Consider the following 57,103-nt stretch of genomic DNA (forward strand, 5'->3'; position numbering starts at 1 on the left):
CAAGCACTGCACCGATGGGCACCTCGTTTCGCAGGGCCGCTTCTTGCGCTTCATCAAGCGCCTGGTCCATGAAATGCGTCGTTTCCGCCATTGTCCGTGCAATTTCCTCTTAACCGATGCCGCGTGACCTGATAGGACACGGCAAACAACAGGCAAACAACAAATGACATTCAAAGACAAGCCGACGCGCGGTGGCGGTAAGACATTCGACCGGGACAGGAAGCCAAAATCTTCCGGTGGCCCCGATGCTGCACGCGAAAAGAAGCCGTTTGTGGCAAGAACGGAGCCTGCCGTGGCCGAAACTGCGGCGGCAAAACCCGAGCGTATTTCCAAGATCATGGCGCGCGCAGGCGTGGCATCGCGCCGCGATGTGGAACGCATGATCATGGAAGGTCGCGTTTCGCTGAACGGCGTCAAGCTGGAAAGCCCCGCGATCAACGCCACTCTCGATGACAAGATCGAGGTCGATGGCGAGCCGATCCGTGGTGCCGAGCGCACGCGGCTCTGGCTGTACCACAAGCCTTCAGGTCTGGTGACGACGAATTCCGATCCGGAAGGACGTGCGACCGTTTTCGACAATCTGCCGAAGGAACTGCCCCGCGTCCTGTCCATCGGTCGTCTTGATATCAACACCGAAGGGCTGTTGCTGCTGACCAATGATGGCGGTCTGTCGCGCGTGCTCGAACTGCCGACAACCGGCTGGCTGCGCCGCTACCGCGTGCGCGCCCATGGCGAAGTTGATCAGGCAGCGCTGGACAAGCTGAAAGAAGGCATCGCCGTTGATGGTGTGCTCTACGGCTCCATCGAAGCAACGCTTGATCGTACCCAGGGCCGCAACGTCTGGATCACCATGGGTCTGCGCGAAGGCAAGAACCGGGAAATCAAGAACGTCCTTGGCGCGCTTGGTCTCGAGGTTAACCGCCTGATCCGCATTTCCTACGGTCCTTTCCAGCTTGGCGATCTGCCGGAAGGCCAGGTTGTTGAAGTGCGTGGCCGCATGCTGCGTGACCAGTTGGGTCCGCGCCTCATCGAGGCAGCCGGTGCCAATTTTGATGCGCCGATCTATGATGCAGTTTCCGAGGATGAAGAAGCCGCACCGCAGCGTCCTGTAAAGTCAGAATGGTCGAAGCGCGGTCCTGCCGAGCAGAACCCCCGCACACCACGTTTCGACGATAAGCGGGGCTTTGACGATAAACGCGAGGCCGCACCCCGCGAGCGCGCTCAGGGTCGCCCTGATGCCAAACGCGGTGCCAAGCCATTCGGCAAGGGTCGTGAAGAGGGACAGGAAGACCGCCCCAAGCGCCCACCCATGGGCAGCAACCGCACAGCCAATGTGTGGATGGCACCGGGCGCCAAGCCAACCCGTGACGGCAAGGAACGCAAATCCTACCGTGAAGAGGCTGATACCGCTTTCAAGAGACCGTCGGCTGAGGAAGAGTCTCGCCGGGGTATCGTAAAGCACAAGGATTCCGAGGGTGACTGGATCCGCGCTGACAAGCCTGCGCAGGATGAGAGCCGTGGACGTGGTAAAGGCGACCGTGGTGATCGCGGCGGCAAGCCATTTGGTGACCGTCCAGCCCGTGGTGGCGAGCGCAGTGATCGTCCCTATGGCGACCGCAAGCCCCGTGATGCTGGCGAACGCAGCGACCGCCCCCGTGTCGAACGGTCCTTCGGGGATCGTCCAGATCGTGGTGACCGGCCCGCCCGCCCATCCTTTGGCGATCGTCCGGCCCGTGGTGGCGAGCGCAGTGACCGCCCCTATGGCGACCGCAAGCCCCGCGATGCCGGAGACCGCGCTGAGCGCCCACGCGGTGAACGGTCTTTCGGAGATCGTCCAGACCGTGGTGACCGGCCAGCGCGTCCATCATTTGGTGATCGCCCGGCCCGTAGCGGCGAGCGCAGCGAACGACCCTTCAGCGACCGCAAGCCTCGCGACGGTGCAGACCGTCCACGTGGCGAGCGTCCATTCGGTGACAAACCGCGCGGTGCAAAGCCGTTCGGCGACAAGCCTCGCGAAGGCAGACCTTCTGGCGGCAAGCCGGGTGGCTTTGCTGGCAAGCCCTCATTCGGCAAGCCGCGTGGCGAGCGTTCCGAGGGTGGCTATTCGGGCAAGGGTCCCGGTGGCAAAGGCCCAGATAGTAGGGGCCCAGACAACAAGGGTCCGGGTAATGGTTCCGGTGGCCGAGGCCCCGGTGGAAAACCTTCTGGTGGCAGGGGAATGACGCGTAATGCGGATCGTAGGCGGTGAGTTTCGCGGCAGGACTCTTGCCGCTCCGAAATCCAATACAATCAGACCCACAATCGACCGTACTCGTGAAAGCCTCTTCAACATATTGAGCCACGCCTATCCGGAAAGTCTGGATGGCACGCGGATACTCGATGTGTTTGCGGGCACCGGCGCGGTGGGGCTTGAAGCCCTGTCACGCGGTTGCCGGGTGGCGCTTTTTGTGGAAAACGGTATCGAGGGCAGGGGCCTTCTGTGGGAAAATATCGATGCGCTTGGCCTGCATGGCCGTGCGCGCATCCTTCGGCGCGATGCTACCAAGCTTGGCAGTGTCAATAATATCGAGCCCTTCGATATGATCTTTGCAGATCCACCCTATGGTCTTGGCCAAGGGGAAAAGGCACTTGAGGCCGCCCATGTGGGTGGGTGGCTGGTGCCAGGGGCGCTCGCCATTCTCGAAGAGCGAGCCGATGTGCTGGTGACTGTCGATCCCGCCTTCAAGCTTCTCGAAAGCCGCGTCTTCGGCGACTCGAAGATGCATTTTTACCGTTACGAGCCACAACCACGGAATTGATCAGGATGACGCGCACCGTTGCCGTGCGCGTCACTCTCCTGTCGTCTTTGTGTCATAGAGCGGGAAGCGAAGTGACGTGAAGGAGAGCCCGCACCCGTGGCTGCAAAGAAAAAGAAACTCTCTGGTAAGAAGCGCAAGCGCGAAGAATTAGCCAGAGAAACACGCGATCCAACATTTGCGCTGGCATTGGGCGGCGGCGGTGCACGTGGCATCTGCCACATCAATATCGTTGAGGCGCTGGATGAACTCGGCATTCGCCCCACAGCCATTGCTGGGTCTTCCATAGGCTCCATCATTGGTGCTGGCATGGCGGCTGGAATGCGTGGCCGTGATATCCGTGATTATACGCTTGAGCTTATGGGCAAAAAGGGAAGCGTGGCCAACAAGCTGTGGAGCCTTGGTCCCGCTGCCATGCGCCACAGCGCGTTCGGCTTTCGCTTCGGCCAGTTCAATCTCGAACTTATTCTCGACGCTCTGCTGCCATCAGCGCTGCCCAAGACATTCGAAGGTCTCCAGATTCCGCTGAAAGTCACGGCGACTGACTATTACGCGCAGTGTGAAGTCATCGTCGAAACCGGCAGTTTGCATCAGGCGCTGGCGGCATCATCCGCCATTCCCGCGCTGTTCATGCCCATTCGCATGAATGACCGGATCATGATCGATGGAGGGATCTTCAATCCTGTTCCCTATGATCATCTGCTGGACAAAGCCGATATCGTCATCGGTGTGGATGTCGTCGGCGGGCCGGAAGGCGATGGGACGACAATGCCGAGCCGCTTTGAAAGCCTGTTCGGTGCCAGCCAGTTGATGATGCAATCTGCCATTTCGCTGAAACTGCGTTTGCACCCACCGCATATTTTCCTGCGGCCACCGGTCAACCGTTTCCGCGTGCTGGATTTCAGAAAGGCGCATGAAGTGCTGGCTGAATCCGAAGTCACCAAGGACGAGCTGAAACGGCAGATCGAGATGCAGGTGGAGCTTTATCATCGCGGTCATGGCGTTGAATCGTAACCAGGCCACTCAAATGCAGGTGAAGTTCCGCTTTGGCCTTGATGCGGCAGGTGTGGCGCAATAAATGAAGGTCAACGAAAGGCCCACCTCATGTCCTCAGAAATCGATTCTTCCAAGCTTCTAGACCGTGCAAGCGAACTGGTCGAACTGGCCCGGCGTGCGGGCGCAGATGAGGCGGATGCCGTCATCATCCGCTCCCGGTCGCAATCCGTGGGCGTGCGTCTGGGCAAGGTGGAAAGCACTGAATCGTCAGAAAGCGACGACTTTTCCCTGCGCGTCTTCGTCGGCAAGCGTGTGGCCAGTGTCTCGGCCAATCCCGGTTTTGATTTGAAGACCTTGGCCGAACGCGCCGTGGCCATGGCAAAGGTCTCCCCGGGAGACCCCTTTGCCTGCCTCGCTGACAAATCGCGTCTTGCTGGCTCCTATGACGATCTCGAACTCTTCGACGCCACAGAGGTTTCTACAGACTCGCTTCGAGATGCAGCCATTGCCGCTGAAGAAGCAGCGCTTGGTGTCGCAGGTGTCAGCAATTCCTCTGGTGCTGGCGCATCCAGCGGCATGGGCGGGCTGGTGCTTGTCACCTCGCATGGTTTTTCCGGCAGCTATATGGGCAGCCGCTTTGGCCGTTCCGTCAGCGTCATTGCCGGTGAAGGCACGAAGATGGAGCGCGATTACGAGTATGACAGCCGTCTTTACTTCACCGATCTCGATGCCCCCCAGGATATTGGCCGCCGTGCTGGCGAAAAGGCTGTGGCACGCACCAATCCCCGTCAGGTCGATACTGGCAGCAACGTAACCGTGGTGTTTGATCCGCGCATTTCACGCGGCTTCGTCGGCAGCATTGCCGGTGCCATCAACGGCGCATCCGTTGCCCGCAAAACCAGCTTCCTGCGGGACAAGATGGGACAGCAGGTGCTGAAGAAAGGCCTTGTTCTCACCGATGATCCGCAGATCGTGCGCGGACCATCCTCCCGCCCCTTCGATGGAGAGGGCGTGCGCGGTGAAAAGCTGGTCATGATTGAAGATGGCGTGTTGAAAAACTGGTTCCTGTCGACATCCACGGCGCGCGAGTTGGGGCTTGAGACCAATGGCCGTGGCGTTCGCGGGGGCAATCTCGTGTCTCCCGCCTCGACCAATCTGATGTTGGAGCCGGGGGATATTTCGCCGAAAGACCTGATTGCCCATGTTGGCACAGGCTTCTACGTCACCGAACTCATCGGCCATGGCGCCAACCTGCTGACGGGTGAATATAGCTGCGGCGCAAGCGGGTTCTGGATTGAGAATGGTGAAAAAGCGTTTCCTGTTTCTGAGGTTACAATCGCCTCGAACCTCAAGGACATGTTCATGCGGATAACCCCCGCAGATGACATTGACCGCAAGTACGGCGTGGTCGCGCCGACGCTTGCCATCGAAGGCATGACGATAGCGGGACGCTGATTTACCCTGACAGCGGTTGCAATGAGGCCCGTGTCATGCGCATGTTCGGGCATGGAAATAGTCCCACCCTCTGGGCCCGCAACGAACGACGAGCATATGAACGACGCAACAGGAGCAGACTGGCGCTCCGACCTTGACCTCATTGTAGATGCCGCAAGACAGGCTGGCAGCGTAGCCATGACGTTTTTCCGCAAAGACCCTGAGGTCTGGTGGAAACAGGGCCATTCACCCGTCAGCGCTGCCGATTATGCTGCCAACGAGATTTTGGAAACCGTGCTTCGCAAGGCCCGGCCTGATTATGGCTGGCTTTCGGAAGAGACGGATGATGACGAGGATCGGCTGTCGAAAGAGACGGTGTTCGTCGTGGATCCCATTGACGGCACACGCGCCTTTATTGGCGGCAAGGACACTTGGTGCGTGAGCGTTGCCGTCGTTCATCGCGGCAGGCCTGTTGCGGCGACGCTTGTCGCGCCAGCCTTTGATGAAGAGTTCAGCGCACTCACGGTTGGTCCTGCGCTCAAAAACGGACAGCCGCTCTCTGTCACCTCTGCTGGCGGTGAGCAGATTCATTTGGCGGCACCGGAAGATGTGATTGCCCGCCTCGACCCTGCCGTCAAAGCGAGGGTCCACCGTATTCCCCATGTTCCATCGCTCGCTTACCGTCTGGCCATGGTATCGGATGGGCGCATCGATGGTACGTTGGTCAAGCCCCATTCCCATGACTGGGATCTCGCGGCAGCCGATCTCATTTTGCAGCAGGCAGGTGGCAGCCTTGTGGATATTGATGGCAATACCCTGATCTACAACAGGCGCCAGGTGACGCACCCGCAACTGTGCGCAGCGGCCAACCATGTTCTTCCAGCCTTGCTGGGGCCGCTCAACCTGTCTGACAGAGGTTGATTTTTCCGCCAAAATCCCGCAGATGAAACACTCTTGGGACAAATGGACGATTAGAAAGAAGAGAAAAAATGACTGTAGCGGGCGACCAGAAACAGCTTCTTCACCTTGTATTCGGCGGCGAACTCGAAAATCTTCAGGATGTACAGTTTCGTGATCTGAAGGCCCTGGATATCGTTGGTATCTTTCCAGACTATGCATCGGCGCTAACCGCGTGGAAGTCAAAAGCTCAACAGACTGTGGACAACGCTCATATGCGTTATTTTATAGTGCATATGCACCGTTTGCTGGAGCCTGACAGCAAATAACCACTGTTTTCCGACTTGCTTTGTATTATACCAGATGCAGGGAAAAATTGTGCGAGTCCCCTTAGGGCACGCACAACATCTGGGGTAGCGGCATATTTCCGCAGGCAATATCTGCTCTGAAACAAAAAAGTCGCATTTTTATATGAGATAGCCTTCAGGCGTCGGGCGAGAAGCGCATGCGCGTTTTCGGGTCGTTCCGATGTGTAGCCAGAAAGACAGGGCGATTGTGAGCGGCCCGGTCTATTTGGCTCTACACTCTGGCAGGGATCATAGGGGAAAGCATTGCGCGAATGATCGAAGGCAGCATGTCATGAACAGCCGTATCGCACGCTTCGCCCTTTCGGGTTACAGAATTGCTGGCGTCGCCGCCTATCCTTTCGCCCGACCTTACCTCATGTATCGTGCAGCCAAGGGCAAGGAAGACAAGCGCCGCCGCATGGAGCGCTTCGGCTTTCCAAGCGCAGATCGCCCCCGTGGCCCGCTCGTCTGGTTTCACGCCGCAAGCGTCGGTGAAACGCTGGCACTCATTCCCCTCATCCGTGAAATTCGCAAACGCGACATCCATGTTTTGCTGACAACCGGCACCGTGACCTCGGCTGAGGTCAGCAAGGCGCGGCTGGGCGATGATGTCATCCACCAGTATGTTCCGCTGGATATCAAAATCTCGATCAACCGTTTCCTGACCTACTGGACACCGGATGCGGCCATCACTGCCGAATCCGAAATCTGGCCTGTCACGATGATGGAGCTCGAGCGTCGTCACATCCCGCAAATCCGCGTCAATGCCCGCCTGTCCGATCGCTCTTTCGGACGCTGGCACAACCGGCCGGATCTGGCCGAGGCGCTGTTCAGCAAGCTGGCTCTGGTTGTGGCGCAGTCCGATGTGGATGCGGAGCGGTTTCGCGATCTGGGTTCGTGGCCTGTCCTTGTGTCTGGCAATCTCAAGGGTGACACCGACCCGCCGCCGCATGATCCAGCGCTTCTTGAAACCTACCGACGCCAGATCGGCACGCGCAAGACATGGGCTGCCATCTCGACATTCGATGGCGAGGAGAAGGCCGCAGCCACCGTGCACGCGGCCATCAAGTCTCGCAATGACCAGCTGACCATCATCGTACCGCGCCATCCCGAACGCGCCGATGAGATCGAGACGATGCTGAAAGGCATGAACCTGACTGTCGCCCGCAGAAGCCGGGGCGATGTGATCACGCCGCAAACAGATATTTTTCTGGGCGATAGCATTGGTGAGATGGGGCTTTATCTCCGTCTGACCGAACTTGCCTTTGTCGGTCGTTCGCTGACGGCAGAGGGCGGGCAGAACCCGCTGGAGCCAGCCATGCTGGATTGCGCCGTGCTGTCAGGTGCGCATGTGCAAAATTTCCGAGATGCCTATCAGAAGCTTCTCCGTTCAGGCGGCGGCCGCATCATCCGGGACGTGGAAATGCTGGCGAAAGCCGTGCATTATCTGCTGGTCAACGACAATGAGCGCTACAAGATGATCGATGCGGGTGGCAAGGTCATAGAGGATATGCGCGGAGCGCTTTCGCTGACGGTCAAAGCCTTGGAACCTTATATCAATCCCTTGACCGTTACCGCAAAACTCCAGCCACGCAGTGCGGCTGGTTGATCATGCCGACGGACGCTACTCGAAAGTCCCCCGCATCCATCAGGGCAATCCTGTTTGACAAGGATGGAACACTCATCGGCTATGATGCCAGCTGGGGTCCGGTCAATCGCGAGCTTGCGGCGATTGCCGCAAATGGCGATGCAACGCTGGCGGATCGGCTGCTTCTGGCCTGCGGCATGGACCCGGTATCCGGCCATGTCACACCCGATAGCCTGTTGGCCGCCGGCAATACGGTGCAGATTGCGCAAGGGCTTGTGGCAGCAGGGTCTCCCTGCGACCTTTCGGACCTCACAAAGCGCCTTGATCAGCTTTTCACGCAGGCAGCTGAAAAATCCGTTGCCGTCACCGATCTCAAGGCGTTCTTTGCGCGGCTGAAGGCCTGTGGTTACAGGCTCGGCATCGCCTCGAGCGACAATGAAGCATCGATCCGTGGACTTGCCCGTCGTTTCGGTTTCGAAGCCGATCTGGATTTTGTCGCGGGTTATGACAGTGGCCATGGCACCAAGCCACAGCCGGGCATGGTGCTGGGTTTCTGCAAGGCAGTCGGTGTGCCCCCGGACTGCGTGGCTGTGGTGGGTGACAACAATCACGACCTTCATATGGGAAGAAACGCAGGTGCGGGCCTCTGCATCGCCGTGCTCACTGGCACCGGCTCGAGGGAAAGCCTCTCGGCAGATTGCGACTATTGTTTTGACGATATTACGAGCCTTGAAACGCTTCTCCCATCCGTAGCGACGAGCTGACTGGCCAATCTGAAAGCCGCCCTCTTTGCAAATTCCTCACCTTTCTGGCAGATAGCTGCTTCTACCAAGGCAAACGCGGGAGTTTGGGAACGCATGGTTTCGGAAGCGCCGCCATTCTGGTGGGAAAAATCCGGTTGGCAGGCTTGGGCGCTGTCACCCTTCTCGTTCGTATACGGCAAGGTGGCCGGAAAGCGCATGCGGACGGCAAAGCGGGCCTCCGTTCCTGTCCCGGTCATCTGCATCGGCAATTTCACGGTCGGCGGTGCAGGCAAGACCCCCACTGCCATCGCCATCGCCCGGGCCGCGCTGGACATGGGCTTGAAGCCGGGTTTCCTCAGCCGTGGTTATGGCGGCACGCTGGATGTGACGACGTTGGTTGAGGTCGACCACCACCGTTCCCAAGATGTGGGTGATGAGCCCCTGTTGCTGGCGCGTGAGGCAACAACCGTCATTTCCCGAAAGCGGGTGGAGGGTGCGCGGCGTCTGGTCGAAGAAGGCGTCGATCTCATCATCATGGATGACGGTTTCCAAAGTGCCCGTTTGACGCTCGATTACGCGCTCGTCGTCATCGATACGCAGCGCGGTATCGGCAACGGCCATTTCGTTCCCGGCGGTCCCGTGCGCGCGCCGCTGGATGAGCAGATGCGTCAGCTGACCGGGCTCTTGAAAGTTGGCAACGGACAAGCGGCAGAGGCCATCGTTCGAACGGCTGCCCGTGCTGGAAAGCCGGTCTTCGTTTCCTCCATTCGGCCACGGCCCCAGCCCAACTTTGCGGGCACCAAGGTGCTTGCCTATGCGGGCATCGCTGATCCTGCCAAATTCTTTCGCACCGTCGAAGAGCTCGGTGGAGACATCGTCGCGAGGCGATCTTTCCCCGACCATCATCATTTCAGCGACGAGGAAATCAGCGATCTCATGGCCGAGGCGGACAGGCTTGGCGTGGCGCTGGTCACCACCGCCAAGGATGCCGTGCGATTGAAAGGCCATCATGGCAGCGCGGCCAACCTGCTGAGCCAAACGCTGGTCATCGATATCGATATTGTCTTCGATGACCCTGCTGTGGCGCGTGGTATCATCGACACTGCTCTAGAGAATTGCCGTAACAGAAAGCTGCGAGAGGCTTGAGGGTGCAAAGGCGCAAGGCGAATATCGTGGCCTGCGGGAACTATCTACCTTTGGAGGGCTTTCCCTGATGATGTGAGCGCCACATGTGGTCGCTCTCCCATTCAGGAGGAATGCATGCCGCAGGAAAATACGGAAAAGAAAGTCTTTTCGCCGAAGGAAAGCCGTCAGGGGTTCAAGGGTAGCCCTGTTCTGATCATTCTTGTCATCAGCCTTGTGCTTGCCGGTGCAGTCTGGATCGTTGCGGAAAGCTGGGGTGAAAGCACGGCACCTGCCACAACAGAGACAGCGCCAGCAACCAGCTCGACCTCACCATCAGCCACGCCGAACCCGGGTGCGCAGGGCACTCAGACATTCGACAACAATACGCCGTCCGGCACCACGCCGCCAACGGAGGGTACGGATAGAAATCCAAGCTCTACGAATACCACGGCACCATAACGAAAAAAGCCGGGCTAGATGCCCGGCTTTTTTATGCGTGGTTGGAAGATCAAGCTGCCTTTTGGGCCGCAGCATTGATAGAAGAACCTGCCAGCTTTGTCAGGTCTTCATCCGTTGTGGATTCTTCCTGCAGCGTCGCATCCAGCAGCGCGACGGCCTTGGTATATCCGAGCTTTTCAGCCCAGGCCTTGAGCGTGCCGTAACGGGTAATTTCATAGTGCTCAACGGCCTGCGCGGAAGAAATCAGGCCGGCGTCGAGCGCCACAGAACCCTTGTAATCCTCGATGATTTCTTCACCCTCGGCAATAATGCCCTGGATGGCTTCACAGGTCTTGCCCTGCGCGCGCTTGCCGATGATTTCAAAGACTTCCTGGAGGCGTTCGATCTGCCCCTGGGTTTCTTCCTTGTGCTTTTCGAAGGCGGCCTTCAGCTTCTTATCCGTTGCGGCGCGGGCCATTTTCGGCAGGGCTTTCAGGATTTGACGCTCGGCATAATAGATGTCCTTGAGCGTGTCATAGAAAAGATCGTCGAGTGTCTTCTCGGCCATGTCAGTCTCCTATTGAAAATCGTGCATCTTGGTCACACCCCCGGCTAACCGGCGTTGGGTGCGATCGTTCCTGCCGGGCAGGGCGAATCATCGATTAATTTGGGAGACGGATGTCTTGAGTGGCCGGAATCAGGCGTTGCGGCGCTGGTTCGGCAAAGCTCCGGCGCGCTTTTCCGCTTCAACCGATGCCGCCGCATCCGCATAGGCTTCCTGACGCAGGACGCTCCAGTAACGAAGCTCATCGATCGGTATATGTTTGCCCGTCATGGCGCAGACGACATGCGAACCTGTCTGCACGATACGCATATCGCCATCGAGATATTCGACCTTTGCTTCGCGGTTGCTGCCGCCTTCAAATCTGTTCATCTGCCTGTCTCCTGACGTCGGATCTTTTTAAGGATGCAATGGCCAAAATGCCAGCCTCAACACGGCACTATCTCAACTTCGTCCAAACAGCTTTTCGATGTCTGCCAGCTTGAGCTCAATGTAGGTCGGGCGACCATGGTTGCACTGGCCTGACCCCGGCGTGTTCTCCATTTGCCGCAAAAGTGCATTCATCTCCTCCGGGCGCATGCGGCGTCCAGACCGAACTGAGCCGTGGCAGGCCATGGTGGCCGCGACATATTCCAGCTTGCTGGCGAGAGAGGTGGCGGTGTGCCATTCGGCTATCTCATCGGCCAATTGGCGAACAAGGCCCTGAACATTGACTTCGCCCAGCATTGCGGGCGTTTCGCGCACCGCAACCGCGCCCGGTCCAAAGCGTTCGATGGCAAGGCCCATGCTATCGAACCCACTGGCGTGGTCCATCAGCCGGTCACAGTCTTCCTCAGGCAGATCGACGATTTCCGGTATCAGCAGCACCTGCGAAGGCGGGCGCTTGGAATGCAGCGCTTTTCGGATTTCCTCGAACACAAGACGTTCGTGGGCTGCATGTTGATCCACGATGACAAGACCGTCTTGCGTTTGCGCGACAATGTAATTGGCGTGAACCTGTGCGCGGGCGGCCCCCAGTGGAAAACGGGTGGGCTCTGTGCCTGTTTCCATGCTGTTTGGCTGCTCTGAGGCGTCGGCCCGAGCCGTTGGCATGGTAATGTCGGTGAACTGAGATTGCGCCGCCTCGCGAAGCGCCAGACCATCCTGCACGGAAAGAGGGCGCGACGGTGAGTTTGCGGGTGACCATGCCTGCGTTGGCTGTGAACGCATAGTCGATGGACTGTAGCCAGGCCGAAATGCATTCATCATTTGCGCAGCGCCCGTGGTGGAGGCGCGGTCGCCCTCGCGGCTCAGCGCCTGGCGAATGGCACCCACGATGAGGCCCCGGACCAAGCCGGGGTCACGAAAGCGCACATCCGATTTTGCCGGATGCACGTTGACATCGACAAGCGCCGGATCAAGTTGGAGCGACAAGACCGCAATCGGATAGCGACCGTGTGGCACCGTCTCCGCATAGGCCCCGCGAATGGCGGACAGCAACAGCTTGTCCTGCACCGGGCGGCCGTTCACGAACATATATTGGTGGGCGGAATTGCCACGATTGAACGTTGGTACACCGGCAAATCCCGTCAGTGTCACGTCTTCACGCCCGGCGTCGATCTCTATGGCATTATCCTTGAAATCCATTCCGAGGATTTGCGCCATGCGGGCCAGATGGTCGTCACCCGTTGCCGCAAACTCCAGCGTCGAGCGGTCCGTTCCAGACAGCACGAACCGGATATGCGGAAAGGCAATCGCCATGCGCTTGACGATTTCCGTGATCGCCGCAGCTTCCGCCCGTTCGGTTTTCAGGAATTTCAACCGCGCCGGTGTGGCAAAGAAAAGGTCACGCACCTCGACAATGGTGCCGGTGTTGGAAGGGGCCGGGCGGACAGGTGAGAGCTTGCCGCCCGCAACGGAAATGATTGCGCCTTCGGCAGCACCCTGCTGGCGGCTGGTGATCGTCAATCTGGCCACGGACCCTATTGAAGGCAGCGCTTCGCCGCGAAAACCCAGAGTGCGAATATCATCCAGCGTCGTGGAAATCTTCGACGTGCAGTGCCGTCGCACCGCAAGCTCCAGATCGGCTGGAGACATGCCGCAACCATTATCGGAAATGCGCACCAAACCCTTGCCGCCGCCAGCGGTCGCAATCTCGATGCGCGTGGCGCCTGCATCGATTGCGTTTTCAATCAACTCCTTGGCGGCACTTGAAGGTCGCTCGATAACCTCGCCTGCGGCAATCTGGTTGATAAGGGTTTCGGATAGCTGCTTGATGGACATGGATCCATTTTCGTGGATTCGCCCGCCTTATGAAAGGAAAATCATCCAAGACGCGGCCAATCGCCTGCTTGTCCCGCTAAATCTTTCAAAGCGACACCGTTAAGCGCGTCTTAAGGGAAAGCTTCTAAAGTCGAAACTGCTTGAAATGAGTTCAGCAACTATATTCCTCTGGCATTGCCAGCGGATGTGCGACGGAAAGCTGGGGCCGTCGCATCTTGTCCAGTCTGCTTCAAGTCACAATCCTGCATGTCCTTCGTTTTATCCATTTATCCACGGTCCGTGGCCGGTTTTTTGTGAGTTCATTTTGCCTTGAGAAGTGCCTGTGAGGAAATGCAATGAAGGATGAGGTGTCGGTCTGCGCAGATATTCAAACTGCCATGTTCGACGCCGTTTGCGATGCGATCTCTGCTGCTATCGTCATCTATGATCGCAATGATCGTATCATCTTCATCAACAGCCGTGTTCCCGCCCATCTACCCATCCCTGACTTGAAGCTGGGCATCGGCACGCGCCTTCGGGATTTGCTCGCTGCTTTGTACGACAGTCGGCGCGAAGTGGACGGCCCTTCGATTGCACACAATATCGAGCGCGACGAGTGGATCGCCGAACAATTGTCTTCGCACTGGAAAGAGCGTTTGGAAACGGTGGAACCGTGTGCCGGTGGCAGATGGCTGCGTTTCATCAAACGGCGCTTTCCGTCTGGCCTCGGCATTTGCATCATCACCGAAATAACCGAGCAGAAAAAGCGCGAGGACCAGTGGCGCTTGGATATAGAGCGCGTGCAACTGACAGAAGAAATTCTCGACACGCTGCCCCTCTCCATTTTCGTCAAGGATCGCACCACGACGTATGTCGGCGTCAACAAGGCGGGCTGTGCCCTTCTGGAAACGTCAGCCGATCTTATTCTGGGCCGGACGGTTTCCGATATTCACTCCGATCCTCTTGCCTCGCGCATCGACGCCATGGACCGCCATGTTCTGGAAACCGGCACACCCGCCATTCTGCCGGAGCGCGTCACACGTCTGACCGGTGAAGAAGCGCTGGTCATCACCAGAAAGCAGAGGGTGGGCAAGCCCGGCCGGTATTTCCTTGTCACGACCATGGATGACGTGACCGCCTTTGCGAGTGCAGGTGCGGATGGCAAGAGTGTCATTCGCGGGTTGGAGCACATGTCGTTCGTTGCTTCATCCTACATGGACGATGAGCATCATCAGGCATCGCAGGTCTTGAAGGGCCGCAGTATTCTGCTGGTCACACCGAATTCCTCACTGGGCGATCTGGCCATGCGCAAAATGACCGCGGTTGGTGTGGATTGCGCCATGGTGTCGACGCAGCACGAGCAGAAGGCGTTCATGGAATATGCCACCTCTGCCGGAGTGCGCATCGATCTTGTGATTGTCGATGTGCAAATGGATATTGCCTGTCTGGATCTGCCCCAGACCTATGGTGTCGATGCCGTGACGGTGGATGACTATCTGCTGGAAAGCTCGCTGATCACGGAGATTTCCCGCCATTTCAGGCTTGCAAGTCGCACCCTGGCGTCTGCCCAAACCGATGCTGGCTGGGAGATCTCTACAGGTATGCCTCCAGCGCCCGCTAAAAAGAGCGGGCTAGATGTTCTCGTTGTTGAAGACAACAGCATCAATCAGATCGTGTTTTCGCAGATCATGGATGGTCTTGGCCTCAGTTACAGGATCGCCTCCACGGGCCGTGATGCCCTCAGGTTGTTTGAAACGGAAAGGCCCGCATTTATTCTGATGGACACCACCCTGCCGGATTTCGACGGGTTTGAAGCGGCACGACGCGTGCGTGGCATGGTTGGGGGCGAGCGTGGGCGCACCCCGATTATCGGCGTTATACCCCAGGCGTTCGAGGGTGATCGGCAAGCCTGCCTTGATGCCGGCATGGATGATATGCTGCTCAAACCTATCAGTCCCGATATGATCGAACTGATGTTGAAGCGTTATCTGCCCCAGCGAGAGCATCGTGCCAGTATTTAAATGCCGTAACGCCGCTGCGGAAGAAGATACCCTGAATATTGATAGCTATTTCGCAGATTTCAGCGCTAATGTTTCGTGAGACCAAATCATATTGCAAGATAACCCGCACTCCCTCGATCAGGACGCGCGAATGAAATCGCCAGAGCGAAATGCGCCGCAGGTGAGCCAGCATGAATTGCAGGCGATGGCTTACCGCGACCCGTTGACGGGGCTGGGAAACCGCTACAGGCTTCGCGACAAAATCCTGATGCTGGCAGCCGAGCGGGCAAGTGACCCGGCACCCTTCACGATTGGCGTTGCGAATATCGATGGCTTCAAACCGATCAATGACCTTTTCGGCGCGGAAGCGGGCGATGAAATCCTGTGTCAGGTCGCGGACCGTCTGAAAGCTTGCGTGCCGGATGGGGCGATCGTCACCCGCCATGAAGGTGATGAATTCGCATTCGTATTGCCACTCGTGTTCGAACGCAACGGGGCCGAGCGCGTTGGGCAAATGATCAAGGACGTGCTTTCCGCCCCCTACGATCTAGGAGACCGGAACGTAAGGCTGTCATCATCCTTCGGTTTTGCTATCCATCCCTTTGCGGGCGATGAATTCGAGGATCTTCTCAAAAGTGCGGAGACCGCGCTTTATCGATCCAAGCGGCGTGGCCGCGGCCAGATTACTGTCTATTCGCGTGAAATTGCGCAGGAGATGAAGAGCGCGACGCAGCTTGAGCAGGCATTGCGACATGCCATTATCAGCGGCACGCTCGATGTGCACTTCCAGCCAATCGTTCGGCTTAGCGATGCCACTGTCATCGGCTTTGAGGCCTTGGCGCGGTGGAATGATCCGGATCTTGGATTTGTTTCTCCCGCCGTCTTCGTGCCTCTGGCCGAAGAGCGTGGTTTTATCGATGCGCTATCGGAAATGCTGTTGCGCAAGGCAGCGGAAGCGGCGCTCTCATGGCCGCGAGAACTGTTCCTGTCCTTCAATCTCTCTTCTGCTCAGTTGATGGACCCCGGCACTGCCGAGAATATCCTCAGCATTCTGAGGCGCGTCGGGCTTGATCCACGACGGCTGGAGCTTGAGATTACCGAAACTGCGGTCATGACCTCGGCTGATACGGCCCAGCGCATCCTGACCGACCTTCAACATGCCGGTATTCGCATTTCTTTGGATGATTTCGGCACCGGCCAGTCGAGCCTCGGTAGACTTCGCGATTTCTCCTTCGACAAGGTCAAGATCGATCGCGCTTTCGTATCGCGCATCACCACAGATAGACCGTCAGAGCATATCATCAAGGCAATTGTTGCGATGTGTGATGGGCTGGATCTGCAGGTTGTGGCTGAGGGCATTGAAGAAAAGGCCGAAGCCGAGAAACTGCGCAACCTTGGCTGCGGCATGGGGCAGGGCTATTTTTACGGTCGCCCGGTCGATGCAGCCGCAACGCAACGCTACCTTCAGGAAAACTACCGTGACATAAACCACTCCGCCCGCGAGTTCGGCTGACGAAAAAGGCGCCGGTGAGGCGCCTTGGTCGGTCATTATCCTGATGGGCTTAGAGCCGATATGCGGCATCCAGCATGCCTTTTACCTCGATGCCGAGATCGAAAGTTGCGCCGTAAAGAGGATTAGCTTTGATGGTCGTATCATCAAGTCCCTCATAGGCAGAGGTCACGCCGATGCGGTTTGCAGATGCGCCGAAAAACACAGGGCATGTCGTCTGTGCTGCCGGAACTTCATAGCGTGCCAGATGCTGTCCGTTCGGTGAATATTGATCCACCGCGCCGAGGCCCCAGCGCGCATTCCACATATTGCCATCCGCGTCGCAGACCGCGCCATCAATACCGCCCTTTTGGCCAGCCTGATCAACGAACACTTTTGCCGCGCCGTTTGGCAGACCTGTTTGCGGATCAAGTGGAAGGCTCATTAACTGGTTCACACGCGTGTCGACATAGTAACCGGTCGCGCCATCGGGGGAAAAGCAGATGGCGTTGCTGATGCTGATCTTGTCGAACAGCGGCGTCACCTTGCCGCCTGCGACATGATAGATCGATCCAGCTCCATCCTCGGCCTTCTTGCCCATGGTGCCGATCCACAACGCACCGCTTTGGTGAATGCGCCCGTCATTGGAGCGGTTTCCGGGCTTGCCGGGCTCGAAATCGGCGTGCAGCGAAAGCTCCCCCGTTGCGCGGTCACGAATGAAGAGGCCCTCATCGGAGGCCAGCAAGTGACGCTTCTCATCGATACGTGCAACGACGCTGGCCATGAAGGGCAGGGCGTGAACGGTTTTGGTGTTGCTTGTCAGGTCAAGCGCGTGAAGCTCCTTGCCCAGAATATTCAGCCAGCACAATGTGTTCGTGATCGGGTCAAAACTTGGCCCTTCGCCCAGCATCATCTGCGTGGGGTCAAGCACCTCTCCCTTGAAGTCATGAATGTCTGGCATGCCTTAAGCTCCGATTGCTAGATCATAGGCAGCGACGGTGGCGATGGCGCGGGCGCGCACATCATCCGCCGTCATGCCGGGCTTGTAGAGGCTGGTTCCCAGACCAAAGGCTGTGATTCCGATGCTGGTGTAGTCCGTGAAATTCTTGTCCGAAACACCGCCGACTGCCGCAACCAGCGTATCCTTAGGCAAAATGGCTCTGATAGCGTTGAGGCCGGATGGGCCAAGCACGCTGGCGGGGAAGAATTTGAGCCCGGTTGCGCCTGCCTTGAGCGCCAGAAGCGCTTCGGTTGGCGTCAGCACACCCGGCATGGTGACCATGCCTTTTTCTCTAGCCGCCGTGATGACATCAACATCGACATTGGGGCTGACCATCAGCTTTCCGCCAACTGCGTCCAGCTTTGCCACGTCTTCCACGGTAAGCACGGTGCCAGCGCCGATCAATGCGTCTTGCGGAGCAAGCTTGACGGCCATTTCGATGGAGCGGAACGCATCTGGCGAATTGAGCGGGATTTCGATGGCTCGCAGGCCGCTTTCCAGAAGTGCTGTTACCACACCCTCTGTTTCTTCAGGCCGGATGCCTCGCAGAATTGCGACAAGTGGGTATTTCATGGAAGGGAAGGGAATACGCATGGAAAACTCCTCAGTGCCAAATGGCGTTTGCAGCTGCGACAAGCCCGCGACGCACGGCTTCATCTGCATCAATAGTCACGAAATCAATGGAAAGCGCATTGAACGCTGCTTCGTAGAGCGCACCGAGTGAGCCGGATGCGATGAGAACGACTTGCGCCGTTTTCGATGCAGCGGAATGCGCGCCGGCAATTTCCAGCCCGATCATCGTGCCCGACAGTTTTGCCTTCGCATCTGTCGCAGACAGGCCGTGCAGCAACTGGCCAGACCGCACCGTGAACAGGTGGTTTGTCGCCATTTGCGGGTTTGAATAACTTTGCGATACCGCCGTTCGGAAGGCCTCGCTGTCACCGGTGAAGCTCCCGGCATCTGCAACCGCATGGGACAGAATGGAGTGTTTCGATATGACATCGAACAGCTCTCCGGTCATGAATGTGGAAAAGCCTGTCACTTCGAGATTGGCGACATTGACCCACTTGGAATGGGTTCCCGGCATGCAAACCAATTGCTCACCGGACCTGTAATCGGCAGAAAGCGCGCCTAAAAGCTGTGTTTCTTCACCGCGCATCACATCTGGCTTCTCGGCTGCGCGCTGCGCAAGGCCCGGCAGGATGCGTACGTCTGACGTTTCGCCCGGCACCCGGACGGCACCTTCAAGCACCTGCGCCAAATTCGCGGGAACATCGACATAGCCCGCTTCGACCCAACCCTGTCTCGCACCCGCCATGCCGCAGATGATAACAGGTAGCCCCGTTGGCGCGGAAAGAGCGGAAAGGTGGGATGCCAGCACCTGCGAAAAGCCGGTTTGCATCGCCGTTGTCATGCCTTCGTTGCTTCGGCGCTCGCCAATGACTTCGCCCGATTTGCTGATCAGCCAGAGCCGAAAGCTGGTCGTACCCCAGTCCACTGCAACATATGCGGCATCAGACATTATAAAAGACCTCCATCAATGATCATGGTTTGGGCCGTCATGGCAGCGGATGCTGAAGAGGCCAGAAAGAGGCAGGGGCCGACAATATCCTGCGCCGTCAAGGCGCGTTTGAGGCACTGTCGCCCCACCGTTTGCGAGATCGTGTCATCGGTCAGCCAAAGGTTTTTCTGGCGCTCGGTCACGATCATGCCCGGCAAAATCGCGTTGACGCGGATGTTTTCTTCACCCAGACGCCCGGCAAGGCTTTTCGTCAAGCCGATGATGCCTGCCTTAGCGGCGGTGTAGGCGGGCAACTCGCCCATGTTCAAGAGATAGGAGATGGAGGAAAAGTTGATGATCGACGCGCCTTGCGCCTGCCGCAGATAGGGCAGGGCCGCCTGAGTGACAAAGAAGACCGGTTTCAGATTGATGGACTGATTTTCATCCCAATATTCGCTCGTGACCGTATCGATATCGTGGCGGTCATCCCATGCAGCATTGTTGACCAGCACCTTGATGCCACCCGTCGCCTGCGCCGCATCTGTCACGGCCCGCGCCAGTTGCGACTGGTCCCGCAAATCAGCCTTGATAAATGTAACCGGATGGCGTGTGCGCGCAGATAGTGTTTCAGCCAGCTGTGTGCCTGCGGTTTCATTGAAATCGATGAAGGCGACTTTTGCCCCGCGCTCGGCAAAGGCTGCAACCAGCGACGCTCCGATACCGGAGCCGCCGCCCGTAATCAGAATGCCGTTATCCAGAAATTCAGAAGAGGGTGAAAAGTTTTCGCTCGACATATCACTCGGCAAGGATTGCGCGTTCCATTATTTGGAACTAAGTTTCAATAATCGGAATAGTGCGCCGTCCACTTGGTGTCTGTCAAGCGTTACAATAGAGCACGGGGAGACCAGCATGATGCATCGAAGTGGTGACGCGACGGCTGAGAGTAGCACAGGAACACTCGGCAAGGCCATTTCCCTGCTGGAGCTGGTGGTGACGTCGCCACACCCGCTTCGTTTCACCGATATCTTGCAGCTGAGCGGCCAGCCGCGTGGCACGCTGCACCGTCAACTTGTGCATCTTCTCGATGAGGGCTTGCTGGAGCAGAGAGGCGATCAGACCTATGTGGCTGGCCTGCGGTTGCTGAGTTTTGCTTCCCAGGCATGGAGCAGCAGCGACCTGCGCACTGTCGCGGCACCTCATCTTCGAGACCTGCAGGAAAAGACGCAGGAAGCGGTCCATCTCGGTGTGCTCAGAGGCTCAGAAATCGTGTATCTGGACAAGATCGATGGCAAGCAGGCGGTGCGCATGTATTCGCAGATCGGCCGTGTTTCACCAGCCTACTGCACCGGTGTCGGCAAGGCGGCACTTTCGCTTTTAGGGCAGGCGGAGCTCGATGCGATCATTGAGACGATGGGGTTTCACCCCTACACATCCAATACCATCATCACGGCAGAGGATCTGAAGCAGGCTGTGGGTGACATAGCCTCTAAGGGGTTTGGTTTTGATCTGGAAGAACACGAGGCCGGAATACAATGTATCGCGGTGCCGGTGCCTCTGCCGGGACGGCGCATTTACGCAGCGATTTCGGTCACAGGACCCGCCTATCGGCTCAGTCGGGCTCGTCTTGAGGGATGGGCGGACCTTGTCCGTGAAGCAGCCAAAAATATATCCTCGGATTTGATGGTGCGTCTGCCGCCTGTAAACGAGTAAACACTGAAAATTGCAGGCGACTGTACGACAACAATATTCATGCGCAAAAATTGCGATAATTTGTAAATATCAACTTTTGTGTGCAAAAAAACAATGCTTCGTTATTCACGTGGTGTTATTTTCTGATATCGAGCCTCATCATTTAAGTCTATCGCATAAAGAACCAAAAAATGTTGGAACCAAAGATTTCCTCTGACGCTCCTCCCGGAGCGGAGTGCGTGGCAGAAGTAGCAGAGCTGAGCACTCAGTTTGATATATTTCGGTTTCTTAAAAGGATAACTGAAGCTTGGGGCATGAAAGCCTTTATGGTCGTCAATATTCCGGCCCACATTGCGTTGGAGCTTTCGCAATACACGGTCATTACAAACTGGCCAGCCGAATTGTTGCACCAATACGACCATGAAGGCCTTCTGCCTCGCAGCAATGTGTTTCGTGCCTTGAACCAATCCAGCGTGCCGTTTTTTGTTGATGCCGAGCTCTTGCAAAGCGGCCATGAAAACTCCGTCAGCAAGACTATCCTCGATCTTTTCACGCGTTTCGATATGGTGAAGTCGCTCTGGTGCCCGGTGCAGGACCACACTGGCCAGAAAGGCTCAATCTCGTTCCACGGCAACCGTATGGATTTTTCACCGACATTCGTTGCGGAAATTGCCTATGTGTCCGCCCATGTTTTCAGCCGTCTTGCCCATGTCAGAACGCTCGATTCTCGCATTCCCGGCACATTGACGGACCGAGAGATCGATTGTCTGAACTGGACGGCGGCGGGAAAAACAAGCGCGGAAATTGCTGAAATCCTGGTTTTGTCGGAACATACCGTCAATCACTATCTTAACCGCGCGACGAAAAAGCTGGATACGGTCAACCGAACGCAAGCTGTCGCAAAGGCTTTGCGCGTCGGTTTGATCAAGTAGAAATATTTCTTTTTCCTGGATTGTTATCTGCATCAACGTGGGCAATTCTCGCTGCTGCAGATGGCAGAGGAGATAAGATTCGTTTGGCAGCTTCGAGAAGCTTCAAGGCTGGATTTTCTCCGACGATCGATTGCGCGGTGCTTGTCGTTGCCGCTGAAAAAGGCTTTGCCGCAGATGAAGGGGTGTCTCTTCATCTGGTCAAAAAATCCTCCGTTCATGACCTTCTGGCAGAGTGGCGCAACGGCGATCTGCAGGGCCTTCATCTGTCTGCGTCACTTCCGGTGGCGTCGGCTCTCGGCCTTGGCGATATCCCGGCCGGATTTGCAGCTCCTTTTGTGCTAGCAACAGGTGGTGCCACCTTTGCCGCCGCACAGGATTTGCATGACGATCTGGTCGAGCAGGGGATGAAGATACCAGATCCGGCCACATTGGCCCGTGCTCTCGGCCGCGTTGCCGCGTCCCGCCAGTCAGCGGGGCTGAAGCCTCTGGCCTTGGCTGTCGAACATCCGCTCTCGGCATCTGCAATGGAGTTACATTATCTTCTGAACAGCGCCCGCTTGCGTATCGGCGGCGACGTCACCCTTGTCGAAGCGCCACCGGGGGCTATGCCGGATATGCTGGAAGCCGGGCAGATCGATGGCTTTTACGGTTCAGAACCCTATGGAACCCTTGCCGTCCTGCGCGGATCGGCCCGCATCCTCACGACCAAGTCGCATATCTGGCAGAACGCCCCGGAGAAGGTGCTTGCCGTGTCAGACGGTTGGGCAAATTCTGAACCTGACACCTTGGAGGCGCTTATTCGTGCGCTTTACCGAGCAGGCGAATGGTGCTCCAGCCATGCCAATATTGAGGAGCTTGCGGGCATTCTAGGTTCGCCTGCCTGCCTTGGTATGGATAAGGAGTTCATTCTTCCAGCGCTGACAGGATTTATCTCTCACTCGCCGACACGTATGCTGGAATGCCCCGGCTTCTTTGCCACAAGCGGCAGGGCGGTCAACTTTCCCTGGCAGAGCCAAGCGCTATGGTTCTTCAGCCAGATGGCCTTGCGCGACGACTCGCCCCCGGATGCCACCACTGATAAAAGCGCGTATGACGCCGCGGCGCGCGCCTATCGTCCCAATATTTTCCGCAAGGCGATAAAGCCGCTTTTTGTCCCGGCTCCCTCTGCCAATATGAAGTTGGAGGGCACGCTGAAAGTGCCTGTCATCGTTGGTGCATCCCGGTCCGGCCTTGTGCTCGGGCCTGACGCCTTTTTCGACGGGCGTATCTTCGATCCTGAAAATCTTGGGGCCGATACGAAGATGTGACCGACCAGGATCGCAAGAACGGTTACGCTTTATCATTGGCGAAACTGAAGCACTTGGTTATGGAAGGCTGCGGATGCAGCATAATGGAAACTGATATGGCACAGGCCGGCAAGAACGAAATCGAGCAAGCGTTGAAAAGCATCGCCTATCCGGGCAGCGATGAGAGCATCATTGCGCTTGGCATGGTGTCGGAAATATTCATTGCCGATAACAAGGCCTATTTTTCCATTACTGTTCCTGCAGCAGAGGCCGATCGTATGGAGCCGCTGCGGCTTGCGGCAGAAAAAGCAGCCCTTAGCGTATCCGGAATTAAAGCGGCAATGGTCACGCTGACCGCCGACCGCAAACCCGGTTCTGCTCCCGCCCAGCCAAAAGCCACAAAGCCGTCACCTGCTCCACAGGCAGGCGCGGCGCAGCCCCGTGTCAAAACGGGCGTTCCCGGCATCCGCGCCATCATCGCTGTTGCATCCGGCAAGGGTGGCGTCGGCAAATCTACCACCGCCGTCAATCTGGCGCTGGGGCTGCAAACGCTTGGCCTGAGTGTCGGCATTCTGGATGCCGATATTTATGGACCATCGCTGCCTCGGCTTCTCAAACTTTCCGGTCGCCCGCAGCAGGGTGAAGGGCGCACCATCATCCCCATGGAAAATTACGGCCTCAAGGTCATGTCGATGGGCTTTCTGGTGGATGAAGAAGCGGCGATGATATGGCGTGGGCCGATGGTCCAGTCGGCGCTGATGCAGATGCTGCGCGAAGTGGCCTGGGGTGAGCTCGACGTGCTGGTGCTGGACATGCCGCCCGGCACGGGCGACGCGCAACTGACTATTGCCCAGCAAGTGCCGCTGGCTGGTGCTGTTATTGTGTCTACCCCGCAGGACATGGCTCTGATCGATGCTCGAAAAGGCATCACCATGTTTCAGAAGGTGGAAGTGCCTCTCCTCGGCGTCATCGAAAACATGAGCTATTTCATCGCCCCCGATACCGGTGCGCGTTACGATATTTTCGGCCATGGTGGCGCGCGTGCGGAAGCAGAGCGCATCGGCGTTCCCTTTTTGGGGGAAGTGCCGCTCACAATCTCTATTCGTGAATTGTCTGATGCCGGTACTCCCGTTGTCGTGGCGGAGCCAGACGGATCTCAGGCGCAGATTTATCGCGACATTGCACAGCGCGTCTGGACCCAGATGGGCGCTGGCCTAAGCAAACCCGCACCGAGTATCGTCTTCGAATAAAGTGGACAACCGATGCGCCCTGCGCATAGCACTTGGTCTGTGGTGCAGCTTGACAGCCCCTCGCTCCGGTTGCGTGGAGCCAGAGTTTCTGTTTTCGCGAGAAGTTGCTGAAGGCCGTTGTATTCGATCAAGCCACTGATTCTACGGGCTTATACGAATGCACCCTAAGGGCAGATGGCCAGGCCAGCAAACGATGGTGCCCCACAGCCACACGGCCATTCAAGCTTGGTGGCTAGGGCATTGCAAAAAATACTCCTTGATTCTTATGGGCATTGAGAGCATAGGCCGCGCCGTTCGGTCCGCCGCCCATTCCGGGCGTTTGCGGAAGCCATACCTTTTGTGTTAGAGCAGCCTTCCGGCATTTGTCGGGATGCTGACCGGAGAAACTGATTGATCAAGGCCTATCGCTCCAATTGCGAGGCAATCAGCCTGTCGGCGGACCCATCGGTTCAGCAGATTTCGGATGATATTGTCTGGATTGACCTGATCAACCCTGACCGGGCTGAAGAGATGCGCGTCGAGCAACTGCTTGGCGTCGAGTTGCCGACCCGTGAGGATCTCAAGGACATCGAGCCCTCCAGCCGCCTTTACGTGGAAGATGGAAACGTCTTCATGACGGGCTCATTGGTCTGGAATGCGGATTCGAAAGATCCACGCCTGACGGATGTTGCCTTCATCCTTGCCGGAAACAGGCTCGTCACCATCAGATATGCCGAACCAAAATCCTTCAATCTCTTCATTGCGGCCATTACCCGTGTGCCCCACGATATGCGCAGCGGTGCGGCTCTGCTGCTGAAACTTCTCGAAACCATCGTGGATCGTACGGCGGAAATCATCGAAAACTCCGTGATCCGCATCGATACCGTTGCTGCCGGAATTTTTGGTGATCAGGCACGAAGCAAGCGCAAGGCCCCCCGCTATCTGGAAGACAAGCTTGCCGATATATCGGGCTATCACCGTCTCATCTCAAAGGTGCGCGATAGCCTTGCATCATTGGCCCGCCTACAGTCTTTTCTGCAAGCCACGCCTAATGTTCAGCAGGATAAGGAAGCGAAGGAAACGGGTCGCTCCATCGGCCGTGATATTCAGTCCCTGTCGGAACACGCATCGTTCATTTCCGGCAATCTGACATTTCTACTGGACGCATCACTTGGGATCATCAATGTCGAACAGAACGCGATTATCAAAATCTTCTCCATTGCGTCTGTCGTGTTCCTGCCGCCAACACTTGTGGCATCTGTCTACGGAATGAACTTCAACGTCATGCCGGAACTGCAGTGGACCTACGGTTATCCGCTGGCAATTTTCATCATGTTGATATCGGCCATCATTCCATTCATCATTTTCCGTTGGAAGGGCTGGCTCTAACCGGTCAGAAACACCATGTCTCACGCGTTGGATAAGGATAACTCCGAAAAGCCGGAGGCGGATCATCGCCGCACGACGGGCTTTTTTGCAGCGATGCTGGGTTCTGTCGGCGTCGTCTATGGCGATATCGGCACCAGCCCGCTCTACGCTTTTCGTGAAGCCTTGAAGCCCATCTCGCACGATGGCGTCACCGAGGCTGAAGTGATCGGCCTCATTTCCTTGATGATTTGGGCGCTCACCATTATCGTCACTATCAAGTACATCTGTTTTCTGCTGCGTGCGGATAATGATGGCGAAGGCGGCACCCTGTCGCTCTTGGCTCTTCTGATGAAATCTGCTGGCAGCAAGCGCAGCGTGCTGATCATGCTCGGCCTCATTGGCGCTGCCCTTTTCATGGGTGACGCCATGATCACCCCGGCACTATCAGTGCTGTCGGCGGTTGAGGGCCTGAAGCTCGTGACCCCGCAGATGGATTCGTTCATCATTCCCATCTCTGTCATTATTCTTGTGGGGCTTTTCGCCATCCAGTCGCATGGCACTGAAGTTGTCGCGAAGTTTTTCGGCCCCATCACCGCCGTCTGGTTCTTCGTTATGGGCTTCGTCGGCCTCATCCATATTTCGGATGATTACAATATTCTCTATGCCTTCAACCCTTGGCATGCGGTTGAATTTTTGATGGCGGAAGGCTTCTACGGTCTGGTTGTCCTGGGCGCAGTGTTCCTGACAATCACCGGTGCGGAAGCACTTTATGCGGATCTGGGGCATTTTGGTCGCAGACCCATCCAGTGGGCGTGGTTCGTGCTGGTCTTTCCGGCTCTCACATTGAACTATCTGGGGCAGGGCGCGCTTGTGCTGAAAGACCCCTCGGCCATGTCCAATCCGTTTTACCTGATGTTTCCGCAGTGGGCGTTGCTTCCAGCGGTCATCCTGGCAACGGCTGCCACCATCATCGCCAGCCAGGCGGTTATAACGGGTGCTTTCTCGCTCGTCCGTCAGGCCATCCATCTGGGCTACCTGCCGCGGATGGAAATTCTGTTCACATCCGAAACCAACACCGGGCAGATCTATTTGCCATCGGTCAATACCGTCTTGCTGTTTGGCGTCGTTGCGCTGGTGCTGACATTCAAAAGCTCGGACGCTCTGGCCACGGCCTATGGTATTTCCGTTACCGGCGCGATGGTCGTCACCAGCCTACTGTTCTTCCAGTTTACCCGCACGCACTGGAAGTGGTCGAAATCGCTCGCCCTTCTCGTGATTTTGCCGTTCATTTCGCTTGAGATGATCTTCCTGGGTGCAAACCTGCTAAAAATCCACGACGGCGGCTACGTGCCGGTGCTCATGGCCGTCGCCTTCGTCATCATCATGATGACATGGCAGCGCGGCTCGAAAATTCTCTTCGCCAAGACACGCCGCACGGACGTTCCGTTGAAGGCTTTCGTTTCGTCGGTGGAAAAAGAGAGTGCCCATGGCCCGGTTCGTATCCCCGGCACGGCGATTTTCCTGACGGGCGACCCGGAGACGGCCCCTGCCGCGCTGCTTCACAACCTCAAGCACAACCACGTTCTGCACGACAAGAATGTGATCCTGACGATACGCACCGAAGACACGCCGCGTGTTCATCCTGATCGTCGATACACGATCACCAAGGTCAGCGAACGTTTCGTCGTTGTCGAACTTCACTTCGGGTTCATGGAAACGCAGAATGTGACGCAGGCCTTGGGATATCTGCGCCGCACCGGCTACAAGTTCGATATCATGTCGACATCCTTCTATCTGGGCAGACGCAAACTGGTGCAAGACCCCAAGTCTGGCATGCCGGGATGGCAGAACCGGTTGTTTATCGCCCTTGCCGAAACATCGGCAGACCCATCCGATTATTTCCGCTTGCCCGCCAACCGCGTCGTGGAACTTGGCTCTCACGTGGTCATCTGATCGCGTGTTGGCAGTGCCGATCATCTCAAACGCCATCCTGCGAAAGCCGGGTGGCGTTTTTTGCATCCGACACGTTAACGTGAAGGCGTGCGCCCCGCTGCTGTTAACCAACCATCAAGGTTAATGAGAGATTATCCAGACCTGTAGCAGTGAGTTGCGTTCGTGTCTGGAGTGCTGGTTTTGCGTTCAAAAAAAGTATCGCGTCGCGGGTTCTTCCTCTCGTTCGAGACATGGACATCGCCAGTTGTTTTCGGTTTGGCCGCCTGGCTTGCCTTTCCCACCCTTGCCGCCCGTGCGGATCTCGCCTCTTTGCTGGCTGGCCTTGACGCCGGGGGAGAGCAGTGGCGCATGGTCCTCACCAGTTCTCCGGCAGGTTCCGTTCACAATGCGTCTCTTTCTTTTGCTCAGGCTGATCCCGCCTCCGTGCTGACCGGGGCTGGAATGATCGCGCCAGATGGAAGCAAGGTTGCTTTCGTCACATCCAAGAGCGGCAAGGAAACGACGCCAGATAGCGACCGCGTCAACCGTGCCGCCAAGAAGGGGCGCATCGTTTCAACCGAAATCATGCAGCCACCGAAAGAATTTACCGCAGGTTCCGTTCTGCGTCGCACCAGCATGCTGGATATCGAGCCTTTGAAGCGAAAGGATCGAACTGCTTTCGTGAAGCAGAAGAAGACCAAGGACATCGAGCTCGCCTCCTTCTATTTTCGTCGGGATGAGAGCAAGACCGAAAAGTCCGTCTCGCCCATGCTGGCAGAGCTGATTACCAACCGAACACCCGACGTGCTGGCCACCGCCTATGCACCGGCTGAGCCGGATTTCGCGCGCGAATCACCATTTGATGCCATCCTGAAAAAGCCGGATGCCGGTCGCTTCATTCCTCAAATCGCAGCAGATGACCATGCGTGGGCAGCGCAACCGCTTCCAGCCGAGGCATTTTCCGCAGCCGAGCAGCAATGCCTTTCGTCGGGCATCTATTTTGAGGCACGTGGCGAATCGGTTAAGGGGCAGGCCGCCGTGGCGCAGGTGATCCTCAACCGGGTGCGCAACCCGACCTACCCCAACACGATCTGCGGTGTCGTCTATCAGAACCAGGATTGGCGCAATCGCTGCCAGTTTTCCTTCGCCTGCGACAATATCAAGGACCGTGTGAATTCCGAGCGCCATTGGAAAATGGCCCGCGAAGTGGCATTGGCGACCACGGCAGGCAAGATATGGCTGAAGGAAGTCGGCTCCGCGACGCATTATCACGCTGTCTACGTGCGCCCGGCCTGGGGCAGAACCATGAAAAAAGTGGGCAGAATCGGTCTGCACGTGTTCTACCGCACCTATGGCGGCGGCTGGAGCTGATATTTCCGGCTTTTCCACGGGATAAACGTGTCAAAAATGCCGATTCTGCATCCCAACAAAGCAATTAATCCGTCTGTATAAGCTAAGTTATTGCTTTCAATCACAATTTTGTATTCCGTCAAGCGCAGTCAGTGCCTTGACTAGCGAAGTGCCTAAAACTATGTTGCGCGCGACTTCAGAGCGGGCTGGAACAGGCTTAATGCCCTGCCGTTTACAACTCCAATGAGTTCTGGCAATGCCGGAATGGAGAAAAAGGGTGGGATTTGGCAATGACTGGCAACCGTAACGATAGTCTGGATGAGCGCCGCAGGCGCCTTGCCGATGAACTGGCAAAGGTGAAGGCGGAAGACGACGCGCAGGGCCGGACGGAGCAGAACGCAGCAGAGACCCGAAAGGGTTTCGCCATGGCGATCAAGCTTTCCTCCGAGTTCATCTCTGCAATCGTTGTTGGCGCGATGCTGGGGTATCTACTGGATCATTTTGCTGGTACGTCGCCTTGGGGGATGATCGTTCTTCTTCTTCTCGGCTTCTGTGCAGGCGTTCTAAATGTTCTGCGTTCTGCGGGCGTCGTGGCGAAGCCACCGCTTCTCGAAGGTGGGCTCGGAAAAGACAAGAGTGGAACGCAGGGCGAGTAGTCGCTCAGTGTCCATATAGAATTAAAGTGTCGTGTTTTGCGGCAAAAGATAAAGAGGGCATACGGTGGCAAACGATCCGACCCATCAGTTCATGGTAACGCCGATCATCCCGATTGAGATCGGTGGCGTCGATTTTTCGTTCACCAATGCGTCTCTGTTTATGGTCGCAACGGTCGCGGCCGCATCTGGCTTCCTCTATTTCGCAACGTCGAACCGTGGCTTGATCCCAGGCCGCATGCAGTCCGTTGCTGAAATGTCCTACGAATTCATCGCTTCGATGCTGCGCGAAGGCGCTGGCAAAAAGGGAATGGTGTTTTTCCCATTCGTCTTTTCGCTTTTCATGTTTGTTCTGACAGCAAACCTGCTCGGCATGTTCCCGTATTTCTTCACGGTCACCAGCCAGATCATCGTTACCTTCGCTCTGTCCTGCCTCGTTATCGGTACGGTCGTCGTCTACGGTTTCTACAAGCATGGCCTGAGCTTCCTCGGCATCTTTGCACCATCTGGCGTGCCTGCGGTGCTGTTGCCGCTTGTGTCGTCCATTGAAATCATTTCGTTCCTGTCGCGTCCGATCAGCCTTTCCGTTCGTCTTTTCGCGAACATGCTGGCAGGTCACATCACGCTGAAGGTCTTCTCGGGCTTCGTTGCCTCCATGGGTGCACTCGGTGCCCTTGGTATCGGTGGCGCAATTCTGCCCCTCATCATGACGGTCGCAATGACCGGTTTGGAATTTCTCGTCGCCTTCCTGCAGGCATACGTCTTCGCGGTACTGACTTGCATGTACCTGAACGACGCCGTGCATGGCGGTCACTGAGAAGTAAAGTCGCTGGCCCCGACAATCGGGTGTCAAAAATAGCCGCAAACAACCATTCTAAGGAGCTTAACATGGAAGCGGAAGCAGCAAAGTACATCGGCGCAGGTCTCGCATGCCTCGGCATGGCTGGTACGTCCCTCGCTCTCGGCCGTATCTTCGGCGATTTCTTGTCGGGCGCACTGCGCAACCCGTCTGCCGCTGACAGCCAGTTCGGCCGTCTGGTATTCGGCTTCGCCGTTACGGAAGCTCTGGGCATCTTCTCGTTGCTCGTAGCTCTCCTTCTCCTGTTCGCTGTCTAATATCAGCATCAGGTTTGGATCACGGCTCGCAGCGCGTGCCGTGATCCTTCGCATTTGCACGACCCCTGGAGGTGAGTATGTTCGTGACCGAGGCTTTTGCCCAGTCAGCACCCGCGACAAGTGAAACGAATACGGGAGCGCCGGCTGTCGGTCAGACGGCTCCGGAAGCAACGCATACCGAGACAGGCGTGGCACACGATGCCGGTCACACATCCGGTGTGTTTCCCCCATTCGATCAGTCCACCTACGCATCACAGCTTCTATGGCTGGCCATTACATTCGGCCTGTTCTATGTGCTGATGAAGAAGGTCATCGTGCCACGCGTCGGCGGAATTCTCGAAGACCGTCACGGCCGTATTGCACAGGACCTCGATGAAGCAGCCCGTTTGAAGGCTGAGGCAGATGCCGCCATCGAAACCTACGAAAAAGAATTGAACGCAGCTCGCGCCAAGGCAGGCTCCATTGCAGCCGCTGCTCGCGAAGCTGCGAAGGTCAAGGCCGATGCAGATCGCGCCGCTATCGAGGCAGACCTTGCCAAGAAACTGGCGGCAGCTGAAGCACGGATCGACACGATCAAGACCCAGGCTTTTGCTGATGTCGGCACAATCGCTGAAGAAACTGCGACCGCTATCGTTGATCAGCTGATCAGCGTCAAGGTTTCGGATACGGATGCCAAGGCTGCTGTTGATGCCGCATCTGTCGTGAAGGGAGCTTAACATGGCGTTTGATGCAACATTTTTCGCGCTTGTCGGTCTCGTTCTCTTCTTCGTTCTGATTGCCTACCTCAAGGTTCCCGGCATGTTGGCAAGCTCGCTTGATGAGCGCGCAGGCAACATCAAGGAAGAACTTGCGGAAGCCAAGCGCCTTCGCGAAGAGGCTCAGCACCTGCTGGCTGAATATCAGCGCAAGCGCAAGGAAGCCGAAGCAGACGCTGCGAACATCATTGCCGCCGCTGAACGTGAAGCTGCAGCTCTTACGGCAGAAGCCAAGGTCAAGACCGAGGAATTCGTCGCACGCCGCAACGCTCTGTCTGAGCAGAAGATCAAGCAGGCCGAAACGGACGCCATTGGTGCCGTTCGTGCCGCGGCTGTTGATCTGGCGATTGCAGCAAGTGAGAAGCTGATCGCTGAGAAGATGACAGCCGCTGTGAAGACGCAACTTTTCAACACCGCTGTCAACGAAGCCAAGACACGCCTCAACTGAGGTATCAGAGCAAGCAATTGCGTTTTGAGTTCAAGCATTCTGAAAACCGCCAAGCGATTGGCGGTTTTTTTGTTTTCTCAATATCGTATGCGCGTGAGTCTAGTGAGGCACCTGCTAGGCGCGCCTTGGATCGAGCGCTCAGCGAGTTATGTCGCTCGAACAACGCATGGCGGCGTGATTGGCGCGAGTCCTGCATAGGACCGGTTTCCGTCAATCGCATTTAGCGTTGAGTTTCACTGGGTCGATGAAGCCTCTGCTTGGGATGAGATCACGCCCATTCGTGGCCGTCCCGTCGCGAACAAGCGGTCGCCTCTCAAGGCAATGCCACCAGTGCCGAACGATGAGACTTGCAGGCCCTTATATGAATGCGGGTGAAGGACTTGGTTGGGCGTTAACCCGCCGAGCTCTCGCTGGATTCCCTCACTCCACCCTCATCGGGCGAAAGCTCATGCGGTGGAGAGGGCAGGGGCCATTGGCTTCAATGGCGCGCAGATGTGTCGGCGTGCCGTAGCCTGCGTGGGATCCAAAGCCGTAGGCAGGATGCAGCAGGCCTGCTTTCTCCATCATTCGATCACGCGTGACCTTTGCGACGATTGACGCGGCGGCGATCGAGACAGAACGGCCATCACCCTTAATCACAGCTTTTCCGAGGCAGGGAATTCCCGGTGGGATGTCTCTGCCATCAGCGAGCACGAGTGCGGGCGTGGTTTGGAGCCCCAACACAGCGCGGCGCATTGCATCGAGGCTCGCACGCAAGATGTTCATGCGGTCGATAAGAGCCGGTCCCGATGAGGCGATGGACACAATCGATGTTGCGAGGATCTGGTCAAACAACACCTCACGCCGCGCCTTGGAGAGCTTCTTTGAATCATTCAAACCGTCGGGGATATTGTCGGGATCGAGAATAACGGCTGCGGCGACAACAGGTCCGGCCAGCGGGCCGCGCCCGGCTTCATCCGTGCCGGCAACCGGCCACTCACCACGCTTCTTCGCCTCGAGTTCCAGACTGAAATCCGGGCCTTTATCGGTCAAATCAAAGAGGGCAGGAGAATCGGATGCTGTGCGTTGTTTCATAGGGCGAAACTCGCACAGGCAACCGATCTCCTGCAAGCCCCCGGTCGCAGGGTGCGCACAGCAACCCACGGGGCGGAGGGCTGCTGTTGAGGCATCATGACCTCCAGAACTCTTTCGGCGGAGTTGAAAGAGTAGAACCCTTGCGAGGCGGCAGTTTGCCGGGGGCGCAACCCGCAGCGCAGGGCATAGACGCTGACGGGTATTCTTAAGCGATAGACCTGCGTGGTTTCCCTCTCAGGTCCAGCAATAATCAGAGCAGGGAGAGCTGCACACCGGCTCCACCCGGCGCGATGAAGAGATCGTCTCGGAGCTGGATGCCGCGCCGGATCAGGCCGAGCCTTTTGGTCGTCATCTCAAATCGCCGTCCAATCTGCCAGGCATAGGGACCGGCACCCTTCATCCGCTTGCCAAATTCAGCATCGTAATCCTTGCCGTCACGCATCGAGCGCACCAGCGACATGACGTGCTGATAGCGGTGCGGATAGTTTCTGAGTAGCCATTCGCGAAACAGCGGGCTCACCTCCAGCGGTAGGCGCAGGAGAACATAGGATGCTTCCGTAGCCCCAGCCGCTTTCCCGGCCTCCAGCACCCGTTCGATTTCATGGTCGTTCAGCGCAGGGATAACAGGTGCCATCATTACTGCCACGGGAATGCCAGCCTCTGTCAGCGTCTTGATTGCCTCCAGACGCTTGGTCGGTGTCGATGCGCGTGGCTCCATGCTGCGGGCAAGCTTGCGGTCGAGGGTGGTGACGGAAATGCCGACCTTCACGAGGCCCTTAGCGGCCATCGGTCCTAGAATGTCGATATCACGGGTAATCAGCCCGGACTTGGTGACAATGGCAACCGGATGCTCGGCCTTCGCCAGCACTTCGAGGATCTGGCGCATGATGCGCCATTCCCGCTCGATCGGCTGATAAGGATCGGTATTGGTGCCGATGGCGATGACCCGTGCCTTGTATCCCGGTTTGCCGAGCTCGCGTTCTAGAAGCTTAGCAGCGTCGGGCTTTGCAAACAGCTTTGCCTCGAAATCCAGCCCTGCCGATAGCCCCATATAGCTGTGCGAAGGTCTTGCGAAACAGTAGATGCAGCCATGTTCACAACCCCTGTAGGGATTGATGGAGCGATCAAAGGGAATGTCAGGCGAATCATTGCGCGTGATGATGCTGCGTGGCTTTTCGACCTGAACCTCAGTGCGAAACTCCGGCAGTTCCTCGATGATCTGCCAGCCGTCATCCACGGCCTCGTGCTGCAGGGTCTCGAAACGTCCGCCCGGATTGATACCCGCCCCACGTCCGCGCCGACGGTCGATCTCGATCCGTAGACCCGATGCGTCGGCCAGAGCATTGGCAATATCTGGCGTATGGCCCGGCTGGAAAGCAGCCTGCCCCGAAAGCACATGTTGTCTCATCTGGATACTCCTGACCGGGTGAACCGGCTTGGTGGATGACCCGATTCATAAAGCAGGAATGAGAACAAGACAAGAACAAAATACCGAAAGACTCGATAGCAATTTGCTCTGCCTTGCGTTAAAAATTTTAATGAGGAAATCAGATCGTGTTTCCGAAGCTGGGGATTACAAGCTTGCCTAAGACATGCTGACAGTGATTATGGAATGCCGGGATCAGGAGCCGGAACTTGCGCATACCCTGTCCACGCTCGTTTCCGGTGCGGTGGAGGGGCTGGTGAGCGACGTGATCATCCTTGATCATGGCTCGACGGACGGCTCGTCTCGCGTAGCAGAGGCGGCGGGTTGCCGGTTTGAAACAGACTGGGATATGGGCCAGATCATCGCCTCGGCGCGCGGTGAATGGATTTTGCTGATGGAACCCGGCGGCCGCCCACAGAGCGGCTGGATTGAGGACATTATGGAATATACGGCGCTGAACACGCGCCCTGCCAGATTTGCGCCGTCGCGCCATTACCGTCCATCTTTGCTATCACGCCTGACCCATCGAAGCCGCCCGCTGGAGTACGGCCTGCTGCTGAGGAAGGCGGATGCGGTGGCGCAATCCAGCGGAAGGCTGGGTCACATCGGACTGGATATTTTCCTGAAGGGACAGAAGGCGAGGCGCCTTACCGCAGAACTCATTCCAGCCTGGGCTTTGCGTAAAACGTCCTAGCAGACGTTTGATCTATGCGCCGCGCTTCAAATGCTCGTCAAGGCGCGGCATGATTTCCACGAAATTGCAGGGCATGTGGCGGTAGTCCAGCTGTGCTTTCAAGATGCCATCCCATGCGTCCTTGCAGGCACCAGGAGAACCCGGCAGGACGAAAATGAAAGTGGCATTGGCAAGACCTGCTGTTGCGCGTGACTGGATGGTGGATGTGCCGATCTTGTCATAGGATATGCGGTGAAAGACCTCGGAAAAGCCGTCCATACGCTTTTCAAACAGGGGCTCCAGCGCCTCTGGCGTGACATCGCGTCCGGTAAAACCCGTCCCGCCAGTGGTAATCACAACATCAATCGCGTCGGATAGGGTCCAGCTACGGACCTGCTCAAGGATGGCGACCTTGTCATCCGGCACAATGGCACGGTCCACAAGCATATGGCCAGCATCAACGATGCGGGCAGCCAGCGTGTCGCCGGATTTGTCGTCTGCGAGTGTGCGGGTGTCGGAAACGGTCAAAACCGCGATGCCAACCGGTATAAAAGCGCGTTCAGCATTCATCTCGAAGTCCACCTATGGTTTTTGTTGCCTGAACATACCAGTCGGGACGCTTTTGGCGAAGGCTTGCCATGGCCGAAGTTGCATCCGTCATTGTCCCGAAGATCCCGAAACATGTCGCGCCAGAGCCTGACATGCGCACCAGCGCGGCACCCGCCTCAGAAAGCAAAGTGTGTGCCTCGCCAATCTCTGGCAGAACCTCACGCGCAGGCGTCTCAAGATCGTTTCGGCACTGTCTGATGAAACCAATCCAGTCGAGGTTGGAGCGGTCGCAAAGCGGCGGATTGGTCTTGGTCGTCAGCCGCTTGAAAATTTCCGGAGTCGAAACACCCTTGAGAGGATTGACGAGCACCAGGTGCAATACGGGCATGTCGTCCACTGCTTCGATTTCCTCGCCGATCCCACGGGCGATCAGTGGCTGGCTGGAAAGACACATCGGCACGTCAGCACCCAGTTTCAGGCCAATCTCATCCAGCTTGACGGTTGAAGGCGCGATATTCCAATGGCGGCACAGGCCCCGCAAGGTGGCGGCCGCATCGGCAGATCCACCGCCGATACCCGATGAAACCGGCAGGTTTTTCTCAAGGTGGATCATGACAGGTCGCGGCTGAGACCCAACAGCGTCGCGCAGCAAATCTCGCGCCTTCAACACCAGATTGGTCCCCGCACCGTCTTGCTGCAGAACGCCCGCGAAGGGACCGGACAGCGAAAAGCCATCCTGTGCTGCATCCTCGATGCTGATAACGTCGCCCGCTTGCGTAAACACCACAAGCGTTTCCAGCAGGTGATAGCCATCTGTGCGCTGGCCTGTGACATGCAAGGCGAGGTTGATCTTGGCGGGAGCGGCCTCCGTCGTTCGGACCGCTCCTTGAGTGTCAGGCAAGGGCATGAAGGATCAGGATTTCTTGTCCGGCGCTGGCGCAGGCGCGACAGGCGGCAGAGGCGCCTGATCTTTCTTGGCCGTATTCTGCGCGTCCTTTTCCAGCGGTGGCAGGCCGTTGGCGATCTTTTCCTTCACCTTGGACTTGTCCACCTCTTCGCTTTCGCCGATGAGCGCGCGGTTCCACTGATAGACAGCCTCGATCTTGCGTCCAACGCGCCAATAGGCATCGCCAAGGTGGTCGTTGATCGTGGGATCGCCAGCGCGCAGCTCGATGGCGCGTTCCAGCTCCTCGACAGCCTCATCGAAAGCACCCAGTCGGAAATGCGCCCAGCCGAGAGAATCGACGATGTAGCCATCATTGGGACGAAGCTCCACGGCCCGGCGGATCATGTCGATTGCCTGATCGAGGTTCATATTCTTGTCGACCCAGGAATAGCCAAGATAGTTCAGCACCTGCGGCTGCTCGGGGTTCAGCTCCAGAGCGCGCTTGAAATTCGGCTCTGCCTTGTCCCACTGCTTCAAACGCTCATAGGCGATGGCGCGCTGGAAGAAGATCGTCCAGTCTGATTTTTTCGGGACAGCGCCGATGACCTCGACAGCCTTGTCGTAATTAGCGGCCATGGCCGTATAGTCCTTGGCATCTGAAAGCACAGAGCCATAGGCAAGATAGGAGCGAATATCGCTCGGATCCGAATCGAGCAGGGATTTGAGGTGCTTGCGCGCCTCTTCAACCTTGTCCGTCTGCGCCAGCGTCAGGCCAAGTTGCAGCTCGGAAATGCGGTGCATCGGTGAATCCAGAGGCACTTCGCGGTAGAAGGCAATGGCGCGGTCCGGCTGCTTCTGTGCTTCAGCCAGTCCGCCGAGCAGAATCAGAGTGTCTGCACTTTTGGGGTCGAGAGCGCGTGAGGTCTGAAGATAGAGCGTGACAATTTCTTCGGCCCCTTCGCGGTTCAAGGCACCGGCAATGGAGAACATCACAGCTGCCGCGCCCTCGATGGGGGTCTGCACCTGCTGCTGTGGCTTCTCGCCTCTTTCGATGCTTTCGCGCAGCGCCTTCAGCGGCGCGTAGTTCGGCGCAAATGTATCGCCGACAGCAATGGTATCGAGCGCCTTCTGCTTGTTGCCAACATTGGCTTCCAGCCGGGCAAGGGCCATCACGGCGCGCATATAAGTATCGGTCGCGGTTGCACCGCCTTCACGGTCGGCCACTGCGTCGTTGAGGCTCTTGCGCGCTGCTTCCGTATTTCCCGCCACCAGCGCAATCGCGCCAGCATGGTACTTCTGGAAAATGGAAATCCAGCCCGGTCCCTTCATGCCATTGACGAGCGCGAGCGCCTCTTTGCTCTTGCCGGCACCAGCGCGGGCCCAAGCCGTCAACAGCGTGTTGACCATGCGGTCCAGATCATTGGGGCCGGTGTATTTCAGGACCTTTTCCGCGCCGGAAAATTCCTTGCCCTTGATGGCGGCAAGCGCACGAATGATGGTTGTGACGCGCTCTACCGACGAATCACCTTTGAGGCTGTCGGCAATCTTCGCGCCAGCGTCGAAATCGCCGCTCAGCAATTGCGCGATCATCAGGCGCTGACGGATCTCCACATTGGCGGTGTCGAACTCAAGCGCCTTTTGATAGAGCGTGATAGCGGTCTCGAAATCCTGATCCACATCTGCCGTGCGGGCCGCCAGAAACGCACCGGAGAAGGTGTTGACCTTTGCGGGATCAAACGTAACGGTCTCGGCCACCTTGTCTGCAGGCTTCGTCTCGGCAAAAGCAGGCGAATCAGCGCCGACGGAAAGAGCGGCAATAAAGGCCGCGCCGCAGAGAAGACGAAATGCTGGGTTGCGCCGCATAAAGGAACCTTTGCTTTTGTGCATCTGCACCGAAAAATCAGTCTGCCACATGAGCGCGCGTGCAAAGTGGTTGCACCTGAACGCCTTCATGCTTCAACTGGACCGTGACGCCTGAACCGAAAACGATTCAGACGGTCACATACCTCGTCACGATAGAATGGCTTTTTTGGAGCACGCCTGCAAGAAATTCTGCCCGAGCACCAAGATTTGTGAAACCGCAACGAACGCAACCACCGACTGTGATACGCCGCACCTGAACAACTCCACCCAGCCAGGAACCTAGTTGACGCGCTGGATGCAGAAGTCGATCACTTCCATCAGTGCCTTTTTCCATGGGCTCTGTGGCAGCGGTGCAAGCGCGTCGCGGGCAATCGTGCCGTAGTGGTTGGCGCGGGCGATGGTGTCGGTCAGGCCGTTGTATTTCTTGATGAGGCCGAGCGCCGTTTCCAGATTTTCATCCGTGCTCTCGCCGTTCTCAATGGCGCGCTTCCAAAACGCACGTTCCTCCGCCGTGCCACGTCGATAAGATAGAATGACCGGCAGCGTGATCTTGCCTTCACGGAAGTCATCACCCGTATTCTTGCCCAGCTCGTCGGCTTTACCACCATAATCCAGCACGTCGTCCACCAGCTGGAAGGCGAGGCCAAGGTTCATGCCGTAGGATTTCAGCGCGCTGCGGGTTGCCTTGTCCGTCTTGGCAACGATGGGTCCAACCTCTGCCGCCGCTGCAAAAAGGGCTGCGGTCTTGGCGCGGATGACCTGTAGATAGTCATCCTCGGTCGTTTCCATATTCTTGGCGACGGAAAGCTGCAGAACTTCACCTTCGGCAATGACCGAGGCAGCCGTGGAAAGCACATCCAGCGCATCCAGCGAACCGACTTCCACCATCATGCGGAAAGCCTGGCCGAGCAGGAAGTCACCGACGAGAACGCTGGCCTGATTGCCCCAGATGGTGCGTGCGGTGGATTTTCCGCGGCGCAGATCGCTTTCATCCACCACATCGTCATGCAGAAGCGTGGCGGTGTGCATGAATTCCACGCTGGTGGCCAGCTTGATGTGGTGGTCACCCTGATAGTCGAACATCGCAGCGGAGGCGAGTGTCAGCATCGGCCTCAGACGCTTGCCACCCGATGAGATCAGGTGGTTGGCCACTTCGGGAATCATCTGGACATCTGAACCGGCCTTGGAAAGAATAAGCTGGTTCACTCTTTCCATGTCTGCCCGTGTCAGGTCGACAAGCGGCTTGACGGATGCGAGTTTGTTTTTGCTTTCTTCAAGCGGTATGACGACGCCCAAGGATACGGACTCCTGTTCACTTTTGGGGCCGACAATAGAAAGCGTGAACGAAAGCGGCAAGGGGCGAATTGCCTCACACCGTTCAAAAAGACGGGATTTGGGTGGAAACTGACCAATGCGTGAACTGATACGAACAAATGACGCCGTTCTTTTGTCCTTCTCACAGAGCCTGATGAAGGATGCTGGCATTCACAGTCTCATTGCCGATCAGGGCATGAGCATTCTCGAAGGCTCACTTGGCCTGCTTCCGCGTCGGCTTCTGGTGGAGGAAGACCGGGCCGACGAGGCGCGACGCATTCTGGTCGATGCCGGACTTTCAGACGAATTGCGCGAAGATAAGGGGTGAGACCCGTGGCGGGCATCATTTCCGAAACAGTCGACGCGTTCCATCGTGGCCGCTTCCAGATACTCCAGCCGAAGGGCAGAGGCCACAGAGCCGGTATGGACGCCATGTTGCTGGCCTCGCTTGTGGCGGATGATGCGCCGTGCCGCGTTGCCGACCTTGGCGCGGGCGCCGGTGCGGCTGGCATTGCTGTGGCCTCCCGTCTGGAAAAGGCAGAGGTCACACTGTTTGAGCTGTCTGCGGAAATGGTCGATTTTGCCAGGCGAAGCCTGGAGCTTCCTGCAAATGCTGACTTTGCCCAGCGCGTGTCCGTGCGCCAGGCCGATGTCACCTTGCGAGCAGGTCCCCGAAACGAAGCCGGGTTGGTGGATGGATATTTCGACCACGTCATCATGAACCCGCCCTATAATGACGCAGGCGACCGCAAAACACCCGACGCGCTGAAAGCTGCGGCCCACGCCATGACAGACGATCTGTTTGAACACTGGTTGAGAACCGCCGCCGCCATCATGGTTCCCGGCGGGCAGATGTCTTTGATCGCAAGGCCGCAATCCATTGCAGATATTATTGCCGCCTGCGGACGACGCTTCGGCGGGCTGGAAATCACCCTGATTTACCCGCGCGCAGGCGAAGATGCCGTGCGCATGCTCGTCACCGGCATCAAGGGTTCTCGCGCAAGGCTCACATTTCGCGCAGCCCTGATCATGCATAACCATGGCAGCAACGCGTTTCTTCGCGAGGTCGATGATTTGAGCAATGGCCGTGTTGCCTATCAGCGCAATTACGGGCAAAAGCGAACGCAGGCCTAGCCACTCCTCACCAGATTATCATTCCGCACCCCATTGCGTTTGCCACGCAGATACCCACATCGGAACCACAGATAGTGATGATGATGAGGATGCAAATGGCTGGATTTTTGAAGCGACTGGTGCCGAGGCGGTTTCGCAAGCAGGAGCTGGTCATACCCGTGGTGCGCATGCACGGAGCGATTATGGCGGGTGGCAGTCAGTTTCGTCCGGCGCTGAACCTGGCGAGTTATGGCCCCCTGCTGGACAAGGCGTTCGGCATGAAGGAAGCGCCCGCCGTTGCGATCACCTTGAACTCGCCTGGTGGATCGCCGGTGCAGTCGCGCATGATCTACAACCGCATCCGTCAGCTTGCCGAGGAAAAGAACAAGAAGGTCATTATCTTCGTTGAGGATGTCGCGGCATCCGGCGGATATATGATCGCGCTGGCAGGCGATGAAATCATTGCTGACCCAACCTCAATTGTTGGCTCTATCGGTGTCGTTTCAGGCGGTTTCGGTTTCCCGGAAATGCTGAAGAAAATCGGCGTGGAACGGCGCGTCTATACCGCTGGGCAGAACAAGGCGATCCTTGATCCGTTCCAGCCCGAGAAGGAAGGCGATATCGAGTATCTGAAATCGCTTCAGCTCGAAATCCACAATGTTTTCATCGATATGGTCAAGATGCGTCGCGGCTCGAAGCTGAAGGACGATCCGGCTATTTTCTCCGGCCTGTTCTGGAGCGGCATGCGTGGCCTCGACCTTGGCCTCATAGACGGTCTCGGCGATATGCGCGATGTCTTGCGCAGACGCTACGGCGACAAGGTCAAGCTCCAGCTGGTCTCGGGTGCGCGCAATTTCTTTGGCAAAAAACTGCCCGGCGTCGATCTTCATGCCCATTCCATCGCCGCATCGGCTGCATCGGGGCTTGCGGATGTGGCCGAAGAAAAGGCAATGTGGGCGCGTTACGGATTTTGATGGACACACAATAGATGGCCCAAGTGATTACGCTCGCCCTGCTCGTGTTCGGGGCGATCATTCTTTACAAGCGTTTTGTGAATGATGCGAAAAGACTGTCGGAGAAAACCAAGCGGCAGGAGAAAGAGCGCGAGACGGGCGCGACCGGAACCTTGATAAAGGACCCGATTACGGGCGAATACCGCGTGAAGCGAGAAGACGAAGTATAGGCTCACCAACCACCACCTCCGCCGCCACCCCCGCCGGACCCCGACGAGCCGCCTCCACCTGAAAAGCTTGAAGAAGACGAGCTTACGGGTGCGGGTATGGTCGAGGCGATGGTGGAAGCCATGGAGGATGAAAAACCACCGATGCGCCCCGAGAAATTACTGTAGTTGCCGCTATACCACCCCGGTGAATACGCGCCCGCCTGTGCATTGGCCAGCCATGTCTCGAATGCCTGGCTCCACGGTTTCTCGACACCGAGCGCCACAGCATAGGGAAGCAGCGTCTCGAAATGCTGCGGCGACATTTGCGGCGCGCCCTGCATGTTCATCCGATCCTGTTCCGCAACCGTCAGATACAGCCGCAGACCCTCGATGCCGTCCATCAACTTGCGCCCGAGCGGTGTCGGCGCGCCCATCAGCATGAAGAAAATAAGGTTTGTCGCGATAATGCCGGCGACTGACATGATCGCGGGCAGTTGGAGTGCTTCCAGCTTTTCCAGCGAGATGACGGTGATCGCGCCGCCAATGCCGGATATGAGCATGGATCCCACCAGCGCAAGCACGACGATCATGCCGATCCGTTTGAGCAGGGACCCGCCGCGAGTGAAGGATTTCCCGAAGACGAAGGCAAAGATGGTGCCGATGAAGGTGAGGATGCCAATCACGAACATGGCTATATAGGCGTCCGGTTCAAAATTCCCGAACACGGCGACAGCAAGGATGACGACAATCGACAGGATAAAGCCAAGGGCAATGAAGCCGAAATTGTCGCGGTAATATTTGCCGCTGTGCTCGGACTCGATAGCTTTGCGGAAGGCATTGCCCAGCGAAACAACCCGTGACCCATTCTTCTTGTTGATTTCAAAGGACATGCCGGGCTCATCAACCGTGTTGATGATGGCTGCCTCCCCCGGCGGTAACTTGCCCTCTACAGGCTTTTCGGTGCGGCGGATGACGAGGGACGACTTCAAATCGTCCAGCACCAGATAGCCTTTAACGGCAAGGCTCAGCGATGCGGCTGAGAACGCCGTCCAGCCATCATCGGAGAAGCCATTATTATCGACATAGTTGACGAGAGCAGGCGATAAACCGTCCGGCGCATCCCAGCGCGGAATGATAATGCCCTTGGCGGGATCGCGGCCAACCGCTGACCACGCCCTGTAGTAATAGATCAGGATGAGGATAAAGCCGGAAACACCCAGAATCGAGCCCAAATGATCCTGCAACCACCAGCTCCGCTTCTGCGCAGCCGATGGTGGGTCGATAGCGCCCTTGGGCAATTTCACCGCAATCGTCATGCCCTCACCCTGATAGAAGGGGCGGGTGGAGGCAAAGAACACCTCGTTGCCTTCCGTTAGGGCGCGGGCGTCCTTGCCCTTCGCGCCTAGTCGTCCGGTAAAAACGGCAGTGTCGGTCGGTGCCACACCCTGCGGCAGGGAAACGGTGGCCGAAATCTCGCGCATGGGAAACTGCCAGCCATTGCCGGTCACGTTCCAGGTCAGTTCGTCATAACCATCGAAATAGCGGATCTGCCGGTCGGTGGTGTAGGTAATCTGGAAGATGTGATCGCCGGTGGACAGGAAGCGGTCGGCATTGCCGGTATAGATCCGGATGCCGCCATCGACGCTTTCGGTGCGCCAGTCTTCTTTTGAGCCATCCCGCTCCACGGATAAAACATTGAAACCAACCTTGGTGCGGTTCCCATTGGCGTCGAGAGCGTAAAGCGGAAAATCGCGGAAGATGCCGCGCTTGATCCTGTTGCCTTCCGCCCGGGCCGTGATGGTTTCGGTCACCGTCAGCTGCCCGCTTTTGGCGACATCGACAACGGAATGATAAGAGCTGATGAATTCCTCAGCCGCTGCCGGAAGGGCCGCCGCCAGCAGGAAGACGAGAAGCGCGAGATATCTGGCGGCTTGGGTCTTCATGGGCGGCGTCCTTCTCTGCAATCAGTCTTGTCCGGTTTCGCTGTATTCAACGCCCAGAGAGGCAAGCGCCTTCCAGTATCCGGGATAGGTCTTGCCCACGCAAACAGGGTTCTGAATGGCGATACCGCCCGTTTTCAGGCCCGCCAGCGCAAAGCTCATGGCAATGCGGTGATCGTGGAACGTATCGATGGAGGCAGCCACCGTCTGGCCTGCGAGTGCAGGATCGGCATGCACGATCAGATCATCGCCGTCTTCATGCGCCAGCCCTTCGCGGATGGCGTTGAGGCCAAGCGAGATGGCGCGGATGCGGTCGCATTCCTTCACGCGCAGATTGGCGATGCCGACAAAGCGCACCGGCGTGGTGTTGTAAGCTGCCAGCACCGCAATGGTTGGAATGGCATCCTGCATCTGGCTGCCATCGATTTCGGCTGGCAGGTTGGGAAACTGCGCCATGATGGCATGCGCCTTGGCATCCGGCTGGGTGAATGCTTCCGCTGGCGTGCCGATATCGATCTTGCCACCCGTCAGCAATTCAGCACCCCACAGATAGGTGGCGGCAGAGGCGTCTGGCTCGATGTGGAAATCCGTTGCGGTATAACCTGTGGGCTGCACGCGCCAGACGGCGTTGGAAACGCGCTCCACCTTCGCCCCGAAGGCTTCCATAGCCGCAACGGTCAGGTCGATATAGCCTTTCGCGCCAATGTCTTCTCCGGCCAGCACGATATCCAGCGGCTGTGCGCCGCAGGGGGCGGCCATCAAAAGTGCTGACACATATTGGCTGGAAAGATTGGCGTCGATGGTGACGCTGTCCTTGGCAAAGCCAAGGCCGTTGCCCTTCACGGTCACGGGCGGGCAGCCGGTTGGCGCCTGTGCATCGATGCCGAGCGCGATCAAGGCTTCCACCAAAGGCTGGATCGGGCGCTTGCGCATATGTTCGTCGCCATCAACCACAACGGTGCCGTTGACGGAAGCAACCGCTGCCGTCAAAAACCGCGTGGCCGTGCCCGCATTGCCGAGGAAAAGCGGCTCTTCGGGGGCTTTCAGCACGCCATCGCTTTCCACCACGAAGCTCGTCGCGTCAGGTTCCGTTACATCAACGCCCATGGCGCGCAGGGCTTGAGCCATGAACAGCGTATCGTCGCTTTTTAAAGCGCCGGTCAGCAGGCTGCGGCCCTTGGCAAGTCCTGCCAGAAGCAGCACGCGGTTGGTGATGGATTTGGAGCCGGGTGGCTCCACCTTGCCGGAAAGTGCGTGGTTTGGTGGGGTAATGGTCAGTTCGATCATAGCTTTATCGTTTTTCTCGACCGGCCGGTGCCGGTTATCGCATCAGAATTTGACGGCAGGAACAGCGCGATCCGCCTCGTTGGTGATTTCGAAGTAGGGGGCTTTGATAAACCCGAAATTGCGCGCAACAAGATTGGACGGGAAGCTCTCCACCTTCACGTTCAGATCCCGCGCAGAGCCATTATAGTAGCGCCGCGACATCTGGATTTCACCCTCGATGGTCTCCAGTGATTTTTGCAGTTCCAGAAAGCCCTGGTTGGCTTTGAGATCGGGATAGGCTTCTGCCAGAGCAAACAGCTTACCCAGCGCCTGGGAGAGCAGACCTTCGGCCTGTGCACGGCCTTCGACATCACCGGATGGAACGGCCTGAGCGCGGTTGCGCATGGCGACCACCTCTTCGAAGGTGCTCTTTTCGTGAGCGGCATAGCCCTTCACGGTTTCGATGAGGTTGGGAATGAGATCGGCGCGACGCTTCAGCTGAACGTCGATGCCCGACCATGCCTCTTCGGTCATCTGTCTGGATTTGACGAGGCCGTTATAGATGAAGACGACATAGAGCGCGATTGCCGCCACAATGGCCAGTGCGATATACATGTGCCGTTCCCCCTCGTGAAACTCTCTGGTCTGGCCGGAAAACTTGCGTTCCGGCCACCCATGTCATCGCCTGTCCATATCAGTCGTCAGGCTGCGTTTTTATTCCAGTTCGCGCCACCGGCATCCGTCATCAGGAATGCTTCGCCGCAAGCCTTGGACAGTGTGCGAACGCGCAGGATGTAGCTCTGACGCTCGGTCACGGAAATAACGCCGCGCGCATCCAGCAGGTTGAAAACGTGGGATGCCTTGATGCACTGGTCATAGGCCGGAAACACGCATTTGTGCAGAACCTGATTGGCATTCTCACCGGGCGCACCGGCATCCAGCAGGGCCTTGCACTCTTTTTCGGCGTCGATGAAGTGGCGATGCAGCATGGCGGTATCGGCATATTCGAAATTGTGCCGTGAATATTCCTGCTCTGCCTGCAGGAACACATCGCCATAGGAAATCTTCTCGTCGCCTTCGCGGCCGTTGTAATTCAGGTCGTAAACATTATCCACGCCCTGCACATACATGGCCAGACGCTCAAGACCATAGGTCAACTCACCCGCAACAGGCGAGCATTCAATGCCGCAGACCTGCTGGAAATAGGTGAATTGCGAGACTTCCATGCCATCGCACCAGCATTCCCAGCCCAGACCCCAGGCGCCCAGCGTCGGGCTTTCCCAGTCGTCTTCCACAAAGCGGACATCATGCAACAGCGGATCGAGACCAATGGCCTTCAGCGAGCCGAGGTAAAGCTCCTGCAGGTTGGAAGGGTTCGGCTTCAGAATGACCTGATACTGGTAATAATGCTGCAAACGGTTGGGGTTTTCGCCATAGCGTCCATCGGACGGGCGGCGCGATGGCTGCACATAGGCGGCCTTCCACGGCTTGGGGCCGAGTGCGCGCAGCGTGGTTGCCGGATGAAATGTTCCCGCGCCCACTTCCATATCGTAAGGCTGCAACACGGCGCAGCCCTTGTCCGCCCAGTAATTGTGCAGCGTCAGGATCAGCGCCTGAAAGGAACGTTTCGGGTTCATATGGTCTGGAACGTCGGTCATTGCAGTCTTCACGGTCAAAAGAGGATAGTCAGAATGCACTGACTTTGGATGCGGACAGGTGCCATGGCAAGGGCCTGCGGGTCAAGAACTTCTGTTTGAGACGCACCGCCCGCGTGGGGCACCCGATATTTACATTGTGCATCGGCCCCAAATTTTGCTAGCAGAGGCCAACGAAAAATCCATGACACCGGAAAACAGATATGCCTGATCTTCTGCTCGAACTTCGCTCCGAAGAAATCCCCGCACGCATGCAGCGCAAGGCGGCGGGTGATCTGAAGAAGCTTGTCACCGATGCGCTGGTGGAAGCAGGTCTGACCTATGAAGGTGCCCGCGAATACTGGACGCCGCGCCGCCTGACGCTGGATATTCGCGGCCTCAACGCCCGCTCTGCCGATGTGCGGGAAGAAAAGAAGGGTCCGCGCACCGACGCCAACGAAAAGGCGATCGAAGGCTTTCTGCGCGGTGCCGGCCTGTCTTCCGTTTCGGAAGCGCAGGTCGTGTCCGATCCGAAGAAGGGTGATTTCTATATCGCCATCATCAACAAGCCCGGCCGCCCGGCAGAAGAGATCATTGCCAGCGTCATGCCCGGCATCATCAAGGGGTTTGCATGGCCAAAATCCATGCGCTCCGGCCCGGCCTCCATGCCCAAGGGTTCCAGCTATGGCGGCATCGAAGGCAAGGGTTCGGAAAGCCTGCGCTGGGTGCGCCCGCTGCAATCCATCGTCTGTGTGTTCGGCCCTGAAAATGATGAAACGCAGGTCATTCCCTTCGAGATCGACGGCATCGTGGCTGGCAACGTGACCTATGGTCACCGCTTCCACGCGCCTGATGCCATCACCGTACGCCGCTTCGAGGACTACGTATCGAGCCTGGAAAAGGCTAGGGTTATTCTGGATGCAGAGCGCCGCAAGGATATCATTCTGCACGACGCCAAGGATCTGGCTTTCGCCAATGGCCTCGACCTCGTTGAAGACGAAGGCCTGCTCGAAGAGGTTTCCGGCCTCGTTGAATGGCCGCAAGTGCTGATCGGCACATTCGAGGAAGATTACCTCGAAATTCCCGCCGAAATCATCCGCCTCACCATCAAGACCAACCAGAAGTGTTTTGTGACGCGACCGCAAGGTGCCACCGAAGGCCTCTCCAACCGCTTCATTCTGGTGTCCAATATTCAGGCCATCGATGGTGGCCAGGAAATCATGCACGGCAACGGCAAGGTCGTGCGCGCCCGCCTGTCAGACGCCAAGCACTTCTGGACCCGCGACCAGGGCAACCTGCCGGACCTTGAAACACTCAAGGCATCCGCCGCAAAGTTCGACCTCGATCTCAGCAAGCCACTCGACCAGCGCATGGCCAAGCTCGATGCGCTTAATGTTACGTTCCACGCCAAGCTCGGGACGCAGGGTGAGCGCGTGGTGCGCATCCGTGAACTGGCCAAACAGCTTGCGCCCGTCATCGGTGCCGATGCGGCGTTGGTGGACCGCGCCGTGGTTCTCGCCAAGGCCGATCTGCGCACCGAAGCCGTCGGCGAATTCCCCGAATTGCAGGGTCTGATGGGCCGCAAATACGCGTTGCTTCAGGGCGAAAACGAAAGCGTTGCCGCGGCTATCGAAGACCATTGGAAGCCGAATGGCCCGTCCGACCGTCTGCCGCAAGACAAGGTCGGTCTGACTGTGGCTCTGGCCGACAAGCTAGACACATTGGTGGGCTTCTGGGCCATCGATGAAAAGCCGACAGGTTCGAAAGACCCCTTTGCACTGCGTCGTGCCGCGTTGGGTGTTGTGCGGATGATTTTGGAGCGCAATGTTCGGTTGTCGCTGCTGAGCATCGTCAAAGACCCCGACCTCCTGTCTTTCTTCCACGACCGCCTCAAGGTCTATCTGCGCGATCTCGGCGCACGCTATGATCTCATCGAAGCCGTGTTGACGCCTGAGACTGACGATCTTCTCATGGTCGCACGTCGCGTCGAAGCTTTGACAGCATTCGTAACGGATCAGGATGGCATCAATCTTCTGGCTGGCACCAAGCGCGCCACGCAGCTTCTGGCGGCGGAAGAAAAGAAGGGCACCGTGATTGCGAGCAGCGTTTCGGAAGAACTGCTGAAGCTCGATGCCGAAAAGGCGCTGTATGCGGCCATCAAGACAGCCTCTGCCGATGCCGCCAAGGCCGTTGCAGCCGAGGATTTCCGCTCTGCCATGCAGGCGCTCTCCACCCTTCGCGCCCCCGTCGATAAATTCTTCGAAGACGTGCTGGTCAATGATGAGGACAATGCCATCCGCGCTAATCGTCTGGCACTGTTGAAGGCCATTCGTGAAGCCACTGGTACGGTTGCGGACTTTTCCAAGATCACCGGATGACGTGGTAGGGGGCGTTGATTTCGAAGATACTGATCAGCGCCTGCCTGCTCGGCCATGCCGTTCGCTATGATGGTAAGGGCAAGCCGCTTTCGCATCCGGCCATCGAACGCTGGAAGCAGGAAGGACGGTTGGTGACGATTTGTCCGGAAATGGCGGGTGGTATGGCCGTTCCGCGTCCGCCAGCGGAAATCGAGAACGGCGCGTCCGGGCTTGATGTGCTGGAGGGAAGGGCGCGTGTCATCGAAATCACCGGCGGTGACGTGACCTCACAATTCATAGACGGCGCGCAAAAGGCACTGGCCTTTGCTAAAGACCATGGCTGCGCCTACGCCCTGCTGATTGACGGCAGCCCATCCTGTGGCTCCGTGGCCATCTATGATGGCTCGTTTTCGGGCCGCAAACAGGCAGGCAATGGCGTCACGGCTGCGCTGCTTCTTCAAGGCGGAATAGCCGTCTTCTCACCCACCACTATTGATGAGTTGGATCGGCTGACACAATAAAACGCCGGAGATTTCTCCCCGGCGTTTGTGTGATCCAGTGACTGTGGAACCGCAGATCAGCTTGCCCGGCGCATTTGCTGCGCCATTCCATGAAGGCTGCCGCTCTGCGAGCCGGAAACGCGGAAGGTACTGATGAGGTTGATCAGCTCTTCCGTATCGGCAGCCAGTGTTTCTGCCAGCGCGGTCGTTTCCTCGGCCATGGCAGCATTGTGCTGGGTTGCGGTATCCAAATGGTTCAGCGAACTGGAGATGGAGCGCAGCGTCGTATCCTGTTCGGCTGCCGAATGGGCAATCTTGTTGACGATCTCGCTCGAAGACTTGATCTGATCGGAGATACGCTTCAGCGCATCGCCCGCTTCTCCCACAAGACGCACGCCATTTTCTACCTGCGTAGACGAACGGGCAATCTGGTCCTTGATCTCCTTGGCGGCAGCCGCGGATTTCTGGGCCAGCTCACGCACTTCCTGAGCAACAACCGCAAAGCCCTTGCCAGCTTCACCGGCGCGCGCCGCTTCCACACCCGCGTTCAGGGCCAGAAGGTTGGTCTGGAAGGCAATGCCATCGATAACGCCGATGATCTTGGTAATTTCCTGCGAGGATTGCTCGATACCGCTCATGGCGCCGATGGCCTGTTCGACGATCCGGTCGCTGCGGTTGGCATCGGTACTGATCGACGTGACCTTCTGTGCGGCTTCCGTTGCGCCATCCGCCGTCAGGCGCACGGCAACTGTCAGTTCGTCCAGCGCCGCCGACGTTTCTTCGAGGCTTGCAGCCTGCCGCTCTGTCCGCTGGGACAGTTCGTTGGAAGCGTTGCGGATTTCATCCTTGGAGCCGCCAATATCGATGCTCTTCACATTGACCTTGGCCATGGCCGCATCGAGTTGCGAAAGTGCTTCGTTGAAGTTGTTGCGCAGGGCCGTGTAGCGCGAGCCCAGATCGCCACAGCGAACCGTGAGGTCGCCCTGTGCCAGTTTCTCCAGTGCGTTGCCGATGGTGCTGACGACGCGGGCCTGAAGGTCCGCCTCGCTTTTCTGCATGTCGAGATTTGTCTGGCGTTCGCTGTCCAGTTGTTGCTGCTGTTCTTCTTCACGGCGTTGCATGGCGTGGCGCTCGCGCACCTTGCTCTGCAATGCTTCCGTTGCTTTGGCCATGAGGCCGATTTCGTTCTTCATGCCGGTGTGCGGAATGGGCATCTCAACGTTTTCGTTGGCCACTTCGCCGAGAGCATTGTGAATGTCACTGAGCGGCCTGGTTATGCCTCTGATGATAATGAATGCAGCGGCCATTGCGAGAACGAGAATGCCAAAGCCGATGCTGACGGCTTTCCAAATGGCATTATTCACTTCCGCCTCAAGGTCGTCCATGTAGAGGCCCGTGATGACAATAACGCCCCAGGGCTTATACTCAGCCGCATAGGCGGTCTTGCGGAAAAACGCTTCCTTGTCCTCACCTGGCTTGCTGGCCATGAAGTCTACACGTCCGCCGTCCTTGACTGCGAGTTCGACCAGCTTTTCGCGGTAGAGGTTGCCAGTCGGGTCAGGCTGGTTCTTCAAATTCTTGCCGACACGTTTGGTATCGTAATGGAACAACATGTTAATGTCGCGATCATATCCGAAGAAGTAGCCATCTGGTTCATAGCGCAACGAAACCAGCAGGTCGAATGCCTGCTTTCGGGCTTGCTCCAGGGTCAATTGACCAGCTTTCATCTTCTCATCATATATTTTCAGCACAGAAATAGCGGTTTCGGTCTCGGTTCGCAGCATCTCGTAACGCTGCTGATAAATCGTCTCGGACGAGGACCTGATCTGGAAAAATGTTGCTACTGAAAATGCAAAAATAAGACCCCCGACCAGAAGGACAAGCTGCATGGAAATTTTAAGACGCTTCATGGAAACCTGCCAACTGAATCGACTATCCGCTGTCAGCATCCTCCGCAGAATACTTGGCATGACAGCAGGCGGTGCTCCGCCAATGCTGGATCGCATCTCAATAAAGCTAGCATGTGAATATTAAAGAATAGTACCTCTTTAAGGGCGGCGCAGTATTAGCAAGGTTTACTTTAGACTTGGTCGCAATGGCACATTTTCAAATTGTGGTTTGCTGTCAGCGCTGTTCGGAATTGGGTCTGAGGGAGATACAGCGGAAGTCTGCACAGCGTCCGTTCCCGGGCTTGCATTGTCTGCGGTGCTTGGGATCGATGGTTCTTGAGGGAGCCAGAGAGAGTTCGAGCTCATGAACGTCACGGGCGAGCCGCCCATCCACGATTCTGTACGTTGGATCTGCTTCTTTCCATCCACATCGCGAATGGAAATTTCCTGCGTGCCGGGTGCAAGCGTTGGCGCAGCGACCACCGCTTTCTTTTCAACGCTTGACGGCGGGCAGGCCGCGCAGGTCACCGACACAACACTGCCGTTTGACGTGCGGTTCTGGCCAATGATTTCGATGGATGACGCCATGGCAGAACCGCTTGCCAGCACGAGTGCGACCGTAAGCAAAGTCTTGCGCATGAAATCTCCTGTTCCGTGCAGCCATTCGGCTGCTTCAACGGGGCGGATTTTACTGCGACTTCCTTTCCATCCGGTCAGGAACTTTGGTAAATATTGAACGAAGCGAGGCGGCTGCTTACTTGGCCTCTTCGCGGGCGACGGCCTGCCAGCCAATATCGCTGCGGCTGAAGCCATTTTCCCATTTAACCTCGGCCGCCAAGGCATAGGCGCGGCTCTGGGCTTGCGTCACGGTGGCGCCAAATGCTGTCGCGTTCAACACCCGCCCGCCGGTTGCGACCAGCTGGCCGTCTTTCAGCGCTGTGCCAGCGTGGAACACCTTGGCGTCTTCGCGCGCATCGGGAATGTGGATGATCGGTGTGTTCTTGTCGTAAGCGGCGGGATAGCCTTTGGACGCCAGAACCACGGTCAGGGCCGCATCATCGCGCCACTCTGCACTCACCTCGGCAAGTGTTCCGGTGGCGGTCGCATAGAGCAGCGGAAGCAGGTCGCTTTTCAGGCGCATCATCAAAACCTGGCATTCGGGGTCTCCGAACCGAACATTGTATTCGATCAGCTCGGGACCTTTTTGCGTGATCATCAGCCCGGCAAAAAAGACGCCCGAAAACGGGTTCCCGTCTTTCGCCATGCCTGTCATCGTCGGCTCGATGATCTCTTTCATGGTGCGCTCGACCATCTCGGGCGTCATGACGGGCGCAGGAGAATAAGCACCCATGCCGCCTGTGTTGGGGCCGGTGTCGCCATCGCCCACGCGCTTGTGGTCCTGCGCGGTTGCCAGCGCCAGGGCCGTCTTTCCATCGCAAAGGCAGAAGAAGCTGGCTTCCTCACCGTCGAGAAATGCCTCGACGACGACTTCAGCGCCGGCCGCACCAAATGCACCATCGAAACAGTCATCAATCGCTGAAAGCGCTTCGGCTTCGCTCATGGCAACCGTCACGCCTTTACCGGCGGCCAGACCATCGGCCTTGATGACAATGGGCGCGCCCTGCTGGCGGACATAGGCCTTGGCCGGTTCGGCATCCTTGAAGCGCTGGTAAGCGCCGGTCGGAATATCGTAACGGGCGCAGAGATCCTTGGTGAAGCCCTTGGAGCCCTCAAGCTGGGATGCGGCCTTGGAAGGGCCGAATGTGGCGATGCCTGCGGCGCGCAGGTCATCGGCCAGACCGGCAACCAGCGGGGCTTCCGGGCCGATCACGACAAAATTGATGTCGTTGTCTTTCGCAAAAGCGATGACCGCAGCGTGGTGTTCCACATCAAGCGTCACAAGCTCCGCGTGATCGGCGATACCGGGATTGCCGGACGCGGCATAAAGTTTGGTCAGCAGGGGCGATTGGGCAATTTTCCAGGCCAACGCATGCTCGCGTCCGCCGGAACCGATCAACAGAACTCTCATGGTCAACACCCCTGTCATCTCGCGCTTTAACGTGATGCTGGGGCGTTAAGGGCAGGGGGCTGAAAGGTCAAGGTCAAAGCGCTGATTGGCAACCTGTTTGTTTGCTCAGATCGCTATTGCGTCGAAGCATAGGCTCATTCGGCTTTTCTGTGGAATCGATCAAGCTTCCTGTTGTCATGCCGCAATCAGCATCTATGTTCGGGCAGATTTTAAGAAAGTTCAGAGAACCATATGGCCGCAGATAACTCCCGCATTGCTCCGTTGATCGCTTCCGAAATCAATGCCCGCGCCGAACAGGTGAATGCGGCGATTGCGCTGCTGGATGAGGGGGCGACGGTTCCCTTCATCGCCCGTTATCGCAAGGAAGTCACCGGCGGCCTCGATGACACCCAGCTCCGCACGCTGGCGGAGCGACTGTCCTATCTGCGCGAACTCAATGCCCGGCGCTCGTCCATCACCGATTCCATCACAACTCAGGGCAAGATGACCGATGATCTCCTGCGCAAGATCGTATCGGCAACGACGAAAGCAGAGCTGGAAGACCTTTATCTGCCATACAAGCCCAAGCGCCGCACACGCGCTGAAATCGCCCGTGAAAAGGGCTTGGGTCCACTGGCGCAAGCTTTGTGGGACAACCGTAGCGCCGATCCCGCCACTCTGGCGCAGGCATATGTTCAGGGAGAGGTCGCAGATGTGAAGGCAGCGCTTGAGGGCGCTCGCGATATCGTGGCCGAAACCATGACAGAAAACGCCGATCTGCTTGGCCGCCTGCGAGACTATATGCGCCGCAACGCCACCTTCCGCGCCAAGGTTGTCGATGGCAAACAGGCGACGGGAGAGAAATTCTCTGACTATTTCGACCACTCCGAAAAATGGGCCACCGTGCCCGGCCACCGCGCACTTGCCATGCTGCGTGGCTGGAACGAGGAAGTTCTGACACTGACAATCGATGTGGATGCGGATGATCCATCACCGGTCAAGCCAGCACAGCGCACCATTGCCAGTGCCTTCGATATTCGGAGCGCAGGACCGGCGGATGCCTGGCTGATGGAGGTCGCGGGCTGGACATGGCGCGTCAAGCTTTCCATGTCCCTGTCTCTCGATCTGATGCGCGAATTGCGGGAACGTGCGGAAGAAGAGGCGATCCACGTCTTTGCCCGCAATCTGAAAGATCTGCTTCTGGCCGCACCTGCCGGTTCTCGCGCCACCATGGGTCTGGACCCCGGCATTCGCACCGGCGTCAAGGTGGCCATCGTGGATGGCACCGGCAAGCTGCTGGAAACGACGACCGTCTATCCATTCCCGCCCAAGAACGATATTCGCGGAACGCAAGCCGAGCTTGCGGCCCTGATCCGCAAACACAATGTCGAGCTGATTTCCATCGGCAACGGCACCGGCAGCCGCGAGACGGAGCGGCTGGTGGCGGATATGTTGACCCAGCTGACCGGCCCCAAGCCGACCAAGGTCATCGTGTCTGAAGCGGGCGCTTCGATCTACTCAGCCTCGGCAAGTGCTGCGGCGGAATTCCCAAATCTCGACGTCTCCCTGCGCGGAGCGGTCTCCATCGCCCGCCGATTGCAGGATCCGCTTGCAGAACTGGTGAAGATTGAGCCGAAGTCCATCGGCGTTGGCCAGTACCAGCATGATGTCGATCAGGGCAAACTCTCTCGCTCGCTGGATGCCGTTGTGGAAGATGCGGTGAATGCTGTCGGCGTTGATCTCAACACGGCGTCCGCTCCGCTTTTGTCGCGGGTATCGGGGCTTGGTGCTTCCATCGCTGATGCCATCGTTCTGCACCGCGACCAGACAGGGCCGTTCGCCAGCCGCAAGGAATTGCTGAAAGTGCCCCGCCTTGGCCAGCGCACCTTCGAGCAATGCGCCGGGTTCCTGCGCATTCCCAACGGCAAGGAGCCGCTCGACTCGTCATCCGTCCACCCTGAAGCGTACGGCGTCGCCAAGAAGATCGTCGCGGCCTGCGGTCGCGACCTGCGCTCCGTGATGGGCGACAGTGCGGCGTTGAAGTCGCTTGATCCCAAGCAGTTCATCGATGAGCAGTTCGGTCTGCCCACCGTCAAGGATATCATCGCCGAGTTGGAAAAGCCCGGTCGTGACCCGCGTCCAAGCTTTAAAACCGCGACCTTTGCCGATGGCGTGGATGAAATCACCGATTTGAAACCGGGCATGCTGCTGGAAGGCACTGTTACCAACGTTGCTGCCTTTGGTGCGTTTGTGGATATCGGCGTCCATCAGGATGGTCTCGTCCATGTGTCGCAACTGGCCGATCGTTTCATCAAGGACCCGCACGAAGTGGTGAAGGCCGGTGATGTGGTCAAGGTGCGGGTGGTTGAGGTGGATGTGAAGCGTAAACGCATCGCTCTGACCATGCGCAAGGATGGTGGCGAGGCCGCACCCCAGCCTATGCGGGAAAAAGGCAATGCCAATGCCATGCGCCATGCAAGTGCGAAGCCGCAGCCACGGGCTGAGGCTGCGCCAGCGGGCGGAGCACTGGCGGCAGCCTTGGCAGAGGCCATGAAAAAACGCTAAGCGCAGGCCGGGCATAGCTTTGGCAGTCTTGCGCTTGACGCTTCGTAAATGTGAAGCGTAGAACGCAGACATGGCTGACCAAAGTGATCTTTCCGGTCGCGTTTCCGACGCGCCATCCAACAATTGGGTCTATCGGATATTGCCGAGGACCCTTTGGCCCTATGCGCAGCTTGCCCGGTGGGACCGCCCCATCGGCTGGCAATTGCTGATGTGGCCCTGCTTCTGGTCGGCGGCCATGGCGACAAATGCGGCGCAGAACATCGGCACCTTCTCTTGGGGCACTTTGCTATTCCATCTTTTTCTGTTCTTTGCGGGCTCGGTTGCCATGCGGGGTGCCGGTTGCACCTATAACGACCTTGCCGATCACAGAATAGACATGGCGGTGGCGAGAACCCGTTCGCGCCCGCTTCCGTCCGGCAGGGTCAGCCGCACACAGGCAAAGATCTTCATCGTGCTTCAGGCGCTGGTCGGCCTAGTGGTGCTTTTATGCTTTAACGGATTTGCCATCGTCGTTGGTCTGGCATCGCTGATCATCGTCGCCATCTATCCGTTTGCCAAGCGCGTGACCAACTGGCCGCAGTTCTTTCTTGGCCTTGCCTTTTCGTGGGGCGCGTTGATGGGCTGGGCCGGGCAATTCGGATCGCTTTCGATCTCGCCGTTCCTGCTCTATGTTGGCGCCATCGCTTGGACGATTGGTTACGACACGATCTACGCCCATCAGGACCGGGAGGACGACACCGCCGTGGGCATCGGCTCGACAGCACTTCTGTTTGGGGACCAGACAGGCAAATGGCTAATCGGCCTTTACGGTGCTGCGCTGGCCTTCATTTTTCTGGCTTTCGCCACAGCCGGTGTGGGTTGGCTTGGCTATGTCGGCCTCGTCACTGCCGCCTTCTTGCTTTTCCGCCAGGTAAAAATGCTCGATATCAACAATGTCGAGCAGTGCCTCGCTCTCTTCAAGTCCAACAAT

General features: G+C 57.5%; 54 protein-coding genes (2 of these 54 cut by a window edge). 33 read left to right on the plus strand and 21 right to left on the minus strand.

What is annotated here, in order from left to right; translation table 11 throughout:
* Window positions 1–91, minus strand: the beginning of a protein-coding gene (locus tag ACQZ51_RS02725; RefSeq protein ID WP_448775016.1) for a nucleoside deaminase. Its footprint begins 365 nt before the window's first position; 91 of the gene's 456 nt are visible here — the first part of the coding sequence; its start codon is at window positions 89–91; the stop codon falls past the left edge of the window.
* 72 nt (window positions 92–163) lie between these two features.
* On the opposite strand from ACQZ51_RS02725, the gene ACQZ51_RS02730 reads away from it, so the two are divergent.
* The 10 genes from ACQZ51_RS02730 to ACQZ51_RS02775 all read left to right on the plus strand — a co-directional run bounded on the left by ACQZ51_RS02730 (window position 164) and on the right by ACQZ51_RS02775 (window position 10,384).
* On the plus strand, window positions 164–2,248 hold the full coding sequence (locus tag ACQZ51_RS02730; protein WP_448775018.1) for a pseudouridine synthase: 2,085 nt from the start codon (window positions 164–166) through the stop codon (window positions 2,246–2,248).
* Window positions 2,229–2,798 carry a 16S rRNA (guanine(966)-N(2))-methyltransferase RsmD gene (gene rsmD / locus ACQZ51_RS02735; RefSeq protein ID WP_448775020.1) on the plus strand — a complete coding sequence of 190 codons (570 nt, stop codon included), beginning with the start codon at window positions 2,229–2,231 and terminating at the stop codon, window positions 2,796–2,798. Before ACQZ51_RS02730 ends, rsmD begins: the two co-directional genes overlap by 20 nt.
* 180 nt (window positions 2,799–2,978) lie before the next feature.
* Window positions 2,979–3,809, plus strand: coding sequence for a patatin-like phospholipase family protein (locus ACQZ51_RS02740; protein WP_448775744.1), 831 nt, complete (start codon window positions 2,979–2,981; stop codon window positions 3,807–3,809).
* 90 nt (window positions 3,810–3,899) lie between these two features.
* Entirely contained in the window at window positions 3,900–5,246 is a 1,347-nt protein-coding gene (locus ACQZ51_RS02745) for a TldD/PmbA family protein (protein WP_448775022.1), read from the plus strand.
* 96 nt (window positions 5,247–5,342) lie between these two features.
* The gene (locus ACQZ51_RS02750; protein WP_448775024.1) at window positions 5,343–6,146 is read left to right on the plus strand and encodes a 3'(2'),5'-bisphosphate nucleotidase CysQ; all 804 of its coding nucleotides are present in this window, start codon (window positions 5,343–5,345) and stop codon (window positions 6,144–6,146) included.
* A 68-nt stretch (window positions 6,147–6,214) separates the two neighbouring features.
* Complete coding sequence (locus tag ACQZ51_RS02755; protein WP_448775026.1) at window positions 6,215–6,451, plus strand: DUF4170 domain-containing protein; 237 nt, start codon at window positions 6,215–6,217, stop codon at window positions 6,449–6,451.
* A 310-nt stretch (window positions 6,452–6,761) separates the two neighbouring features.
* Entirely contained in the window at window positions 6,762–8,078 is a 1,317-nt protein-coding gene (waaA, locus tag ACQZ51_RS02760; protein ID WP_448775027.1) for a lipid IV(A) 3-deoxy-D-manno-octulosonic acid transferase, read from the plus strand.
* 2 nt (window positions 8,079–8,080) lie between these two features.
* Complete coding sequence (locus ACQZ51_RS02765) at window positions 8,081–8,821, plus strand: HAD family hydrolase (protein ID WP_448775029.1); 741 nt, start codon at window positions 8,081–8,083, stop codon at window positions 8,819–8,821.
* A 93-nt stretch (window positions 8,822–8,914) separates the two neighbouring features.
* Complete coding sequence (gene lpxK, locus ACQZ51_RS02770; RefSeq protein WP_448775030.1) at window positions 8,915–9,946, plus strand: tetraacyldisaccharide 4'-kinase; 1,032 nt, start codon at window positions 8,915–8,917, stop codon at window positions 9,944–9,946.
* A gap of 114 nt (window positions 9,947–10,060) precedes the next feature.
* Window positions 10,061–10,384 (plus strand): hypothetical protein, encoded by a 324-nt coding sequence (locus tag ACQZ51_RS02775; protein ID WP_192063492.1) that lies wholly within the window; start codon window positions 10,061–10,063, stop codon window positions 10,382–10,384.
* A 49-nt stretch (window positions 10,385–10,433) separates the two neighbouring features.
* Here the strand turns inward: ACQZ51_RS02775 and ACQZ51_RS02780 are convergent, their stop codons facing one another.
* From ACQZ51_RS02780 to mutL, 3 genes are all read right to left on the minus strand, one after another.
* Window positions 10,434–10,931, minus strand: coding sequence for a YciE/YciF ferroxidase family protein (locus ACQZ51_RS02780; RefSeq protein WP_042618104.1), 498 nt, complete (start codon window positions 10,929–10,931; stop codon window positions 10,434–10,436).
* 129 nt (window positions 10,932–11,060) lie between these two features.
* Entirely contained in the window at window positions 11,061–11,297 is a 237-nt protein-coding gene (locus ACQZ51_RS02785) for a DUF2093 domain-containing protein (protein WP_042618105.1), read from the minus strand.
* A gap of 72 nt (window positions 11,298–11,369) precedes the next feature.
* A complete protein-coding gene (gene mutL / locus ACQZ51_RS02790; protein ID WP_448775032.1) occupies window positions 11,370–13,187 on the minus strand; it encodes a DNA mismatch repair endonuclease MutL in 1,818 nt (605 codons plus the stop codon).
* Window positions 13,188–13,522: 335 nt separating this feature from the next.
* Between mutL and ACQZ51_RS02795 the strand changes: the two genes are divergently transcribed.
* Together ACQZ51_RS02795 and ACQZ51_RS02800 are read left to right on the plus strand one after the other, a co-directional pair.
* Window positions 13,523–15,187: a response regulator gene (locus tag ACQZ51_RS02795; protein ID WP_448775034.1), complete on the plus strand. Its 1,665-nt coding sequence runs from the start codon at window positions 13,523–13,525 to the stop codon at window positions 15,185–15,187.
* Between the two features lie 130 nt (window positions 15,188–15,317).
* Complete coding sequence (locus ACQZ51_RS02800; protein ID WP_448775035.1) at window positions 15,318–16,679, plus strand: putative bifunctional diguanylate cyclase/phosphodiesterase; 1,362 nt, start codon at window positions 15,318–15,320, stop codon at window positions 16,677–16,679.
* A gap of 49 nt (window positions 16,680–16,728) precedes the next feature.
* On the opposite strand, the gene ACQZ51_RS02805 is transcribed toward ACQZ51_RS02800, so the two are convergent.
* The 4 genes from ACQZ51_RS02805 to ACQZ51_RS02820 are packed head-to-tail and all read right to left on the minus strand — an operon-like array spanning window position 16,729 to window position 19,950.
* On the minus strand, window positions 16,729–17,616 hold the full coding sequence (locus ACQZ51_RS02805) for an SMP-30/gluconolactonase/LRE family protein (protein ID WP_448775037.1): 888 nt from the start codon (window positions 17,614–17,616) through the stop codon (window positions 16,729–16,731).
* A 3-nt stretch (window positions 17,617–17,619) separates the two neighbouring features.
* On the minus strand, window positions 17,620–18,249 hold the full coding sequence (locus ACQZ51_RS02810; RefSeq protein WP_448775039.1) for a 2-dehydro-3-deoxy-6-phosphogalactonate aldolase: 630 nt from the start codon (window positions 18,247–18,249) through the stop codon (window positions 17,620–17,622).
* 10 nt (window positions 18,250–18,259) lie between these two features.
* Window positions 18,260–19,177, minus strand: coding sequence for a 2-dehydro-3-deoxygalactonokinase (locus tag ACQZ51_RS02815; RefSeq protein WP_448775041.1), 918 nt, complete (start codon window positions 19,175–19,177; stop codon window positions 18,260–18,262).
* The gene (locus ACQZ51_RS02820) at window positions 19,177–19,950 is read right to left on the minus strand and encodes an SDR family NAD(P)-dependent oxidoreductase (RefSeq protein WP_448775043.1); all 774 of its coding nucleotides are present in this window, start codon (window positions 19,948–19,950) and stop codon (window positions 19,177–19,179) included. Before ACQZ51_RS02820 ends, ACQZ51_RS02815 begins: the two co-directional genes overlap by 1 nt.
* A 115-nt stretch (window positions 19,951–20,065) precedes the next feature.
* Here ACQZ51_RS02820 and ACQZ51_RS02825 point away from each other — a divergent pair, with 115 nt between their 5' ends.
* The 12 genes from ACQZ51_RS02825 (at window position 20,066) to ACQZ51_RS02880 (ending at window position 31,914) form a co-directional block, all read left to right on the plus strand.
* Window positions 20,066–20,866, plus strand: coding sequence for an IclR family transcriptional regulator (locus ACQZ51_RS02825; protein WP_448775044.1), 801 nt, complete (start codon window positions 20,066–20,068; stop codon window positions 20,864–20,866).
* A gap of 170 nt (window positions 20,867–21,036) precedes the next feature.
* Entirely contained in the window at window positions 21,037–21,777 is a 741-nt protein-coding gene (locus tag ACQZ51_RS02830; RefSeq protein WP_448775045.1) for an autoinducer binding domain-containing protein, read from the plus strand.
* 83 nt (window positions 21,778–21,860) lie between these two features.
* Entirely contained in the window at window positions 21,861–23,084 is a 1,224-nt protein-coding gene (locus ACQZ51_RS02835; protein ID WP_448775046.1) for an ABC transporter substrate-binding protein, read from the plus strand.
* Window positions 23,085–23,179: 95 nt separating this feature from the next.
* Window positions 23,180–24,313 carry an Mrp/NBP35 family ATP-binding protein gene (locus ACQZ51_RS02840; protein ID WP_448775746.1) on the plus strand — a complete coding sequence of 378 codons (1,134 nt, stop codon included), beginning with the start codon at window positions 23,180–23,182 and terminating at the stop codon, window positions 24,311–24,313.
* 390 nt (window positions 24,314–24,703) lie between these two features.
* On the plus strand, window positions 24,704–25,681 hold the full coding sequence (locus ACQZ51_RS02845; RefSeq protein WP_448775047.1) for a magnesium transporter CorA family protein: 978 nt from the start codon (window positions 24,704–24,706) through the stop codon (window positions 25,679–25,681).
* A gap of 93 nt (window positions 25,682–25,774) precedes the next feature.
* Complete coding sequence (locus tag ACQZ51_RS02850) at window positions 25,775–27,613, plus strand: potassium transporter Kup (protein ID WP_448775748.1); 1,839 nt, start codon at window positions 25,775–25,777, stop codon at window positions 27,611–27,613.
* A gap of 180 nt (window positions 27,614–27,793) precedes the next feature.
* Complete coding sequence (locus ACQZ51_RS02855; protein ID WP_448775048.1) at window positions 27,794–28,963, plus strand: cell wall hydrolase; 1,170 nt, start codon at window positions 27,794–27,796, stop codon at window positions 28,961–28,963.
* 269 nt (window positions 28,964–29,232) lie between these two features.
* Complete coding sequence (locus ACQZ51_RS02860) at window positions 29,233–29,598, plus strand: AtpZ/AtpI family protein (RefSeq protein WP_311272491.1); 366 nt, start codon at window positions 29,233–29,235, stop codon at window positions 29,596–29,598.
* Between the two features lie 64 nt (window positions 29,599–29,662).
* Window positions 29,663–30,412, plus strand: coding sequence for a F0F1 ATP synthase subunit A (locus tag ACQZ51_RS02865; protein WP_042618118.1), 750 nt, complete (start codon window positions 29,663–29,665; stop codon window positions 30,410–30,412).
* A gap of 71 nt (window positions 30,413–30,483) precedes the next feature.
* On the plus strand, window positions 30,484–30,711 hold the full coding sequence (locus ACQZ51_RS02870) for a F0F1 ATP synthase subunit C (protein WP_027673924.1): 228 nt from the start codon (window positions 30,484–30,486) through the stop codon (window positions 30,709–30,711).
* Between the two features lie 77 nt (window positions 30,712–30,788).
* Window positions 30,789–31,427: a F0F1 ATP synthase subunit B gene (locus ACQZ51_RS02875; protein ID WP_448775050.1), complete on the plus strand. Its 639-nt coding sequence runs from the start codon at window positions 30,789–30,791 to the stop codon at window positions 31,425–31,427.
* 1 nt (window position 31,428) lies between these two features.
* Window positions 31,429–31,914, plus strand: coding sequence for a F0F1 ATP synthase subunit B (locus ACQZ51_RS02880; protein ID WP_243256576.1), 486 nt, complete (start codon window positions 31,429–31,431; stop codon window positions 31,912–31,914).
* Window positions 31,915–32,334: 420 nt separating this feature from the next.
* Here the strand turns inward: ACQZ51_RS02880 and ACQZ51_RS02885 are convergent, their stop codons facing one another.
* Both ACQZ51_RS02885 and ACQZ51_RS02890 read right to left on the minus strand, forming a co-directional pair.
* Complete coding sequence (locus ACQZ51_RS02885) at window positions 32,335–32,988, minus strand: ribonuclease HII (RefSeq protein WP_448775052.1); 654 nt, start codon at window positions 32,986–32,988, stop codon at window positions 32,335–32,337.
* 250 nt (window positions 32,989–33,238) lie between these two features.
* Window positions 33,239–34,396: a PA0069 family radical SAM protein gene (locus tag ACQZ51_RS02890; RefSeq protein WP_448775053.1), complete on the minus strand. Its 1,158-nt coding sequence runs from the start codon at window positions 34,394–34,396 to the stop codon at window positions 33,239–33,241.
* Window positions 34,397–34,580: 184 nt separating this feature from the next.
* Here ACQZ51_RS02890 and ACQZ51_RS02895 point away from each other — a divergent pair, with 184 nt between their 5' ends.
* Window positions 34,581–35,108, plus strand: a complete 528-nt coding sequence (locus tag ACQZ51_RS02895) for a glycosyl transferase (protein ID WP_448775055.1) — start codon at window positions 34,581–34,583, stop codon at window positions 35,106–35,108.
* A 12-nt stretch (window positions 35,109–35,120) separates the two neighbouring features.
* Here ACQZ51_RS02895 and moaB read toward each other — a convergent pair whose 3' ends face one another.
* From moaB to ACQZ51_RS02915, 4 genes are all read right to left on the minus strand, one after another.
* Complete coding sequence (gene moaB / locus ACQZ51_RS02900; protein WP_448775057.1) at window positions 35,121–35,657, minus strand: molybdenum cofactor biosynthesis protein B; 537 nt, start codon at window positions 35,655–35,657, stop codon at window positions 35,121–35,123.
* Complete coding sequence (locus ACQZ51_RS02905; protein ID WP_448775058.1) at window positions 35,647–36,543, minus strand: 4-(cytidine 5'-diphospho)-2-C-methyl-D-erythritol kinase; 897 nt, start codon at window positions 36,541–36,543, stop codon at window positions 35,647–35,649. The genes moaB and ACQZ51_RS02905 overlap by 11 nt, the downstream gene beginning before the upstream one ends.
* Window positions 36,544–36,549: 6 nt before the next feature.
* Window positions 36,550–38,385, minus strand: a complete 1,836-nt coding sequence (locus ACQZ51_RS02910) for a tetratricopeptide repeat protein (RefSeq protein ID WP_448775060.1) — start codon at window positions 38,383–38,385, stop codon at window positions 36,550–36,552.
* A gap of 279 nt (window positions 38,386–38,664) precedes the next feature.
* Entirely contained in the window at window positions 38,665–39,681 is a 1,017-nt protein-coding gene (locus ACQZ51_RS02915; protein ID WP_192063512.1) for a polyprenyl synthetase family protein, read from the minus strand.
* A 115-nt stretch (window positions 39,682–39,796) separates the two neighbouring features.
* Here ACQZ51_RS02915 and ACQZ51_RS02920 point away from each other — a divergent pair, with 115 nt between their 5' ends.
* The 4 genes from ACQZ51_RS02920 (at window position 39,797) to ACQZ51_RS02935 (ending at window position 41,995) form a co-directional block, all read left to right on the plus strand.
* Complete coding sequence (locus tag ACQZ51_RS02920; RefSeq protein ID WP_448775062.1) at window positions 39,797–40,027, plus strand: putative signal transducing protein; 231 nt, start codon at window positions 39,797–39,799, stop codon at window positions 40,025–40,027.
* Between the two features lie 5 nt (window positions 40,028–40,032).
* On the plus strand, window positions 40,033–40,833 hold the full coding sequence (locus tag ACQZ51_RS02925; protein WP_448775063.1) for a tRNA1(Val) (adenine(37)-N6)-methyltransferase: 801 nt from the start codon (window positions 40,033–40,035) through the stop codon (window positions 40,831–40,833).
* 95 nt (window positions 40,834–40,928) lie between these two features.
* Window positions 40,929–41,786: a S49 family peptidase gene (locus tag ACQZ51_RS02930; RefSeq protein ID WP_448775064.1), complete on the plus strand. Its 858-nt coding sequence runs from the start codon at window positions 40,929–40,931 to the stop codon at window positions 41,784–41,786.
* A gap of 14 nt (window positions 41,787–41,800) precedes the next feature.
* Window positions 41,801–41,995, plus strand: a complete 195-nt coding sequence (locus ACQZ51_RS02935; protein WP_448775066.1) for a hypothetical protein — start codon at window positions 41,801–41,803, stop codon at window positions 41,993–41,995.
* Between the two features lie 2 nt (window positions 41,996–41,997).
* On the opposite strand, the gene ACQZ51_RS02940 is transcribed toward ACQZ51_RS02935, so the two are convergent.
* The 4 genes from ACQZ51_RS02940 to ACQZ51_RS02955 form a co-directional block, all read right to left on the minus strand.
* Window positions 41,998–43,917: a DUF2207 domain-containing protein gene (locus ACQZ51_RS02940; protein WP_448775068.1), complete on the minus strand. Its 1,920-nt coding sequence runs from the start codon at window positions 43,915–43,917 to the stop codon at window positions 41,998–42,000.
* A gap of 21 nt (window positions 43,918–43,938) precedes the next feature.
* Entirely contained in the window at window positions 43,939–45,201 is a 1,263-nt protein-coding gene (gene aroA, locus ACQZ51_RS02945) for a 3-phosphoshikimate 1-carboxyvinyltransferase (RefSeq protein ID WP_448775070.1), read from the minus strand.
* 42 nt (window positions 45,202–45,243) lie between these two features.
* Window positions 45,244–45,795 (minus strand): LemA family protein, encoded by a 552-nt coding sequence (locus ACQZ51_RS02950; RefSeq protein WP_448775072.1) that lies wholly within the window; start codon window positions 45,793–45,795, stop codon window positions 45,244–45,246.
* Between the two features lie 86 nt (window positions 45,796–45,881).
* Window positions 45,882–46,838 carry a glycine--tRNA ligase subunit alpha gene (locus tag ACQZ51_RS02955; protein ID WP_448775074.1) on the minus strand — a complete coding sequence of 319 codons (957 nt, stop codon included), beginning with the start codon at window positions 46,836–46,838 and terminating at the stop codon, window positions 45,882–45,884.
* Window positions 46,839–47,038: 200 nt separating this feature from the next.
* Here ACQZ51_RS02955 and glyS point away from each other — a divergent pair, with 200 nt between their 5' ends.
* Together glyS and ACQZ51_RS02965 are read left to right on the plus strand one after the other, a co-directional pair.
* Entirely contained in the window at window positions 47,039–49,192 is a 2,154-nt protein-coding gene (glyS, locus tag ACQZ51_RS02960) for a glycine--tRNA ligase subunit beta (RefSeq protein WP_448775075.1), read from the plus strand.
* A 14-nt stretch (window positions 49,193–49,206) separates the two neighbouring features.
* Window positions 49,207–49,692: a DUF523 domain-containing protein gene (locus ACQZ51_RS02965; protein WP_448775077.1), complete on the plus strand. Its 486-nt coding sequence runs from the start codon at window positions 49,207–49,209 to the stop codon at window positions 49,690–49,692.
* Window positions 49,693–49,748: 56 nt separating this feature from the next.
* Here ACQZ51_RS02965 and ACQZ51_RS02970 read toward each other — a convergent pair whose 3' ends face one another.
* From ACQZ51_RS02970 to purD, 3 genes are all read right to left on the minus strand, one after another.
* On the minus strand, window positions 49,749–51,581 hold the full coding sequence (locus tag ACQZ51_RS02970) for a methyl-accepting chemotaxis protein (protein ID WP_448775079.1): 1,833 nt from the start codon (window positions 51,579–51,581) through the stop codon (window positions 49,749–49,751).
* Between the two features lie 165 nt (window positions 51,582–51,746).
* Window positions 51,747–52,199 (minus strand): plant virulence effector HPE1-like domain-containing protein, encoded by a 453-nt coding sequence (locus tag ACQZ51_RS02975; protein WP_448775080.1) that lies wholly within the window; start codon window positions 52,197–52,199, stop codon window positions 51,747–51,749.
* A 115-nt stretch (window positions 52,200–52,314) separates the two neighbouring features.
* Complete coding sequence (gene purD / locus ACQZ51_RS02980; protein WP_448775082.1) at window positions 52,315–53,589, minus strand: phosphoribosylamine--glycine ligase; 1,275 nt, start codon at window positions 53,587–53,589, stop codon at window positions 52,315–52,317.
* A gap of 231 nt (window positions 53,590–53,820) precedes the next feature.
* On the opposite strand from purD, the gene ACQZ51_RS02985 reads away from it, so the two are divergent.
* Both ACQZ51_RS02985 and ubiA read left to right on the plus strand, forming a co-directional pair.
* Entirely contained in the window at window positions 53,821–56,133 is a 2,313-nt protein-coding gene (locus ACQZ51_RS02985; RefSeq protein ID WP_448775083.1) for a Tex family protein, read from the plus strand.
* 70 nt (window positions 56,134–56,203) lie between these two features.
* Window positions 56,204–57,103, plus strand: the 5' portion of a protein-coding gene (gene ubiA, locus ACQZ51_RS02990; protein WP_448775085.1) for a 4-hydroxybenzoate octaprenyltransferase. The gene runs 54 nt beyond the window's last position; only the first 900 of its 954 coding nucleotides appear in the window; its start codon is at window positions 56,204–56,206; its stop codon lies beyond the right edge, outside the window.

The organism is Agrobacterium sp. CG674, assembly GCF_053521645.1.

Coding starts and splice junctions, on each gene's coding strand:
- ACQZ51_RS02730 (WP_448775018.1), top strand. CDS start 164: ATGACATTCAAAGACAAGCCGACGCGCGGTGGCGGTAAGACATTCGAC.
- rsmD (WP_448775020.1), top strand. CDS start 2,229: ATGCGGATCGTAGGCGGTGAGTTTCGCGGCAGGACTCTTGCCGCTCCG.
- ACQZ51_RS02745 (WP_448775022.1), top strand. CDS start 3,900: ATGTCCTCAGAAATCGATTCTTCCAAGCTTCTAGACCGTGCAAGCGAA.
- ACQZ51_RS02750 (WP_448775024.1), top strand. CDS start 5,343: ATGAACGACGCAACAGGAGCAGACTGGCGCTCCGACCTTGACCTCATT.
- ACQZ51_RS02755 (WP_448775026.1), top strand. CDS start 6,215: ATGACTGTAGCGGGCGACCAGAAACAGCTTCTTCACCTTGTATTCGGC.
- waaA (WP_448775027.1), top strand. CDS start 6,762: ATGAACAGCCGTATCGCACGCTTCGCCCTTTCGGGTTACAGAATTGCT.
- ACQZ51_RS02765 (WP_448775029.1), top strand. CDS start 8,081: ATGCCGACGGACGCTACTCGAAAGTCCCCCGCATCCATCAGGGCAATC.
- lpxK (WP_448775030.1), top strand. CDS start 8,915: ATGGTTTCGGAAGCGCCGCCATTCTGGTGGGAAAAATCCGGTTGGCAG.
- ACQZ51_RS02775 (WP_192063492.1), top strand. CDS start 10,061: ATGCCGCAGGAAAATACGGAAAAGAAAGTCTTTTCGCCGAAGGAAAGC.
- ACQZ51_RS02780 (WP_042618104.1), bottom strand. CDS start 10,931: ATGGCCGAGAAGACACTCGACGATCTTTTCTATGACACGCTCAAGGAC.
- ACQZ51_RS02785 (WP_042618105.1), bottom strand. CDS start 11,297: ATGAACAGATTTGAAGGCGGCAGCAACCGCGAAGCAAAGGTCGAATAT.
- mutL (WP_448775032.1), bottom strand. CDS start 13,187: ATGTCCATCAAGCAGCTATCCGAAACCCTTATCAACCAGATTGCCGCA.
- ACQZ51_RS02795 (WP_448775034.1), top strand. CDS start 13,523: ATGAAGGATGAGGTGTCGGTCTGCGCAGATATTCAAACTGCCATGTTC.
- ACQZ51_RS02800 (WP_448775035.1), top strand. CDS start 15,318: ATGAAATCGCCAGAGCGAAATGCGCCGCAGGTGAGCCAGCATGAATTG.
- ACQZ51_RS02805 (WP_448775037.1), bottom strand. CDS start 17,616: ATGCCAGACATTCATGACTTCAAGGGAGAGGTGCTTGACCCCACGCAG.
- ACQZ51_RS02810 (WP_448775039.1), bottom strand. CDS start 18,249: ATGCGTATTCCCTTCCCTTCCATGAAATACCCACTTGTCGCAATTCTG.
- ACQZ51_RS02815 (WP_448775041.1), bottom strand. CDS start 19,177: ATGTCTGATGCCGCATATGTTGCAGTGGACTGGGGTACGACCAGCTTT.
- ACQZ51_RS02820 (WP_448775043.1), bottom strand. CDS start 19,950: ATGTCGAGCGAAAACTTTTCACCCTCTTCTGAATTTCTGGATAACGGC.
- ACQZ51_RS02825 (WP_448775044.1), top strand. CDS start 20,066: ATGATGCATCGAAGTGGTGACGCGACGGCTGAGAGTAGCACAGGAACA.
- ACQZ51_RS02830 (WP_448775045.1), top strand. CDS start 21,037: ATGTTGGAACCAAAGATTTCCTCTGACGCTCCTCCCGGAGCGGAGTGC.
- ACQZ51_RS02840 (WP_448775746.1), top strand. CDS start 23,180: ATGGCACAGGCCGGCAAGAACGAAATCGAGCAAGCGTTGAAAAGCATC.
- ACQZ51_RS02850 (WP_448775748.1), top strand. CDS start 25,775: ATGCTGGGTTCTGTCGGCGTCGTCTATGGCGATATCGGCACCAGCCCG.
- ACQZ51_RS02860 (WP_311272491.1), top strand. CDS start 29,233: ATGACTGGCAACCGTAACGATAGTCTGGATGAGCGCCGCAGGCGCCTT.
- ACQZ51_RS02870 (WP_027673924.1), top strand. CDS start 30,484: ATGGAAGCGGAAGCAGCAAAGTACATCGGCGCAGGTCTCGCATGCCTC.
- ACQZ51_RS02875 (WP_448775050.1), top strand. CDS start 30,789: ATGTTCGTGACCGAGGCTTTTGCCCAGTCAGCACCCGCGACAAGTGAA.
- ACQZ51_RS02880 (WP_243256576.1), top strand. CDS start 31,429: ATGGCGTTTGATGCAACATTTTTCGCGCTTGTCGGTCTCGTTCTCTTC.
- ACQZ51_RS02885 (WP_448775052.1), bottom strand. CDS start 32,988: ATGAAACAACGCACAGCATCCGATTCTCCTGCCCTCTTTGATTTGACC.
- ACQZ51_RS02890 (WP_448775053.1), bottom strand. CDS start 34,396: ATGAGACAACATGTGCTTTCGGGGCAGGCTGCTTTCCAGCCGGGCCAT.
- ACQZ51_RS02895 (WP_448775055.1), top strand. CDS start 34,581: ATGCTGACAGTGATTATGGAATGCCGGGATCAGGAGCCGGAACTTGCG.
- moaB (WP_448775057.1), bottom strand. CDS start 35,657: ATGAATGCTGAACGCGCTTTTATACCGGTTGGCATCGCGGTTTTGACC.
- ACQZ51_RS02905 (WP_448775058.1), bottom strand. CDS start 36,543: ATGCCCTTGCCTGACACTCAAGGAGCGGTCCGAACGACGGAGGCCGCT.
- ACQZ51_RS02910 (WP_448775060.1), bottom strand. CDS start 38,385: ATGCGGCGCAACCCAGCATTTCGTCTTCTCTGCGGCGCGGCCTTTATT.
- ACQZ51_RS02920 (WP_448775062.1), top strand. CDS start 39,797: ATGCGTGAACTGATACGAACAAATGACGCCGTTCTTTTGTCCTTCTCA.
- ACQZ51_RS02930 (WP_448775064.1), top strand. CDS start 40,929: ATGGCTGGATTTTTGAAGCGACTGGTGCCGAGGCGGTTTCGCAAGCAG.
- ACQZ51_RS02935 (WP_448775066.1), top strand. CDS start 41,801: ATGGCCCAAGTGATTACGCTCGCCCTGCTCGTGTTCGGGGCGATCATT.
- ACQZ51_RS02940 (WP_448775068.1), bottom strand. CDS start 43,917: ATGAAGACCCAAGCCGCCAGATATCTCGCGCTTCTCGTCTTCCTGCTG.
- aroA (WP_448775070.1), bottom strand. CDS start 45,201: ATGATCGAACTGACCATTACCCCACCAAACCACGCACTTTCCGGCAAG.
- ACQZ51_RS02950 (WP_448775072.1), bottom strand. CDS start 45,795: ATGTATATCGCACTGGCCATTGTGGCGGCAATCGCGCTCTATGTCGTC.
- ACQZ51_RS02955 (WP_448775074.1), bottom strand. CDS start 46,838: ATGACCGACGTTCCAGACCATATGAACCCGAAACGTTCCTTTCAGGCG.
- glyS (WP_448775075.1), top strand. CDS start 47,039: ATGCCTGATCTTCTGCTCGAACTTCGCTCCGAAGAAATCCCCGCACGC.
- ACQZ51_RS02970 (WP_448775079.1), bottom strand. CDS start 51,581: ATGAAGCGTCTTAAAATTTCCATGCAGCTTGTCCTTCTGGTCGGGGGT.
- ACQZ51_RS02975 (WP_448775080.1), bottom strand. CDS start 52,199: ATGCGCAAGACTTTGCTTACGGTCGCACTCGTGCTGGCAAGCGGTTCT.
- purD (WP_448775082.1), bottom strand. CDS start 53,589: ATGAGAGTTCTGTTGATCGGTTCCGGCGGACGCGAGCATGCGTTGGCC.
- ACQZ51_RS02985 (WP_448775083.1), top strand. CDS start 53,821: ATGGCCGCAGATAACTCCCGCATTGCTCCGTTGATCGCTTCCGAAATC.